This window comes from Aquimarina sp. AU474 (genome assembly GCF_900312815.1).
In the GTDB taxonomy this organism is placed as follows: Bacteria; Bacteroidota; Bacteroidia; order Flavobacteriales; family Flavobacteriaceae; genus Aquimarina.
In genome coordinates this window covers 57,672-115,342 of the sequence record NZ_OMPE01000003.1, presented here as the reverse complement: position 1 = coordinate 115,342, position 57,671 = coordinate 57,672, and the positions used below count along the sequence as shown (strand labels likewise).

Sequence of the window (57,671 nt, the reverse complement as noted above, 5' to 3'; positions counted from 1 at the left end):
GCGCCAAAAACGGCAGCTAAGAATACCATTACTGCTAAGTTATTGGTCCATTGTCTTGCTGCTGCTGCCGGTGCTAAAAGCATTGCGCTCATAAGGACGACACCAACAGTTTGTAAACCCAATACAATTGCAATAACAATAAATGTTGTGATCAAAATATCCAAAAACTTAATATTAAAGCCTAGTGTTTTGGTGTAATCAGCATCAAAAAGTAATAGTTTTAGTTCTTTCCAGAAAAGCAATAAAATAATTAAACTAATTGCAGTAACAATAACCATAAGCCATACATCAGATTCTAGTAATGTGGCGGCCTGCCCAAAAAGATAACTCTCAAGTCCAGCTTGATTGGCATTTGGTTTTTTTTGAATGTAAGTCAATAGGAGCATCCCGAAACCAAAAAAAAGTGATAAAATAAGCCCTAATGCGGTATCCGATTTAAGGTGAGTTTTACTGGTGATCCCTCGAATCCAAAAGGTTCCTATTAAACCACTGATTAAAGCACCAAGAAGAAATATAGAACTGTTTTTCGTACCAATGATAAGGAAGGCTATAGCTATACCCGGTAAAGCTGCATGAGATATCGCGTCTCCCAAAAGGCTTTGCTTACGCAATACAGCAAAACTGCCTAACATTCCGCATATTGCTCCCAAAACGGCAGTACCCAAGGTGATTGTTCTCAAGGTATAGTCAGTAAAGACGAGATCAATGTATTCTTTTAAATCCATTCGAATTATTGTTGTACACTAACTTTGTAATTAATACCATATGTTTTGGTAAGGTTATCATCGTTAAAAATATCTTTAACGGGCCCTGTCGCTATCTTTTTTACATTTAAGAAGGTAACCCAATCAAAATATTCTGGAACAGTTTGTAAATCATGATGTACTACTATTACTGTTTTTCCAGCTTTTCGAAGTTCTTTTAGGATGTTGATAATAGCTTTTTCTGTAGTCGCATCAACGCCTTGAAAAGGTTCATCCATAAAATATATAGATGCATTTTGAACCAAAGCTCTGGCCAAAAAGATACGTTGTTGTTGCCCTCCAGATAACTGGCTAATTTGCCTACTTTTAAAAGCGAGCATCCCAACTTTTTCAAGAGCTTCAAGGGCGGCTTTTTTTTGTTTTCGCCCTGGTCTTTTTATCCAGCCAAGACTACCATATGTACCCATCATAACAACATCTAGAGCAGTGGTAGGAAAGTCCCAATCAACACTTCCTTTTTGAGGTACGTAAGCTACTAGAGATCGCTGCTTTTTGTAGGGTTTTCCATAGATTTGAATACTACCTGCGATAGGTTTGATAATGTCTAAAATAGATTTGATCAATGTAGATTTCCCTGCTCCATTTGGACCTACAATAGCCATAAGAACCCCCTCAGGAATTGCCAAGTCAATATCCCATAGTACAGGTTTGTAGTTGTATGCTACAGTAAGGTCATCTATCTGAACGGCAATTTTTTCACTCATTATTTTAAAGCATTTACTATAGTATTCACATTATACTCAAACATACCAATATACGTACCTTCATTTGTTCCTGGATTCCCTAGGGCATCAGAAAATAACGTGCCTCCAATGGTAACCTCATGATCTTTTGATTTTACAGCAGCTTGTAATGCTTCAATTGTTCTTTTAGGAACAGACGTTTCTACAAAAATGGCTTTTACTTCTTTTTCGATTATAAAATTAGCTAATTTCTGTACGTCTTGCACCCCTGCTTCTGTTGCTGTTGATAATCCTTGTAAACCAACTACATCAAAACTATATGCTTTTCCAAAATAACTAAACGCATCATGAGCAGTTACCAAAATTCTTTTTTCTTTTGGTAAAGTAACTATGATATTTTCTAGTTTAGTATTTAGAGTATTAAGTTTGTTAAGATACTCTTTTCCGTTCGCTTCAAAAAGCTCTGCATTTTTTGGATCAATTTCTTTTAGAGTTTTGATTACAAATGAGGTAATGATTTTCCAATTATCAACGCTGAACCATATATGCGGATCATAATTAGATGCGAAATAGTCAGAACCGATCAAGGTATTTTTGTCTAAGCTTTCTCCTACGGCAATCGTTTTAATATCTTGGTGCTCCATTTTTTCGAATACCTCGACAAGTTTTCCCTCCAGATGTAAGCCATTGTAGAAAATAACATTTGCATTCACCAATTTATTAACATCTCCTTCACTGGCCTTATATAAGTGTGGGTCAACACCACTACCCATTAAACCATTAACTTCTATAGCATCTCCACCAATGTTTTTAACTAGATCTGTTATCATTGATGTAGTAGTTACTACATTCAGTTTTTGGTTTTCACTCTTTTTTTCTTCTTTACATGAAAATAGGAGGAGAGATACCGTGAATAGGATTAAGATTTTTTTCATTTACTATATATTTTTGATCGATTTTTATTCTTTTCAATATTAAAAAAACTAAATAACAAAATAAGGAACTAAAAATCATATTTTAGGTTAAATACAAAATCTCGACCCGGATTTGGAATTACAAATCCATCAATAAACGTTTTTAACAATGATAGGTGGTCGGTATATTCTGCATCGAATAAATTTTTAACGGTAAAATTAAATTGTAATGATTTATAAGAAGCTCCAAATCCAAAATCAATTAAAGAGTATGCATCGTTTGGTAATTCTTCTTGTGTAACTCTATTTTGTTCAAGATAATTTTGCATTTGAATATATGCTGTATTTAATTTAAAATCAGAGCCTAGGTCAAAATCATAAGAAATGCGACTATTAAAATTAACTGGAGGGATTAATGGTAAAGGGCTATTAGAACTGTCATCCCCAAAGGTTAGTGCTGCTCCGGTTTGCAAAGTCAACTTAGGCAATTGTACGGGGTGATAATTTAGACTAAACTCTCCTCCGTATAAAGTAGCGTCTTCCTGTAAATATGCGAAAATAGGAAGGTTATCTTCTCCTCTTTCTCCTGTTGGGGAAATAAAGATATAATCGTTAATACTGTTTAAAAAAGGATTGATTATGATTTTTAATTCACTAGTTTCATAATTGATGGCAAAATCAAATTGCGTTGCAGACTCACTATTCAGATTTTGATCTCCAACTTCTATTCTTCCAATTCCGCCATGCTCTCCATTTGAAAGCAATTCTGACACATTTGGAGCTCTATATCCCGAAGCGATATTAAACCTGAAAGAAAAATCACTAATATCGTATTTGGCGCCAAAAGAGTAATTTAGGGTGTTATAAGTTTCATTAAAATTTGCAAAATTAATCTCACCATCTATCTCGACACTTTCGGCTTTAACGGTTTTACTATCAAAACGAAGTCCCGATTGTAATCTTAAATTGTCTGAAATAGTATAGTTGAATAAACCAAAGACTCCATTTTCTGTACTACTACCATCAGGAATTAAAAAAACGGTGCCACGGTTTTCATTATTTTGAAACAGTCCTTGAGCACCAATGGTCATATCAAACTTAGATGACTGAATGAAATCAGAGGCCTTTATGTTATAGCTTAATACATCCAAATTTAGATGTAAATCGGGTTGGCTTTCTATTTCATTAAATTCTTGCCTATCATTTTCTGCGTATCCCAATATCAAATCTATTTTGGCTTTAGATAATCGAAAATTATTTTCTAATGAAACATTATGCTGGGTGACATCTTGAAATGGTAAAACGAAATCTCTAGAAAAATCATTCGTAAAAGGTGTGCCATTAGGATTATCTGGGATTCCGAAAAAATTGTTTAAATAACTATAAGAAAGTTTTAACTGATAATTTTCTTTGTCTAACCCAAGAACTATTTTAGCAGTTTTTTCGTCAAAACGTGTGTTAAAAACTCTATTCCCGGTACTTTGTGCATCTTCAGGAAGGGTGTAATCTCCTGCTGATGTATATCCTAAAAATACATTTGCTTTAAAATCGTTAATCCGAGATTTAATACCACCCCTGCTTTGACTTGTTTGAGTATTTGTAAAATATCCCGTTTCTATAGTACCTTCAATGCTTTTCTTGGTAAAATCTTCATCTAGAAAATAAAGAACGCCTCCAATCGCATCAGAACCGTATAAGAGTGAGGCTGGTCCTTTGATTACTTCAATACTTTTAACTCCTGTACTACTTACACCTAGGCCGTGTTCGCCTCCCCATTGCTGATTTTCAATTCTGGTTCCTTGTGCGTAGGTTACTACTCTGTTACTTGTTAAACCTCGAATTACGGGTTTTCCTATACTATTACCAGTACTATTTTGTGATATTCCAATAATATTAGTAATACTTTCAGCAAGACTATTGGATGTAGCATAGTTTATATCTGCTAGTTTTTGTTTAGATACATTAACCACTAAATCTTTTTGAAGCCTAGATCCAGGTACAGAAACAATTACTTCTTCTAAATTAACGTTAGATGTTAGATTGATATCTAAGGCAGTAGTTTCATTAGGTTTAATGATAACTTTTTTCTGTGTAGTATTTGCACCAACATAAGTAAAATAGATGATGTGTTCACCCACAGGAATACTGTTCAAATTGTATTTTCCATCTATATCGGTAGCTGTTCCAATGGTGGTATTAAATTTTAAATAAACATCAGCTCCTAGAATAAGATTGTTGTCTAGTGTTACAACACCTTTTATGTTTCCGGTTTCTTGACCCGTAATTACTTGTAGGGTTAATAATAGTATGAATAAAAATTTAATTTGCATTAATTATTGACTTTCGGGTCTAAAATCAAAAACAAACAATTAAAATAATGTCGAGATGTTATTTTAATTAATTTGATTTTTAAATTATTTCCAGTTTAGATTTTGATTTATTTAAATGAGAGTAATTGATGACTGCGTTACTTTGTATTTCTTTTTACATTAGGGTAATTAGTTTTTTGAAATTTAAACTGCAATTTAGCCAACGTAAAAAAGTAAATACGTTTATACTATATAATTTCATTAGGTTTAGTATTTTTGTTTATTAATGCTGCAAAACTAAAAAAGTTAGCTATGACTAACAAATTAAATTTGAATAATTTAACAAAAAGTGAAGAGGATTATCTAAAAGCGCTGTTTCAGCTGCTTGTAGAGGATAATGCTACCAAAGTAGGGAATAATCAATTGGCTGAATATTTAAAGGTTTCTCCTGCTTCTACTAATAATATGATTAAAAAGCTGAAAGCTAAAGAATATGTAATTAGTGAGAAGTATGGTAAATTGGATCTAACTGAGGAAGGTAGATCTATAGCTGTAAGATTAATTAGGAAACATAGATTATGGGAGACTTTTTTATGTAAATACCTCAATTTTACTTGGGATGAAGTACATGATGTGGCCGAGCAATTGGAACATATAAAATCTCGGAAATTGATAGATGAATTAGATCGATTTATGGATTATCCTAAAAATGATCCTCATGGAGAACTTATTCCTAATGCTAATGGGGAGTACTCTGTTTTGCCAAAAATAACGTTATCTTCTTTATTGGATGGTGATGTATGTGAATTGGTAGCTGTTAATGACGGGTCTGTTAGTTTTTTAAAATATGTTTCCGAAATTGGCCTGGCATTAAGTAGCGAAATAAGGGTCCTCGAAGTACGTGAATTTGATAAGTCGATTCGTATACAATTTAATGATGTTATTGAAACTGTAACCAGAAAATTTGCAGATAATGTATTCGTTAAGAAGGTCGTATAAGTTTTACAAATGTTAAAATAGAGTTTAGCTATAAGAATGTTAAAGAATAGCTGTTATCTTTGAGTATCACACAATCAATTTATGGAGCTTAATTTAAAAAAACCGATATGTTTTTTCGATCTTGAAACTACCGGGGTAAATATTTCTAAGGATCGTATCGTAGAAATTTCTATTCTCAAAATTTTCCCAAATGGTACACAGGAAAGTAAAACTTGGCTGGTAAATCCTGAAATGCCAATTCCTGCCGAAACTACTGCTGTGCATGGTATTGATGACGCAAAAATCGCAAATGAACCTACATTTAAGCAGATAGCTACCGCGGTTAGCGAAATGATAAAAGGTTGTGATTTGGGAGGATTTAACTCTAATAGATTTGATATTCCATTATTAGCAGAGGAATTACTTAGGACTGGTTTTGATTTTGATATGAAAAACACGGTAGCAGTTGATGTGCAAACTATTTATCATAAAATGGAAAAAAGAACCTTATCGGCTGCTTATACCTTCTATTGTGATAAAAGCTTGGAGAACGCGCATTCTGCCGAAGCCGACACTATTGCAACTTATGAAGTACTAAAATCTCAATTAGATAAATATCCCGAACTTGAAAATGATATTAAATTTTTGTCTGAGTTTAGTTCTAGAAAACAATTTGCAGATTTTGCAGGCTTTATAGCTTTTGATGATAATGGGAAAGAAGTTTTTTCTTTTGGGAAGCATAAAGGGAAATTGGTAGAAAAAGTAATGGATGAAGAACCGGGGTATTTTGGTTGGATTCAAAATGCAGACTTTCCTTTATATACAAAAAAAGTACTTACCGCTATTAGACTTCGTAGATTAAACAATAGCCTAAAATTATAATCACTTTCTCAGTATTTTCATTTATGAAACTTATTTGTATTGGACGAAATTATACCGATCATATTGAAGAATTAGAAAATGAGAAACCAACAGATCCTGTTGTGTTTTTAAAGCCAGATACTTCAATATTACTAAAAAAACAACCCTTTTTTATTCCAGATTTCTCGAATGATATCCATCATGAAGTTGAAGTTTTGGTAAAAATTAAAAAAGTTGGTAAATATATTGAACAAAAATTTGCGCATAAATATTACGACGAAATAAGTTTAGGTATAGATTTTACTGCTAGAGATTTACAGAGTAGTCTTAAGAAAAAAGGCTTACCCTGGGAAAAGGCCAAAGCCTTTGATGGAGCGGCTGTTATTGGTAAATGGATTCCGAAAGAAGAATTTTCTAATGTCGATAACATTGATTTTCATTTAGAAAAAAATGAAGAAATTGTTCAGCAAGGAAATACTAAATTAATGCTATGGAAGATCGATGAATTAATAGAATATGTATCAAAATATTTTACTTTAAAGATAGGAGATGTTATATTTACGGGTACGCCAGCTGGAGTTGGATCTGTGAAACCAGACGATATTTTAACAGGCTACATTAGCGACAAACAACTTTTTTCAATAAAAATAAAATAAATGAGCAAAGGATACAGTTTAAAGAATGTACACGAATTATCTGGGGGTGATGATGAGTTCATTGCTGTCCTGGTACAAACTTTTTTAGAAGAGATTCCACCAGACCTAGATAGTATGGTACAGGCAGTTGATTCAAATAATCCGGAAATGGCATATCAATATGCTCATAAAATGAAACCTAATCTTCAATTATTTGATATTGAGCTTCTTACGCAGATTAAACAAATAGAAGCTTGGTCCAAAACTAAGAAAGCTAAGGAGGAGATAAAACCAATTTTAGATCATATTGTAACTACTGTAAACGCCGCTATTGAAGAATTAAAGGCGGACTTCGCATAAATTATGCTTGCAGAAATAATTACAATAGGAGACGAAATTCTTATAGGGCAAATCGTAGATTCGAATTCTGCTTTTATGGGAAAAGAGCTTAATAAAATTGGAGTTGATGTGTATCAGATTAGCTCGATTAGTGATGATAAGCAGCATATTCTTAATGCAATTGATGAAGCCAAAAACAGGGCTGATATAATCTTAATAACTGGTGGTTTAGGCCCTACCAAGGATGATATAACAAAGCATACTATTTGTGAATATTTTAATGATACTTTAGTCGAAAATACAGAAGTATTACATCATATAGAGGTGCTGTTTGCAAAGTATATTTCTACACCAATATCTGATATTAACAGACAGCAAGCCTTAGTTCCTAGCACAGCAAAAGTATTAATGAATCAATACGGTACTGCGCCTGGAATGTGGCTCGAAAAAGAAGGTAAGGTATTTGTATCTATGCCCGGAGTTCCTTTTGAGATGAAAGGATTAATGAAAAATGAGGTGTTGCCAAGATTACAAAAAAGATTTGATCGACCATATATACTTCATAAAACAGTGCATACATATGGTATGGGAGAGAGTGCTGTTGCCAAAAAGATCGAAGATTGGGAAAATGATTTGCCGTCATTTATAAAATTGGCATATTTACCTAATTTGGGTAAGGTGCGATTACGCCTTTCTGCAAGAGGAGATAATAAAAAATTGCTTGAAGATACGATCGAGGACAGAATTCTTGCGCTTCATGAAATTATCGGAGATATTATTGTAGGTTATGAGGATGATGAAGCTATAGAAGCACGAATAGGATATCTGTTAAAAAAACGAAACGAAACTCTAGCTTTAGCCGAAAGTTGTACTGGAGGTAAAATTGCAGAATCATTTACTGCTATTGCAGGAGCTTCTCAATATTTTAATGGGGGGGTAGTTACGTATGCTACTCAATCTAAGGTCGATATTCTTGGGATTAATCCAGATAGTATAGAAGAGTTTTCTGTTACTAGTGCCGAAGTAGCCCAGGCAATGGCTGAAGCTGTTAAAAAGAAATTTAAATCAGATTATGCAATTGCGACAACAGGTAACGCTGGTCCAACAAAAGGAGATGGAGGAGTTGATGTGGGTACTGTTTTTATTGCTATATCAACACCACAAAACACTTTTGTTAAAAAGTATGAGTTTGGTAATCTTCGTGAACGAGTTATAGGTAAAACAGTGCATAAATCATTTGAACTGCTGTTGGAAGAATTAAAAAATAATTAAATAAATTTTAAGCACTTTTTTTAGTCCAGTTAATGGCATCTTCTAAATCGTTAAATTGGTGAAACGGTTTTTTGGCAAAGTGTTTTTCAACTTGTATAGACTTTTCACAAAGGTTGCTATAAGTCACAACACCATATCCATTAAAGTTTTCCATCCCATTAAGGGGACAACTTAAATAATCTACTGGTGAAATAGAATGTGAATTAACCCTGTTAGAGATATATGAAAAAGGTTTTCCGTCTCCATAATGTTTCAAAACCAATGGAATAAGGTCGTTGAGCTTTTCTAGAGTTATTACTTCTCCTTCTCTTATTTCTGCTATAAAATATCCTTCAAAAAAATAATACGTACCCAAAGTAAGATCGTATTTTTTGATTAGTTTGTCATTTTTAGGTTGCATGAAGTGTTGTTTTTTTATTAGTGAAGGATAAGTCGTTTAAAGAAGGTGTTCCTTTCATTTGAATACTGATTTACAGTGTTTTATGTTTTTTTTTTACCACTTGCGAGCCTTATAGTTGATAACTTTAAAAATATAATGGGTGTTATTATCTCTTGATTTTGCAATCAAGAGATAGGGAATTAATCTGGAATAATTAATTGCTCGGCCCAAATAATAGCTTCTTCTAAGCTATGAAAAATTGCTGATGGTTTCTTTAAAAATGATTGTTCTAGCTCTGCTACATTGCTGTTAATAGGGGAGTAGGTCACTACAGCAACACCTTTTAAATTAGGAAATAATTCGGATGATTTGAAATGAGATGTAGGTTCAAAAGAATACGAATGTATCCGGTTTGATATGTATACAAATGGAGTTTTTTTTCCGTAATATTCCTTGCCAAGCATAAACATTTGCGCGGCTTTTTCAAAATTAAGAATAACTCCTTCTTTTACTTCAACAATAATAAAATTTTCATAGAAATGTACCGTTCCAAAATCGAGAACATGCTTTCTAATAAGTCTTTTATTAATTTTCCAAGACATAATACACAAAAGTTGGTATATCTAAGATAGACTAATGATTTTTCTAAACCAACAAGTATTTTGGTTTTTCTGGATAGAATTAGAATGACATTTTTGATTTAATCATCACTCATCACCAAACTTTCAGCCCATTGTATAGCAGTGTTCAAGTTATCAAAAACTTGAGTGGGTATATTTAAAAAAGTTTGTTCTAATTTTGCAATCTGTTCATTTAAAGAGTTGTAAATCACGATACCATATCCCTTGGCGTTAGGAAACATTTTGGCAGTTTTAAAATGTACTGTTGGTTCTAATGAATATGAATGAACTCTATTGGCTATGTAGACAAAAGGAGTTAAATTGCCGTAATATTTTTTTGTGTATTTAGAAGATACCTGTAAAACTTCGTTTAATGTGATAACCGTTCCTTCGTCAATTTCTGATATTATAAAATTCTGGTAATAATAAAAAGTGCCAATGTTTTTGATGATATGTTTGGCTATTAATTTATCTTTAAAATTTTCATACATTTTGACGAATATTTGTTATCCTATGAGAATGAGTTTTAAGAGGGGTATGATGAAATATACAATATTCTATGAGGAATAAAAATGCTAAAATGAAACTTAAAGAAAAAGATAAAAAAATACAAAACAATAATTGGTGGTTCGGTAAATAATTCGTTAATTTGCACCCTGTTTTGAAATAATACCAAAATTAAGAAGAGATGTCAAGAGTTTGCGAGCTTACAGGAAAAAAAGCAATGGTTGGGAACAATGTTTCTCACGCGATGAATAAAACAAAACGTAAATTCAATGCGAATTTAATTAAAAAGCGTTTTTACATTCCAGAAGAAGATCGTTGGGTAACACTTAAAGTGTCTACTGCAGCATTAAAAAATATAAATAAGAACGGAATCTCTGCTGTTATTAAAGAAGCAAGAGAAAAAGGTTTCTTGAATAAATAATCTCCTTTTTTAAAAGATACTACAAATGGCGAAGAGAGGCAATAGAGTACAAGTTATCTTAGAATGTACAGAGCATAAAGCTACTGGTAAGCCAGGTACATCAAGATATATTACAACAAAGAACAAAAAGAACACTCCTGATAGAGTAGAATTAAAGAAATTTAATCCTATTCTTAAGAAAATGACTGTTCATAAAGAAATAAAATAATAAGACATGGCAAAGAAATCAGTAGCGTCATTACAGACAGGATCAAAGAGATTAACTAAAGCCATAAAGATGGTGAAGTCTCCAAAAAGTGGAGCTTATACTTTTGTAGAATCTATTATGGCTCCAGAAGCTGTAAATGACTTTTTAAAGAAAAAGTAATTCTCTTGTAAAAATATTTTAAAAAGAAGCCGTTTCAATTGTATTGAAATGGCTCTTTCTTTTTATATTTAACTACTCATATATGAGTAGTTAATTTTTTTTAGTTTTTATCATATTGAATAATATAAATGGCGCTTTTTAAAAATATATTTTCTTCAGACAAAAAAGAAACACTTAATAAAGGATTAGAAAAATCTAAAACGAGTTTTTTTTCCAAGTTAAGCAAGGCGGTTGCTGGTAAATCCAAGGTGGATGATGATGTTTTGGATGAGTTAGAAGAGATATTGGTAACAAGTGATGTTGGGGTTAAAACCACAATTAAAATTATAGAAAGAATTGAAAACCGTGTTGCTCAGGATAAATATTTAGGAACAGATGAGTTAAATCAAATCTTACGTGAAGAGATAGCTGGTTTATTGTCTGAAACAAATGTAGGAGAGGCAGCAGACTTTGAAATCCCTAAGGATAAAAAGCCATATGTTCTTATGGTTGTGGGGGTTAATGGTGTTGGTAAAACAACAACAATAGGTAAACTTGCTTTTCAGTTAAAAAACAAAGGGTTAAAGGTCGTGTTAGGAGCTGCGGATACATTTAGAGCAGCTGCAATAGATCAATTACAGGTTTGGGCTGATAGAGTAGATGTTCCTATTGTAAAACAAGATATGGGAAGTGACCCTGCATCGGTAGCTTTTGATACACTACAATCAGGCGTTAATCAAGATGCAGATGTAATTATTATCGATACTGCCGGAAGGTTACACAATAAAGTGAATTTGATGAACGAATTGACCAAAGTGAAACGAGTAATGCAAAAAGTGATAGGAAACGCTCCGCATGATGTATTGTTGGTTTTAGATGGTTCAACAGGTCAAAATGCGTTTGAGCAAGCTAAACAATTTACAGCTGCGACCGAGGTAACGTCTTTGGCAGTAACAAAGTTAGATGGTACCGCCAAAGGTGGTGTGGTTATCGGAATAAGCGATCAATTTCAGATTCCTGTAAAGTATATAGGTGTAGGAGAAGGAATCGAAGATCTTCAGGTATTTAATAAGTATGAATTTGTAGATTCTTTTTTTAAGTAAAAAAAGAATCGTTATAAAATAGTTAAAAAGACATTTTGATGATTTCAAAGTGTCTTTTTTTTTTGTAATTTCCTTATCGGGAAAACATTATTAACCATTAACGACAATTTTTTTTAATGATTATATTCAAGAAAAGTAATATTTTAAGTATCCTATTTTTGGTTATTTTATTACCATCATCAATTAATGCTCAAGATCAAATAGCTGATGATCAATTGCTTTGTCAGGTGTTGGATTCAAAATCAAAGTTTCCAGTTCTCTATGCAACCATTAGATTTACAGGAACTAATAAAGGTCTAATAACAGATGATAAGGGAGAATTTAGGCTTGTACATTCTATCCAATCCGAATCGTTAAATAAGATAAGTATATCTTCGATAGGATATAGAACCAAAGAATTGAATCTTAGTGAGCTTCAAAAGAATCAAATAAATATTATTTATCTACAACCAGATGTTGAAGAATTAGAAGAGGTCATATTAGTTTCTAAGACCCCACAAACTTCTAAAAAAAATAAAAAACCACAACTCAGTGCCGAGGCTATTGTTATAGAAGCATTAAAAAAGTTGTCTGTTAATCATCCAGCAAGACCTTCTTCTTATATTGCTTATTATAGAGATTATCAGCAACCGATAGATGATTCGTATGATAAGTTTTACGATCGTAAAAGGAATACAGAGTATATCAATCTTAATGAAAGTATTGTAGAGGTTTTTGATGCTGGTTTTAGTACGGATTATTTCTCTAATGAACAAAATCAAACTTTTGTGTACAGATATCATCAAAATTCAGCTTTTGTTCAGGACACAACATTGTCTGTTCCATACGATAATCGAAAGAAAAAATATCTTGAAAATGTTATTATTCCTCCATTTGGAGGAAATGAATTGAGTGTGCTCAATGTAACTAATGCGATTCGAAACCATAGTAAAGTATCCTTTTCTTACGTTAATGTTTTTAGAGCAAATTTTCTCAAAAATCATTTTTTCGAAATTAATGGTATTAGTTATCTTGATGGCATGCCTATTTATGAAATTATTTTTAAGGCTCATGAAAATATATCAAGCAAAAAATATGTGGCAAAAGGAACAATTTTTATAGCTAAGAAAAACTTTGCAATTCATAAACTTAACTATGAGGTTTATGAAAAAAGATTTAAGAAGATGTTGTATGGTGTAACTACGGAGTATGCTCCTATCGGAGAAAAAATGTATTTAAATTATATCACATTTAATAATAGATTCCAGGTCAAAAGCGATGATCATTTTAAAGTAAAACATAAGAGTTTGAATGTTAAGGATCTTTATTTAGCGAATAAGTTTTTTGATGTTGAAGATGTGTTTTTTGATGTTTATTTTAGTAGGGAGGTAGATAAAAATACGATAGGTCCTTTTAATAAAAAATTTAAAGTAACATACTCGTATAGAGATTTAAAGGTTGAAGTGAAAAATGTTTCAGTTTTTGGTGATCATGTAAGAGTGTATATTGATAAAAAACAATTGTTTTCATTACCGAATTTTAATAAAGAAACTTTCCCTAAAGAGATTAGATTAAATATTAAAAATATTAAAGATCTTGAGGGCAATGTAATTAATAAAACTCCTAAAATAACATTAAATCAATACAGAGAAATGTTTGTACAAGAGGTGTTTCCTGATAAAGAATTACCGCAGGATGTAACTGCTATGAATAAATATACACCCTTGTCGACATCTGAAATAAATGATTTCGAGAAAAAAAATGAATATTGGTTAAATACTCCTTTAAAAAGAAATAAAAATCAATAAGCTTGATTAAGGTATTTTTTGAATTTTAATATATCAATTCCCTATGAAAAATATAAGTGTAATCGTTTTGATAATTTTTCTTTCCTTTTCGTGTAAAAAGAAAGAAAAAGAAACTAAAGTCGTTGAAGAAAAACAAGCCAGAATTACTTGGCAGTCTTATGATGAGACACAAGATTTGGCGGCAACTCAAAAATTGGAGCAAACGAGAATGCATCTAAAGCTGGTGAACTCAAAAGTGCTAGATAAAAATGATATATGGAAAGAGTTAGAACCAGAGTTAGATTACTTCCCTGAAGAGAAGTATACCCTTTTAAGAGATCTTATTTTGGAAAAGGATATTCCGACGATACAACAAAGTATTATTGATGGAGAGCTTACCTATGAGGAGTTAACCCTTTTTTACATCTATAGAATTAGAAAATATGAAAGTGATAATACGTTGTCTTTAAATGGCGTTATATCCCTTAACCCTAAGGTAGTTGATCAAGCAAGAGCTTTGGATAAAATCGATAAAAATACTATTGATGTAAATTCGATATTCGGTATGCCAATATTGCTTAAAGATAATATCAATACCAAAGGGATGATTACCACTGGTGGTGCCATTGCACTTCAGAATAATAAAACTGGTAATGCATTTATTACACAAAAGCTTTTAAGTCAGAATGCATTGATTTTGGGTAAGGCAAATTTAAGCGAGTGGGCATATTTTATATGTTCTGGCTGCCCTGTTGGGTATAGTGCAATTGGTGGACAAACTATGAACCCTTATGGTAGAATGATTTTTGAATCTGGAGGATCAAGCTCAGGAAGCGGAGTAACAGTAGCTGCCAATTTTTGTGTTGCAGCAGTGGGAACCGAGACAAGTGGATCTATTTTATCACCTTCAAGTCAGAATTCTGTAGTAGGACTAAAGCCGACAATTGGAGTCTTAAGTAGAACAGGTATAGTGCCAATTTCAAGTACTTTGGATACACCCGGCCCTATGACCAAAAATGTTATTGATAATGCAATTCTTCTTAATGCGCTCATCGGAAAAGATATAAGTGATGATACTTCTATTGAAGTAAAAGTAAATTTTGTAGACTCAATCAAAGATGCGAGCCTCAATAAGATGCGTTTTGGGGTTATTAAAGAATTCTTAGAAGATTCTATTTATAACCTTGCTGTTGAAAATTTAAAGAAATCAGGAAGTGAGATTATAGAGATCGAACCAAAACAAATACCATTACCAGGTTTTTTGAGTATACTAAATATTGATATGAAAAATGATTTACCTAAATATTTAGAGAATCATGCTGGGGATCAAGTTTTGATTAAGAATATTGAAGATGCTGTTGCTTTTAATAACAAAGATACCATGTTAAGAATCCCATACGGACAGCAATTGTTTGAAGGGATAATAGCTGATAGTACTTCGACCGAAGAATTAAATACAATAAAAGAGAATTTAAAGAGGGATGCTCGTGATTATTTTGATACCTCAATAGATAAACATCAGTTAGATGCTATTTTGTCTATAAACAATTATCATGCAGGATATGCAGCTGTGGCAAAGTATCCAGCATTAACTGTTCCTATGGGATATAACGAAAAGGGAGAGCCAAAAGGCCTTACTTTTATTGCAAAACAATATAATGAGGCTAAACTTTTGCAGTTAGGTTATGCCTATGAACAAGCTACAAAAGAACGTAAAATACCTTCTAAATATGCTAATTAATTAAAAGATTAATTCTTTTCCAGAGTTCATTATCAAAACTAGAGGGGCCTAAAAGTGACTCTCCTGTATCATCTCCCATTCGTATTACTACTAGGTTTTGACTGGGTACAACATATAATTTTTGATCATTTTTGCCTAAACCAGCTATAAGGTCTTGGGGAGCTTCAGGTATAAGTTCTCCTGCAAATTCAATTTCGAAAGCAGGAGCTCTAAAGCTACTTTTTCCATTTAACCACCATAAATATCCATATGATGCATTCATATTTTGAGATGTTGTTGTCATTTGGTTAAAATACTCTTCGTCTTCAAGAATCTTAGTTGTACCCCAAGAACCTTTATTTAAATTTAATAACCCAAAACGCGCCATACTTCTGGCGTTACTATAATATACATTTGCATAACCTAAGCTTATCCAAGTGCCGTTCATGCCGATTGGATCCCTTAGTTTATGATTAAAATAATTAGTGTAAGTTTGATTAGAGGCATTGGTAATAATATCTGCAAGCAGTGTATAAGCTGCATTGTGATAATACCAAAATGTTCCCGGCGTATTTAAATATGTTAAGCAATCCATATCGGTACAGTTTTGATTACTTACATTGTAATCCAACCCTGTAGACATTGTTAAGTGATTACGTACCGTAATTGTAGCTTCTTGTGTGTTTGATATGGATGCCCATTCTGTTCCTAAATACGTTGAGGAACTTTGATTTATATCTAGTAACCCTTCTTGTTGAGCTATGCCTGTTGTAAATGCAGTTAACGTTTTTCCTGCCGAATACCAGGGATTGTTATCTGAAGCAGAGGCCCCATTAAAATATTTTTCGACAACAATCCTACCGCTTTTAAGGATTATGAATGCTTTTGTGTCGTTATCTTCTAAAAAATTATAAAGTTGTTGTTCTTGATCTTGGTTCCATTCCAAGTCTTGAATACTTAGTGTTTCCCAATCATTAGAATCTATAGGAGGGAAGTATAATTTGTTAAGATCTGGAGGAATATCGACAACCATTTCATCAATATCTGTAGATTCGTTCGAACAAGAAATTAATCCGAAAATAGATCCTAAAAACAAGATATTAATCATTTTCATAGTTTAATATTTATAGATTTGGACTATGTAATATACAAAAGGTTTAATTGAAGAGATATTTTAATACATAGAGTTATTCAATTTATGCAACAAACTTTGATTAATCATTGTATCTTTGCACACCTTTATTCAAGCATATGAGAACAAAGACATTAAAAAAGAATAAAATCAATGTAGTTACCCTCGGTTGTAGCAAAAATGTATACGACAGTGAGGTGCTAATGGGGCAATTAAAAGCAAACAACAAAGAAGTAGTTCATGAGGAAGAAGGCAATATTGTTGTAATTAATACCTGTGGTTTTATTGCCAACGCTAAAGAAGAATCGGTTAATACTATTCTTGAGTATGTGCAAAAAAAGGAAGAAGGATCGGTTGATAAAGTCTTTGTGACTGGGTGTTTGTCGGAGAGGTATAAGCCTGATTTAGAAGAAGAAATCCCTGATGTAGATCAGTATTTTGGAACTACAGAATTACCTGGCTTGCTTAAAGCATTAGGTGCAGATTATAAACATGAACTAATAGGTGAACGTTTAACAACTACACCAAAAAATTATGCTTATCTTAAAATAGCCGAAGGATGTGATCGACCATGTTCGTTTTGTGCTATTCCATTAATGCGAGGAAAACATAGCTCGACACCAATTGAAGAATTGGTTATAGAGGCAGAAAAATTAGCTGCAGATGGTGTGAAAGAATTGATTTTAATAGCTCAGGATCTTACTTATTATGGATTGGATCTGTATAAAGAAAGAAAATTAGCAGATCTTTTAAAAGCATTAGTTAAAGTAGATGGTATAGAGTGGATACGGTTACATTATGCGTTTCCCACGGGTTTTCCAATGGATGTGCTAGATGTCATGAAAAAAGAGCCAAAAGTATGTAACTATATTGATATTCCTCTCCAACATATATCAGATCAGGTATTGAAATCTATGCGAAGAGGGACAACCAAAGCGAAAACTACCAAGCTTTTAAAAGAGTTTAGGACTGCAGTTCCCGAGATGACTATAAGAACTACATTAATTGTTGGATATCCAGGAGAGACTCAGGAAGATTTTGAGACCTTACGAGATTGGGTGAAAGAAATGCGATTTGAACGCTTAGGTTGTTTTACCTATTCTCATGAAGAGAATACGCATGCTTTTAATCTTGAAGATGACGTTCCTGAGGAGGTTAAAATGGAAAGAGCGAATGAGATTATGGAAATCCAATCTCAAATTTCATGGGAATTGAATCAACAAAAAATAGGAAAAGAATTTAGAGTAGTTATAGATCGAAAAGAGGGGCAATACTTTGTGGGTAGAACGGAGTTTGATTCTCCAGATGTAGATAACGAAGTTTTAATTGATGCATCAAAATATTACTTGAAAGTTGGTGATTTTTCAACGGTTAAAGTATATGAAGCAGAGGATTTTGATCTTTATGCAGAAGTAATCTAATAAAATTCAATTTAGTTCTGTAACTTTTTATCTAGATAAGGATATGCTAATTCTTTTAAAAAACATATAGAAAAAAAATAGTAAAAGAGGGGATCTATATATAGATCCCCTCTTTTTATGAGTATATACCGCGATTATTTTTTTTGGCTAATTCAAATAGTACCGCAGTAGATATAATTTGTTAAAGAGTTGTAATAATAACAGATTCACTCCATTGGCTAAATGTACCTTCTGAACATTTAGTTCTAACAATTACTATGTAATTTGTTAAAGGTTTTAAGTTTCCAATAGTTACATTGTTTGTTTCGGCAGGAATAAGTGTAGAGTCATTAAGAATAGCAGTAGATGTATCATCTATAGATTCTGGTTGTTCTACATATCTTACCTCAAAGCTAGTTTGTTTAGTAGTTTCTGTGATCCAGGTAACATTAATCGCTTCGTTAGAAACTTCATTAGCGCTTAACCTTTGTGGTATGCCACATGAAGTTGAAACTGTATCAGGATCGATTTCGATATCTACATTTTCAAGATCTTCACCAGTTGTACCAATAGTAGTTGCATCATTTGCGATGTCAAATTCTTCAGCTTCGCATGAGATTAATACAGCAACAAGAGCAAGTAGAATAGGGTATTTTTTAATCATTTCAATTTTATTTTGGAATTAGTTTTTGTTTCAAATCGAGGGCAAAAGTATCTAAAAAAAGCATTCAAAATCTTAAAGTTTCTCTAAGGGATATCTTGTAGAATTGTTATTGATGTAATTTAACACAAGGGAATATTTAACATGGTCAAAGGGTATAGTTCTAAATTGATAATGATTCAAGAAAAACAGATGATATATCCTTAAAAAAAGTGATTTTTTTTATTAAAATGATAAAGTTAATTTTTTCAAAAAAAGCCATATTGTTAACAATTTGGTAATATTGGAGCTGTTATTTACATTAGTTTTATCATTTTCTTATAAAAAACATCTTTTATAGTGTAATTATGTAATTCTTTTTAGAGATTGTTTTGCACTCTTCAATAAATTAGAAACCTAAATGTGAGAAGTGAAATTTTAGAAGTTTGGAAACAAATAATTGAAGCGTGTTTTTAAATATTTCTTTCTGTTTTTTTAGATAGTTTTTCTCTTTTTATTTTAGTTGTAGAACTAATATTATATTAAAAAGAGATGGTTTTTGCCTTTCTATGTGTTGTAGAATTTTTTTGTTTTATAAATGTTGATTCTAAAATCAAAAAGATTGATTTATAATAATAAATTATTTGGTGATAAAATCAATAATATGGGGCATAAGATCTTCATGTAAGGGTAAGTTTGGATTGCTATAGGTTGCTAAATTTTTGTTGATATCAGCACTAACTCTTTTTAAAACATGATTCATCTCATCGATGAGTATTAATTTTGCCCTTCTGTTAGCTTCTCCCATTTTTTTGGCTTCTTCAGTGGTAATCTGAATATCCGTACTACCTTGAATAATTAAAATAGGGATATTTAGTTTTTTTATTTCTTCTTGGGGATTATAAGAAATAAATGATTTTAGATAACCTTGTATCTCTGGCCTAAAAAGAGCAGCCAAAAAAGGAGGAACACTATCAACTTTGTTTCCATTCTTAATATTGTCTAAAATAGGAAAGGCTGCATCCTTTGCAAACTTTGGTTGCGAAGATAACTGACGTTTGATAGTGTTATAACCAGAATCACTAATTCCGGCTAGGCATATAATTTTATCTACTTTGGTTGTTTGTGCTGCCAAGATCCCAACTAAGGCACCAAGACTGTGACCAGCTATTATTACATGATCAAATTCTTTTTGTAGATAAGTAATGCACGCTATGGCATCACTTACGTATTGATTAAAGTTAAGGTGTGCTTCATTAAAGGTATCATTAATGCTTTTTCCGACTCCCCTTTTGTCATACCTTAATGAGGCAATGCCGTTATCATTAAGAGTTTCGGCTATGATTTTCATACTATTGTTAGTATATCCTGCATTTAATACGTTGCCATCTCTATTTGTATTACCAGAACCAGATATAAGTAAAACTACTGTATTGGCTTTGTTAGTAGGACTTAAAATGGTTCCTGATAATGATAGACCATCCGATAAAATTTCAATTTCTTGTTGTGCAAATAAAAGATTTGCATGTACAATTAGTATGAGTAGTATAGTTAGATATTTTATTTTCATTAGGATTCTAATTTTCTGTATATTGAGTATGAATATATGATTGGGATCAGAATTAGCATTAAAATGATACACATGGTGCTATACCATGCCATGATCTGTAATATGGGTATCAGGTTCACTAGTATGATAATACATCCTCCAAAAAACCATAAACTACTTCCAAAACGATGTGTACGTCGCCAGACTATATCATTTTCTAAAGCCCAAGGAGTGCGGATACCTATAAAATAATTTGGTTTTAAACTTCTGAAATAATTGCCAAAAAGAATAAATAAGACACCTAAAAGAATACTTAAGTAATTTTTGAAGTTGGCAAGGCTATTAATATTTGCGTAGATCATGAGTATGAAAATCATGGCAATAAGCGAAGTCATGATAAATCTCAAATGATGAAATTTATTCCCCATTTCCGAAATTCTTTTTTTAGGATCTATATAAAGAGCAGATAATAATAGTAGATATGTTAATAGAGAGAGTACTATTGCCATTATCAAAAAGTTCAACTTACTATCCCATTTGTCTGGCTCACCAAATATATTGTAATGCACAGGAATATTCTCTGGAACATTTTTCCAGCTAAATATCAGATAAAGGATCGGAGATGCTATCAGTATCCAAAACGGAATTTCCCTTCTTATTTGAAACTTCATTTTTTTCTTCTTTTAAATTATAAATCCATTGAAACAATTCATCTAACACCGATGTGTTTATGGAGTATGTAACAAATTGTCCGTTTTTGACAGAAGTTATTAAATCTGCTCTTTTAAGAATGTCTAAATGATGAGAAATACTGGGTTTGCTAATGTTGAAAAAATCGGCAATCTCACCAGCATTTAGATCCTTTTCTTTTAGTAGTGTAAGGATTTCTCGCCTTGTTTTATCGTTTAAAGCTTTAAAAACGGAATTCATAGTATTTATATATTTAGACAAATATCTAAATACTATTTTAAAATACCAAATGCGATTGTTGAATTTTTGATAAATACACCATGCGTCCAGGTATAATTTGATACTAAAAAAGAGGGGTTATCCCCTCTTTTTTTTTAAAAGTATGTAAGTATTTAGTTCTTTATAGTTTCATTTTCCTGGTTTAATAATATAGGAGTACCAAAACCTAGCTGATCTAGCTTTTTTAATTGAGTCTTTGCATCTCCTACGACCAAATAGATCATTTTATTGGGGTCGAGGTATGTATCTGCTAATTTTTTAATTTCTTCGATGGTCATGTTTTTTACAATAGCTTCTCGTTGTGTAACGTAGTCTTTCGGAAATTTAAAAGTGCTTATGTTTCTCAACATATTTAATTTAGAGTTAGGGGTTTCGAATGCTCGCGCATTACTCTTAATCAAAGAACTTTTTGTAATTTCCAGATCTTTGTCATTATAATTTTTTCCATAATCCCCCAAAATTTCTTTGACTAAACTTGAGGATTCATAGGTAACATTAGATCGTACACCACTAAAAATCATAAATTGACCAGGAATAGTACTACCCGAAAACCTTGATCCAATACCATAAGTGTATCCCTTTCCTTCACGCAATTGTTGTGTGAATTGAGATGCAAATCCACCACCTCCTAAGCGGTAATTCATAATTTGTGCAGGGTAATAATTTGCGTCCGTAGCCGCTAATGCAGGATATCCAAATCGTATTTGAGATTGCTTTGCACCCGGCACATCATAAAAATAAACCTTTGATTGTTCTGGAGCAATACTACTTGGTAAAACTGGGAATTTCACCTCTTTCTGTTCCCAATTTTTGTCAAGCCCAGTTAAAGATGTTTTTACTTTATCGCTGGCAATATCACCGACAACATGAATTTTAGTTACGTTAGGGGCTATATTAGTGTTATAATAATTTTTTAAATCATCTATGCGTATAGAATTAACAGATGTTTCTGTACCTAAATTGTTATGAGAAAAAATATGATCTTTACCATAGGTGATTTTTGCAAATGCATTATTAGCAATGCTTCTAGGGTTGGCACTTTGTTGTTGGATACGACTTATAACGCTTTGTTTGATGAGATCAAATTCTTTTTCATCCCATCTAGGTTCTAATATCATTTCTTGTACCAAGGCTATTGTTTTATCATAATTCTTAGATAAAGTACTACCATTAATCATTATATTTTCATTCCCCGAATTTATGTTGATTAATGCGCCAAGGCTTTCAATAGCATTCTCTAGTTCTTCAGTTGTTTTTGTTTTTGTTCCTTTGGTCATTAATTGTGCTAATAAATTAGAGACTCCTACCAACTCGGGTTTTTCTAATAAAAGCCCACCTCTGATATCTATTCTGAACTGTACTAAAGGAACTTCATCATTTTCAATTCCATATATTTCTATTCCCGAAGAAAGTTTATCTTCCCATACCTCAGGAACTTTAACTACTGGTGTATCACCATATTCTGGTTCTACAGAGCGATCAAAACTAGATGGAGTATTTTCATAGTCGGCAATAATACCAGCATCAAAAGTTTCTTCGGCGCCTTCTATTATTTTTTCTTCAACAACTTCGGCGAGCTTAGAATTTTTTAAAACAAGATCGGTTTGCCCGATAGGAACAAAACTAGTAGCTACATAATGTTTACCTTTAATATATTGGTTATACACACGTTTTATATCTTCGGTCGTAACAGCTAGGATATTTTGAACATCTTTATTTATGAAACCTGGATCTCCTGCAAAAATTTCATACTGAGCTAATTGAAAACCTTTACCCAAAACACTAGACAATCGATTATAAAAAGCAGTTTCTTGACCTGCTTTAATACGATCAAGGTCTTGCTGAGAAATTCCTTCTGTTTCAAATTTAGAAAATGCTTCAGTAATGCCTTGGTCTATATCGTTAAGGTCTACTTTTCCGAAACCATTTATGATTAATTGAAAATCTCCTGCTAACTCTGTCCCAAAATTAAACATAGTAACTTCTGAAGTGAGTTTTTTGTCTTCTACCAATACTCTATTAAAAGGTGCTTTTTTACCTTCAGAAAGGTAATTGGCTAATACCTCTAATGCGTATGAATCCGGGTGATATTGATATACAGTGGGCCAGGTTATAGTTAACTGCGGGAGACGAGCAAAATTATCTTCATAATATAATTTTTTTGTTTCATTAAGAACAATAGTTTGTTTCTCGAGTTTTGGTATGTCTTCACCACGTTTGATTTCATCAAAGTATTTATGAACCCATGCCTTTGCCTGCTCTGTGTCAAAATCTCCGGCAATAGTCAAGGTAACATTATTAGGAACATACCAACGATTATAAAAATCCTTAACATCTTGAAGGGTAGCATTTTGTAAGTCTTCTAGAGACCCTATAACTTGCCAGTTATAAGGGTGCTCTTTTGGATATATGTTTTTATCAATAACATATGAAACGTGTCCATATGGCCTGTTGTCTATACTTTGTCGTTTTTCATTTTTAACTACTTGTTTCTCTTTTGCTAAAACAGGATCGGTAACCGTATTAATAAAATATCCTAGTTTATCTGCTTCTGCCCAAATCATTTTCTCTAAGGCATCTTTGGGTACTGTTTGATAATAATTTGTTCTATCTCTACTAGTAGAACCATTCGCTCCGGATCCACCTATCCTGGCACTCATTTTATCTAAGCCACCCTTTCCCAAGTTTTCGGATTCTAAAAAGAGTAAATGTTCAAACAAATGCGCAAAACCGGTTCTTCCTTCTTTTTCTCGGGCAGAACCTACATGAGCTGTTAACGCTACGGCTACAACCGGATCTGATTTGTCAACATGAAAAATAACTTGAAGACCATTGTCTAAGGTGAATTTTTCAAAATCGACCTTGAATTCTTTAACCTCAGAAGTATTTTCTTGAGAAACAGTTTCTTTTTTACAAGAAACAAGCGTTCCAAAAATTAGAAGTGTTACAGTTAAAAATTTGATTGTTCGCATGATTATGAATTTTTGATAATTGATATTTAATCATTTAAAATAATAAGTTTTTGCCATATTTTCCTACTTAACCCAGTGGTTAAAGTTTCGATTTCATTTACAGCTCGCACTACAGCTTCATCAGGTAAACTTTGAGAATATAGGGCAGCTACTTTTCCTATTAAGGCAGTGGCTTCAGAGCAATAGTCAAGATAACGCTGTAATTCAAATTTGGTTAAGGTACGACGGGGTGAATTAGTTGTTGCTGATTCTGGTGAGTCGTTTACATATGGATCCTTGGTGAGTTGGTGCATATCTATAACGTGAGCAATTACTCTAAGTTCATTTAATGATTTTAGGGCCCGTTTTGTTTTTAATCTAGATTCTAATGAAACTAAGAAGAAAATTGCAGCACCCAATAAAATAATGTCATTAAATATAGCTTCTGAAATGGTAACAACATTAGAAAGTGTTGTGTTTTCTATCTTTAAGTCAATAAAGGTGATACTGTATAGTAGTCCTGCTACTCCTATTAATATAATGAGATAAGAAAAAAGTCGGAGTGATACGTTGGGATTAGAAATCCATTGAATATTTTGCTTACTTTTTTGAGCAACAGTCAAGAATTGATGACAAACTTCTTTAAGGCTTGAATTTGGAAAACGATCCGAAATTCGCTTTTCTAGTTGGTCAATGGTTTTTATAATTTTTTCTGGTTCAAGACGTATAGCGTCATTCATATAAATATAAGCTTTATTTTAGGTAACCATTTGTTGTTTTATTACCTATTAAAATAGAAAAAGCCGAAACTTTAGTTTCGGCTTAATTTTATAATTTTTTATGATTTTGGTACAGGAAAACCTCGATCTCGCATTAATGCTTCGATGTTTGCCTCGCGACCTCTAAATTTCTTGTAGGCCTCAGCTGGATCCATTGCATTTCGTGGAGCGAATAGATATTTGACTAATTTGGAAGCTACATCTTTGTCATAAAATCCATCAGGGGCTTCAGCAAAAGCTTCAGATGCATCAGAGGTTAGTACATCTGCCCACATATATCCATAATACGCAGTGGCATAACCTTCTCCAGAAAATACATGTCCAAAATGAGGTGTACGATGACGCATCACTAATTCTTTGGGCATTTTTAAAGCTTCTAAGGTTTCTTTTTCAAAAGCATCTACATCAATATTTGAAGGGTCGGCTAAATGAAATTTCATATCCATTAGCGCAGAAGCTAAATATTCTGTAGTTGCAAACCCTTGATTAAATGTTGCCGCTTTTTTGATTTTTTCAACCAATGCTTTTGGGATAGGCTCACCTGTTTTATAATGTACTAGATATTGATCGATTACTTTATCAGTAGATAACCAACGTTCTAACAATTGCGATTGAAACTCTGTGTAATCTCTAACACCACCATTTAGTGTAGGGTAGCGTACCTCTGAGGAGAAGAAGTGTAAAGCATGACCGAATTCATGGAAAAATGTCTCGGCATCATCCCAAGATACTAGAACAGGCTCTCCTGGAGCAGGTTTTACAAAATTAGAATTGTTAGAACCTAATACTGTCTTTTTTCCATCAAAAGTAGTGTGGCTTCTGTAAGTAGTAGCCCACGCTCCAGAACGTTTCCCTGTTCTTGCGAAAGGATCTAAATACCATAAGCCAATATGCTCTCCAGATGTTTTATCATTTACCTCCCATACTTTAACGTCTGGATGAAATACGGCTACTTTTCCTTCCTCTACAGGAGTGAATTTAAAATTAAATAATTCTCCAGCCACAAAAAACATGGCTTCTCTTAGTTTATCCAACTGTAAATATTGCTTTACCTCATCAGAGTCCAGATCATATTTCTTTTTTCTAACTTTTTCGGCATAATAGCGATAATCCCAAGGTTCGATGGTGATATTATCTCCGTTTGCATCTGCTATAGCTTGCATATCTGCAACTTCTTCGGCTACTCGTCCTATTGCAGCTGGCCAAACCGCATTCATTAATTTCATCGCATTTTCAGGATTTTTAGCCATTCGATTTTGTAATCTCCAATCTGCATAATTATCGTATCCCAATAACCCAACACGTTCTTTACGTAGCTTCAGGATTTTGGCAATATTTTCATTATTATCGTGAGTATCTGCATTATCTCCTCTTGAGTAATAGGTTTTCCATACCTTTTCACGTAATGCTCTTTCATCAGAATAAGTTAAGAAAGGATCCATAGATGATCGAGTGTTGGTTACAGCGTATTTACCTTCTTGATCACGATCTGTAGCCGCTTTTGCATAAGCATTAATCAAAGGCTCAGATAAACCACTCAGTTGTTCCTTGGTAAGGTAGGTTACATAACCTTCTTCGTCTGCAAGAATATTATTCGAAAAATTAGTGTATAATGCCGAGAGCTCCTTATTAATTGCGGCATATCGTTTCTTTTTTTCAGTATCTAATTCTGCACCATTCATAGCAAATTGCTCATAGGTTAACTGCACAACTCGTTGTTGATCATCGTCCAAAGGTGTTTTTAAAGAGTTATCGTATACTGTTTTGATACGCTGAAATAATTTTTCATTTTGAGAAATTTTTGATCTAAATTCGGATAATTTAGGAGCCATTTCTTTCTGAATTTCTCTAAACTCTGGAGATGACATATTACTACTAAGGATACCGTAATATGAGAAAACCCTATCTAATTCTTTTCCTGATCTTTCCATTTGGGCAATGGTATTCTCAAAAGTTGGAGCCTCTGTATTATTTGCAATTTTATCAATCTCTTCTAAGTTGATTTTCATTCCTTCTTCAAGAGCTGGTTTTAAATCCGTTACATTCATTTTATCAAATGCAGGAGTTCCTCCGTAAGATCCTGTCCATTCTGCTAATAAAACATTCTGAGTTTCTTCTGTTTCTGTTTCCACAGTTTCTTTCTTTTTATTACAACTTGATAACAATACTACTGATAACAGGAATATTGAAGTAAGTGTTTTTGGGATGTATTGCGTATTCATTGAGTTAATTTTAATTGATAATATGTTTTATATTTTTATAGTCTGAATTTATTGTTGTTTGTATAAAAAATGGCATTAACAAAGAATAGTTTACCATTTTCCCAAAAAGATCGAAATAATGGATTATCCACCATATAAACAATACTTCCATCACCGATTCGAGCTTCAGCAAATACGATAGAGTTATTAAGGTTCTTTAATGCATCAGTTCCTGCAAATCCAGAAACAGGTTGTGTATCTTGGATGTGTGCCACATTATATCCATTTTTCAAAAGCTCATAAGATTTGCTTCCTAGTTTTAAACTAAAATAAGTAGTATCATACCCAAAAGCCATAGGGTGCGAAGAATCTACTTTTGTTTTAAAGATGCTTCCTGTGATAAAATCTTTTACGCTTTCTTTTTCTCTTTGATCATATGGTGTTAAATTACCTATAGAATCTTTCTTTTTTTTCTCAGGTGTATTGCTCTTTAAATCAAAACCTTCCTTACCTGCAAAAACACCAACTGCTCTTGCAAGAGCGATTACTTTCCCACCTTTTTTGATCCAATTTTTTAGTTTCTTTATAGTACTTGCGTTCACCTGCCCATCATAATATCCATTAGGCATAATTAGGACATCATATTTACTTAAATCGACTTGATCAAAATAATCAGTATCTATAGATGTAATCGGGAATTTAAGTTGTTGTTCAAAAAAATACCAGGTTTCGCCATAACTTAATGAAGAAATATAATCCCCTTTAAGCATAGCAATTCGTTGGTTGTTAATTAGTTTAACATCTGGAGAACCAAAATCGACCCCACTCGTAGCAAAACTAGTTGATGTGGTGTATAGTTTTCTGTTATGTTTATTAGCTATATCGATAACAGTTTTATCATAATTTGGAGTATGCTTATTATCACTTTTACTAATAATTAAACTACCTTTTTTAAATCGATTTCCGCTGTTAAAGAAATCTTTTTCGCTAAATCGTACCCGAATATTATGACGTAATAAATCAGTCATAAAACGAGCATCATCGATACTATTCCATTTTGCAATGTAACCGGCACCAGATGGATCAATAGTATTCGTGTGATATTCTTGTTTCTTCTCTTGATTTACAGGTATCAGAGATGTAGAAGCAATAGCTTCGAGTCCATAGGCGTGCGGAATACTCCAAGCCGTTATATCATATGTAAGAGGAGTGCTTAGTTTTGCATCAGGCTCAAAAAGAACTTTGATCATTTTACCTTTAGGTTGATTCGTGCTTACTACCAATGCTCCATTAGCATTCATACTAGCTTGCTTATTTTTTCTATAATCGAACCCAGAAACTTTGGCTGTATTTGTAAAACCGTATTTAATCTCATGCTTGTCCAAAAGTTTGGTTAGCAAGTTGATTTTGTCCACTTCTCCGTTAAGAACATAACTTTTGTATTTTAAAGAAGAAGTATTAAAGAATTTTTTGAATTCAGTATTTAGAATTGCAGCGTTTTTAGATGAGATTTCAATAGTAGATAGTCCTGTTGTGGTATGATGTAAGGCACGATCCTTAAGAGTTAAAACATATCCTTCATCGGTTTGAATACCTAATCCTGCTCTTCCGTGTCCTGCTTGTTCATATGTCATACCTATAGCCCCCAAAAAAGTAGGGTAAGTATCTCCATAACTTGGATATAGCAAATCAAAACGTTCTCTGGTAAAGAATAACCAACCTTCTTTGTCAAAATATGTGGCATGATTCTTACCTATCTGAGTTTGGAAATCCTTTTGCCATGGTGTAATAATTTCATGAAAAGGCTCTGCTGCCGGGGCAAAATAATAAGGTTCATTAATACCTTGTTCATGAAAATCTACATGAATATGCGGCATCCACTGGTTATAAATTTTCAATCGTTGAGTGGTTTCTACCTGTGTCGCCCATGCCCAATCACGATTAAGGTCAAATAAATAATGATTAGGTCTCCCACCTGGCCATGGTTCGTTATGCTCGGTAGCCATTTGATCGGTATTATATGGCGTAGCTTTTACCTGATTATACCAATTTACATATCGATCACGTCCATCTGGATTAATACAAGGATCCATAATAACTACTGTATTTTGTAGCCAATCGGCTTTTTTGGTAATCAATTCATAGATCGTTTGCATAGCAGCTTCTGTACTTGAAGCTTCATTCCCATGTACATTGTAACTTAACCAAACTATTGCTGTTTTAGGGGTTGAAACACCCTCGACAATTCCAGTGTTTTTTAAATTATCTAACCTTATGTTTTCAATGTTTTGAAGGTTTTCTTTGGATGAAATTATAGCATATGTAAGTGGTCTTCGTTCATTTGTTTTTCCGTAATTGTGATATGTGACCATCCCAGAATTTTGTGCAACATGGCTAAAATAATTCACAACATCTGCATGTCGAGTAAATTGTTCACCAATATTATATCCTAAAAATTCTGCAGGAGATTGTAATTTGTTTTGTGAGTAAGTAAGTGAAGCCGTTACGACAAAGAGAACGAAGATTAATTTTTTCATCAATAAATTAGATTTTGTAGTGGGTAAAATACCGAGTTAAATTTAGGATATAATCTGTATTAACTAAAATTTAGGATTTACAATGACAATCTAATGTATATTTAACCTCTCAAAAAAAAAGATTTTTATGCCTAGTGACTGTATTCCGTTTAGAGAAACGAATTACTTTTCATCTCTTATTTGTGATTACTTAGATCAAAAAGTTGATTTAAAACCGTTTTATAACCGGTATCCTAGTTTAGAAAATTTCAAAGATCAAATTAAAGAAAAACAAGGAGCTTTTTCTGATGAAAATAGAAAAGTACTTGTGGATGCTCTTCATCGACAATACAATGAAGTTGATAATTCTGATGAGACACTTAAGAATATAGAATTGCTATCGCAACCTTCTACTTTTACAATTACAACGGGACACCAGTTAAATCTTTTTACAGGCCCTTTGTATTTTTTGTATAAAATAATATCTACGATTAATCTTTCTAGTACTTTAAAGAAACAATATCCTGAATATGATTTTGTACCGATATATTGGATGGCTACAGAAGATCATGATTTTGACGAAATCAATTACTTTAATTTGTTTGGAAAAAAAATAAGATGGAATAGAGCAGATGGTGGACCTGTTGGAGTATTTGATACCGATGGATTAGATAAAGTTTTTGAGATTTTTTCTTCAGAAATAGGATCAGGAAATAATGCAGAACGATTAAAAAACTTATTTAAAGAAGCTTATTTAAAACATAAGACATTAACCGAAGCTACTAGGTATTTGGCTAATGAACTTTTTAAGGAATATGGTTTAGTTATTATTGATGGTGATGATCCTGGGTTAAAACGACTTTTTGTTCCTTATGTAAAAAAGGAATTATTAGAGCAAACCGCTTATAAAAAAGCACTACCCAAAGCGGATGGATTAGTGGCATCGGGATATAAGGCACAAGTAAACCCAAGAGAGATTAATTTGTTTTACTTGGGTGATGAATTACGCGAGCGAATAATTGAGAAAGACGAAGGTTATTTTGTAAACGAGACCGATATTACTTGGAGTAAGACTCAAATACTAAAAGAACTTTCGGATTTTCCAGAGAGATTTAGCCCTAATGTAATGATGAGGCCGTTATATCAAGAAATAATTTTGCCTAATCTCTGTTATATCGGAGGAGGAGGAGAGTTGGCATACTGGCTTGAGTTAAAAGATTATTTTGAAGAGGTAGAGATTCCGTTTCCAATGTTATTACTTCGTAACTCTGTCGTTATCAAAACGCAAAAACAATCAGAGAAGATTAAAAAACTTAATGTTTCGGATAAAGAACTATTTCTTAAACAACATGAGTTAATTAATCTTAAGGTTAGAAAAATTTCTAACATCGATATTAATTTTGATACGCAAAGAATTCATCTTCAAGAACAATTTAAAGATATGTTCGAATTGGCAGAACAAACTGATGTTACGTTTCTTAATGCTGTTAAAGCTCAAGAAATAAAACAACTTAAGGGACTAGATGTTTTGGAAAAAAGGTTATTGAAGGCGCAAAAAAGAAAATTGAGTGATCATGTAAAACGATTAACCAATATTCAAAACGAATTGTTTCCTAATCATAGTTTACAAGAACGTACTACAAATTTTTCTGAAATGTATTTAGAGTATGGTGAGGATTTAATACCGATGTTGGTAGAGTATTTAGATCCTTTGAATGGAGAGTTTTTGGTTTTGGAACGATAAACTTTTACAAAAAATTTAATGTAATAATTTCAAAAACACCTATAATGTATAGAGGTGTTTTTGAATTGATTTTTTATTTTGAAAAGGATTAGTTGTTACACGCTCCTTCTACATCTCTAGAAATAGTTTCTGTTTCGATTAATCTGTTGATAATATTAGTTCCCCTTACGGTTACTTCAATAAAATCTGCTTGAACATCAGTAATTACCCCAGTAAAACTATTGAATGCGAATTGAGTAGTAATCTCTTGCCCCGTTAAGGCCTTACCATCCTCTTGATAATTTCCTTTAATTCTAAAACGTTGAACATATGGAATTCTAACATTTTCGTAAGATTGGTATATGTCTGCAACTGTAATTGCAGTTTTCGGAGGTACTTCTTGAGTTCGTTCAGTAGAGATTTCGGTTGTCTTGGTCTCTTCAAATCCACCGGACCTTGTACTGGTCTGTGTCCTTGTTTTACTAAAACCATAGCTACCAGTTACCGAACTTTTAACTGATCCACCAGCACCAAAAAATTTAGTCGAAACTTCTGCCTCTATAGTTACAGATACCGAGTAATCTTGAGTAGTACTTACAGACATGGACTCTTCCCAACCGAGAATTTCTTTAGTTTCTAAGGATTCTGACCTTCCTACAGTTTGTTGTAAAGAGCCACTACTACAGTTTCTAAGAGTACTATTATAAGCTTCAGAAGTTGATGAAGGTGGTAGTATTGGTTTCAAAAACTTTGATTCTACTGGTTGTATATCCCAATCAATGTCAAATGATAAAATTCTAAAGTATACTGGATCGCTGGCACTGCCTGCGTTAAGTCGATCATTAATAAGTGATAAAGCGTTACCCGTAAATGTTGGTGTTATAGTGTAAAGTCCCGCTTCAATTTTTTCAATTTTGAACTTATAATTAGGAGGTGTTCCAGGGTTATTACCTCCATTTCGTATAAGATTCGCTTTGCTTTGTATCCTAAGCTCCGAATTTGCAGGAACTATGTATAAGTAATGTATGTCATCACCATTATGAACAGAAATTGTAAATACTCCTTCTTCTCCAGGAACTTCGACAAATCGATACGTAGTGAATTTTTCTGTATTTTCAGAATTATAATCAAGATCTGCTAGCTGATTTACGATTATCGGAGTGTTTAGAAGAATAGTATTTGGGTATAATGTAGAGTTAGGAGCACCATAGATTTCTTCATTGTTCTCTGTTACTATTTGTATATAATGTTTAACTTCTTCTCGAATACTAACTTTTGCATATAAATCCTCAAGATCGTCGGCAGATATTTCTTCCTCAGATGGACTTGAGGTAAAAGATAGTTTAGAGATGACTTTTGTAGCCAATGTATTATTATTTTCATCTAAAACAGCTATAGTAAGAGCAACTCCGTTTTTGAGTTCCGTTTGAGCTTCTTCGCTAAGATCTTCATTTTTAAAAGATAAGTTTGCAATATTATTAAATACATCAAAAGCAACTTGCTGGCTATAATCTCCTGTGGTAGCAGTTACTTTGATGTCTGCAATAGTAGGTTTGTAGCCTTTTCTAGCAATTTTTCTAGCATTTATACTTATTCCAATTTCTCCTTCGTCGATTTCGAATTCGTTTAAATCAATACCAGGCAATTCTTCAACTCCTATAGTAGGAGGAGGGGTATCTTCTCCGTCGTCTTTACTACATCCACATATCATTAATGATATAAGGACGAACATTTTTAAAATCCTTGTGTGAGTTTTCATATGATTTATTGTTAATTGATTATTTCAATTTGCGATGATGTTTTTTTAAATAAAATCAACGTTCCAAAATTGAGGGAGATACAGGTAAATTAAAAGACCATAAATACCGAAAATTGAAATACGTGGTAAATACGTGTTTTATAATGGTAATTACTGGTTAATACCTTCATTATTAGTGACAAAGGTTTTTTTTGACTAGTTTTAAAGAAGAAAACTATTAACTCTTTAAAAACAAAAAAATGGGAAGCACAATCACACAAAATAATGGAGCAGATACGACTGAAGATTTTGTAAATAGTCGAGAAAAATGGTGTAAAGAAAATATTCTTAAGCTAGCACATCATTTTCATGAATGGGATAAAAATTCAGAACAATTTCGAAGAGTAAATTTTTTTAGTTTAAATGACAAAGACGCAGAGCGATTTAGTAATATTAAGAAAATAAGAGAAATTAGAATTTGTTTGGCTCTAAGGGGAGATGATATTAATAAAATTACGTTTTACCCTTACCTTCAGGTTAATGGGAGTAAAGATTTAGTTTTTTACTTTATACCACAAGTCAAGAAATTAGATGCAGAAATAGTGCCGGAAACATTTAAGAAAATGATTGGTGATAATTGGAATGATATAGATATGCATTTAATAGACGACCTTTTTCATTGTAAAACTAATGAAGGAAAAGGACCTGTAGAAAGGGTGCTTTCTTACTACATTGGCAATAAAGACGAAACTGACAAAAGAATACTACAGTACATAAATGATGTGTTATTGGATAAAGTTACGGGTGTTAATCTTTATCCTGGTGTGGATATGAATAAATTTTCTAAAAAAGAGATGATTTCGTTTACACCAGTTTTGGGCTTTAATACTGCAGGGGTAACAATGAATAATGAATTAGGTTTAAGAGGGGTGGTAGAGTCAATATCAGGACCTGATGAAACATTAGTGGAATATCTTAGCCCATGCCCACCAACTTGTTAGTTTTTTTCTATCGCCCCATTTTTAATATATAAATATGAGTAAAGAACTTTTTGAAAATATTAGACTAATCTCACTTTTGATAGTTGGAGTTCCTTTTATAGTAGCGCTTTTTCGTTTTAAAACATTGAATAAAACACAAGCTATTTTAATGGTTTTACTCTCTATCATTATTATTGTAGAAATAGTTTCACTTTTGTTTTGGTATAAAAAAGTGAATAATTTACCTATTTATCATGTGTATACAGTGGTTGAGTTTGTTATTATTTCAAAAATATATGCGGTCGAATTGAAATCTATGTTTTCAAAATCATTTTTTATAATTTTGATTTTGTTGTTTGGTGGTTTTGCTGTTTGCAATACTGTTTTTTTTCAAGATATCTATACATTCAATTCTAATGCGATTACCATTTCTGGGATGATCATTATATTTTTCTGTTTAAGTTATTTTTATTCGCTTTTAAAGGAAGTGAAATATAATGCCTTAGAAATCAATCCTATGTTTTGGATTAATTCGGGGTTTTTAATTTATTTTTCAAGTAATTTAATTCTATTTTTCATTAATAATTATATGTTTAAAGATGGGGCTAGTGCATCGAGTTACCTTGTTTGGGGATTGCATGCTATCATGAATATCGTACTTAATATATTTTATACAATCGCTTTATGGGTGAATCCGAAGAAGCCATTACATTAAAAATCATAATTATAGGAATGGGAGTAATTTTTTTATTATCTCTTTCTGTAATCATTTTCTTTATTGTATATCAACGTAGATTGCTGGCTCAACAAAAAGAAAGACAGAAGTTAGAATTTGACTATCAAAAAGAATTATTAAAAACATCTATCCTAAGTCAAGAGGAAGAACGGAGCAGAATAGCAAAAGAATTACATGATGATGTGGGGGCTATGTTAACTACTTCTAAGCTATATTTTGGTCAAATCACGCCTGCTTTACCTCTTGATGAGTTTAATGAAATTACTCTAAAAATGAATGGTTTTTTGAATGAAATGATTCGTAGTGTTCGGCATATTTCTCAGGATTTGAGACCTGTAGTTTTAGAAAAATTGGGATTGATTGAAGCGTTGCAAAGTTTAGGTCAAACAATAAATGATTCAGGAAAAATAAAAGTGTTTTTTAAGAACAATACAACAAATTCAATACGTAAATCTCGAGAACTAAATATATACAGGATTATTCAAGAGTTAATTACCAATACGTTAAAACATGCAAATGCTTCGATTATAAAAATTGAATTAAAAAATGAAAATGATGCATTGGTTATTTTGTATCAAGATAATGGTAAAGGACTAGATAAACAGGAAGTTTTGCATAAAAAAGGGTTAGGTCTTAAAAACATAGAAAGCCGTCTTTCGGTATTATCGGGTAATATTAACTTTTTAACTACGGCCAAGGGATTTAAAGTAGAGATTGTATGTTAGTATGTAATAATAAAAAAGATATTTAAAATTATGGAAACTATAAAACTAGGTCTTGTAGATGATCATCATTTATTTCGCGAAGGAATAAAGTCAATACTGAAAAAAATCTCTGATTTTTCTTTGGTGTTAGAAGCTGTAAGTGGTAATGATTTATTAAAAAAACTTAATGTGATTACTCCTGATGTGATTCTTTTAGATCTCGAAATGGAAGATATGAATGGGGTAGACGCTACATTAAAACTCAAAGAGGAATATCCAGACATTAAAATTATTATTCTTACTATGCACAAAGAGGAACGAATGACTTCCTATTTGATGGAAATTGGTGCTAATGGATATCTGTTAAAAGATACAAATCAACAAGAGCTAGAAGAAGCGATACGATCTGTATGCGAAAAAGGTATTTATTTTAACCCTTTTGTATCCGAAGCCGTGCTGAAAGGACTAAAAAATAAGTCCCAGAAACCACCTTCGATAGGAAAAAATTATCAATTAACTTCGAGAGAATTAGAAGTGATGGAATTAATAGCTAAAGAGTTTACTACTGGAGAAATCGCAGAACAACTTTTTTTAAGTACAAGAACTGTTGAGGGGCACCGAAAAAACTTAATCAGCAAATTAGGAGTAAAAAACACAGCAGGTTTGATCATGAAAGCTGTTAAGGACAAAATTATTTCGGTTTAATTTAACAGATAACCAATTAATTACTCAAAAAAGTTGAGGCTTTTCTAAAATTAATGCCCTATTTGAAAATTATCTCTTTTAGGATTTCAGGGTTACTAATTTAATTTTATTTTTGCCTATGCAAAACAACAAGGTACTTATTCTAGACTTCGGGTCACAGGTAACACAACTTATTGGGCGTCGCGTTAGAGAGCTCAATATTTATTCAGAAATACATCCATATAACAATCCCCCAAAAGATATTAATAGCTATAGTGCTGTAATACTATCTGGTAGTCCATTATCAGTTCGAGGAGAGAATGTAGCTCATCCAGATCTTTCGGAAATACGTGGTAAAAAGCCATTGCTTGGTATTTGCTATGGAGCACAATATCTAGCACATTTTGGAGGAGGAAAAGTTGCCGAATCTAATACTCGTGAGTATGGTCGTGCAAATTTATCGTTTGTAAATAATAATGAATTGTTTCAGAATATTTCTGAAGGTTCACAAGTTTGGATGAGTCACAGTGATACTATAAAAGAACTACCAACAAATGGAGAGCTTTTGGCAAGTACCCATGATGTGGAGAATGCTGCATTTAAGATTAACGGAGAAGCAACATATGCGATTCAATTTCATCCAGAAGTATATCATTCAAAAGACGGTACACAACTTTTAGAAAACTTTTTAGTACATATAGCAGGTGTTGTTCAGGATTGGACTCCAGATTCATTTGTTGATGAAACTGTAAATAATTTAAAAGAACAGATAGGTAATGATAAGGTTGTATTAGGGCTTTCTGGGGGGGTAGATTCTTCAGTTGCAGCTATGTTATTACATAAGGCTATTGGTGAAAATTTGTATTGCATTTTTGTAAATAACGGATTACTTCGTAAAAATGAATTTGCAGATGTATTGGCCCAATATAAAGGTATGGGGCTCAATGTTAAGGGTGTAGATGCTTCGGCACGTTTTTTGGATGCCCTAGCAGGAGAAAGTGATCCAGAAAAGAAACGTAAAGCTATTGGACGAGTATTTATTGAAGTTTTTGATGATGAAGCACATGCTATCGAAGATGTAACTTGGTTAGCCCAAGGTACAATATATCCAGATGTGATAGAAAGTGTTTCTGTAACAGGTGGCCCAAGTGCTACGATCAAAAGTCATCATAATGTGGGAGGATTGCCAGATTATATGAAACTTAAAATAGTTGAACCATTGAAGATGTTATTTAAAGATGAGGTAAGAAGAGTGGGAGCATCTATGGGGATGGATAAAGAATTACTAGGTAGGCACCCTTTTCCTGGTCCAGGATTAGCTATTCGAATTTTAGGTGACATTACCAATGATAAAGTTCGTATTTTGCAAGAAGTAGACGCTATTTTTATAAATGGTTTGAAAGAGAACGGTTTGTATGATAAAGTTTGGCAGGCAGGAGCCATATTATTGCCTGTTCAAAGCGTAGGAGTAATGGGAGACGAACGTACTTACGAAAACTGTGTGGCATTAAGAGCTGTAGAAAGTACCGATGGTATGACTGCAGATTGGGTAAATCTTCCTTATGAATTTTTACAAAATACCTCTAATGCAATAATAAACAGGGTAAAAGGCGTTAATAGAGTAGTATATGATATTAGTTCAAAGCCTCCTGCAACAATAGAATGGGAATAGTACTAGAATAAGGAATTCTGATTTTTTGAAATATGGGAAACAAAAATAAGTGTAAATGAAAAAGTTTTTATTGATTTTTTTGCTGTTAATAATAGGCGTTTCTGCCAATGCGCAACAATATAAGAGTCATACTGTAGAAAAAGGAGAAAATGTATATAGAATAGCAAAACGCTATAATACTACTCCTGAAGCTATATATAAGATTAATCCAACTGCAAAGGATGGGATCAAAGAGGGAGAAATTCTTGCAATTCCTATTGTTGATGGTCAAGAGTATAAAACTCATGTTGTAGATAAAGGAGATACGGTTTATAGTCTTTCGAAACAATACAATATTACCACAGAAACTATTTATTTACTTAACCCAGAGGCTGTAAACGGAATTAATATTGGCCAAATTCTAAATGTAGGTAAAATAGAAAAGAATGAAGTTACAGCAATTGACAGCAACGAACCGGATAAAGGAACTGTTCTTGATAGTTTGAAAGTCATACCTGATGATCGTAAAATAATACGGTTTATTACTCATAAGGTGAAAAGAAAAGAAACTTTATATGGTATTGCCAAAAAATATAATATTACTGTAGAGGATATAAAAAAGAATAACAAGAGATTATATTCTGAACAGATTAGAAAAAAAGATAGAATAAGAATACCTGTATACGAAGTTAAAGAATCAACAAATGAGGTTGTAAAAGATAGTATAGAGTCGAGATTATCTGTAACCACAAAGTATAAAGTTAAGCCAAAGGATACCAAGTATGGTATTGCAAGGAGGCATGGTATTACTATTAGTGAGTTAGAACAACTCAACCCTAATATGAATCCAGATTTTCCTATTGGGATGGAGTTAACTGTACCTACAACTGTTTTTATATCCTTAAAAGATTCTATACAACCAGGGTTTAGGTTGTACGAAATTCAGCCCAAAGAAACTATGTTTGGTTTGGTAAGAAGGTTAGATATTTCTTCAGATTCGTTGTTAAAAATGAATCCTTACATTAAAGACGGTCTTAAAGCTGGGATGGTAATTACGATACCGGAAGAAAAAGAAGTAGATACTTTGGCTATAGATTTAGGTAAAGAAAAATATCTTGATTTGAGTAGTAAACTCTATAATTTTAAACCTAAAAAGGTAGCTATAATGCTCCCTTTTAGTGTAGATACTATGGATTTTAATGCTAGGCAGAAAATAGAAGAACATTTAAAAAGTAAACAAAGTTTAAGGATTTCTTTGGATCTATATAGCGGAGTGTTAGTCGCTATAGATTCTGCAAAGACAAAAGGAATCACAACAGAACTTAATGTTTTTGATACTCAAAAAAGTAATAATCAAAATCATATAAAACAATTAATAACACAAAATGATTTTGAGACAACAGATGTTGTAATAGGGCCGTTATATCAATCCAATCTTGAAATAGTTGCATCAGAACTTAAAAAATACGACACACCCGTATTTTCTCCTGCTTCTAGAAAAGAATCTGAGTTATATGATAATTTTTTTCAAACAAGGCCTACTAATAAGATGCTTCAGGAAAAAATAATATCTTTTGTAGAAAAGGACTCTACAGATAAGAATATTGTTATTATTGTTCAACAAGGAAAAAGACATGAGGCAATAAAAGAAAAATTAGTCACCAAATTTCCAAATGCTAAAGTAGCTAAAATTGAAGAAGGTAATTATCTTTACGAAGTTCATCTTGCAAAAGTTTTAGATAAGAATAAACCAAATTGGGTATTTTTGGAGTCTAGTGATGTTGCTATGATTAGTAATGTGATTCCATTGCTGAATGCAAAAGCAGAGAGCCATAAAGTAACATTGTTTACTACCGATAAAAACAGTGCTTTCGATGATGATAATATCAAAAATGAACATTTGTCAAAATTGCATTTACATTATCCATCTGTAGATAAAGAGTTTGATGATGAAGAAGATAAAGAAGGTAAAAAAGAAATATCTCCTTTCGCAAAAAAGTATAAAGAAAGATTTGGAGTATTCCCGAATAATTGGGCAGTTCGAGGATTTGATATAGCATACGATGTTTTAATGCGATTAGGTACTGCAGATGACTTGTATCACGCGGTTTCTTTTGAAGGAACAACAGAATATGTTGAAAATAAGTTTGACTATGCTAAAAAACCTTTGGGAGGATATTATAATAAGGCTACTTATCTTATAAAATTTGATGATGACTTGAAATTAACAGTAGTTGAATGATTTTAAAGTGAAATTACTTTATAAAGAAAAGTCTACTAGTATTAATTAGGGAAATTTGTTTGTTGTTGAATAAAAAAGCGTATCGAATAGAAAAAAAAGAGTTTTTTTCTATATATTTGATATTCTAAAGGTTATCATTTTTCTTTAAATTTATTTATAGAATTGGATATCCTTTGGCACTATAATTGATTGTTATAGAATTGTAAGGAAAACATTGGAAAAATAATCCAGATAAGATTCTGGAAATTATGTATTTTTTAAAAATACGTGTATATTTAGAATCAAAAAATAAAGCTATTTTAAATTTCGCTAACAATATATTGCCCCATATTGTACGCTAAGCATTTTAAAATAGGGAAAAATATAACTTTTGGTTGGGCATAATTGTTGCAATTATGGGTAAGTACTTTACTATTATTTTATTTTTATTTTTTGCCAATAATAATGGTTATGTCGGAAAGTTCTCATATACTGAAAGAAGTGAATTGGAATGGTCAGATTTTAGAGGAAGACCAGAAATGAGAAGTAGTTTTGATGCAAGTGTTAATACAGGGATAACCTATCAGTGGTCCTATGGTAAAGATAAAGGTGATATTGAATTAAATTACCAGGTAGATAGTTTTTGCTACCCTTCTCTTTCATGGGTAAAACGTGGCCAAATGTCTGCCGCATTACTTTCTCACGAACAATTACATTTTGATATTTCAGAACTTCACGCAAGGATAATGCGCAAAAGGTTGAAAGAATATAAGGCAGGAAATAATATAAGAAGAGACCTTAATAAAATGTATAAGCTGGTAGAGAGAATGAGGGTGAATATGCAAGAACGATACGATGAAGAAACAGATCACTCTAGAAATGATGTCAATCAAAAAAAGTGGGAGAAAAAAATACAAACCTTAATGTGGTATTACAGAGATTATAATGAATAATCTCTTTTTTTAATGACCATGGATACCCAAGTTCAAAAAGATTTCTTAGTAAAATTAGCGCATACCAAAATGCCATATGGAAAATATAAGGATAGATACCTTATAGATCTTCCCGAGTATTATATCGTTTGGTATCATAATAAAGGTTTTCCTAAAGGAACTCTAGGTCAACAAATGCAAACAGTATACGAACTCAAAGTCAATGGTCTAGAGCATTTGATAAGAAACATCAGAAAATTTTAATCACATGTTTACAAACTGATATCCGGAAAGTTCGTTATCACGTAAATCAATTTCAGTTTCATTTAGTAATATGCCATGCTCTACAAAAGCTTTTAGATTAGCTAACCAAAATGTCCATCCATTACTACAGCCAAAATGAACTTTAAGTTTACTTTCTTCATCAGTGGGTATATCAAATTGAGTTAAAATTACAATTGTAACATTGTTCTTTTTTTCGAGTAGTATCGAGACTTTAGAAGACTCAAATGATATTTCTATATAATCTTTACCATTAGCTTCAAGCACAATACCTTCTTCTTTTCCGTCCCAGTTATGCCATTGCCATGTATAAGTATCGCCTTTTTGAATACGTTCTGAGGGTTTACGAATGTTTCCATTATTTTTATATGAAGCATGTTTTAAAAACCATGATGTTATTCCTTCTGTTGTGGCCCATAAATCATATAGTTTTTCTGTAGATTCAAGGATATATATTTTCTTAGTAAACGAATTCCATTGTAATTTTTCCATGATAAAAAATGATTTTGTTTGATGATGAATAAAAATACAAAAAATGTATTTCAAAATTAATTAAATATCATTAAGTCAGAGTGTTAAATAAATGTTGTCGAGATTTGGTTGCAGCAGGATTTCGTTAAATAATTCATAGTACATGGTCAGTTTTATAAGGATTTCTGTAAGTTTAGTCTTTGTATTACCTAATAAATCGTTAATTCTTTATTATGAAAGAAAAAAAATGCCTTTTGTGGTGTATTGTATTTTTTATAAATATGTCACTATTTGCTCAAGATTTTAGTGAAGGACCTTTCTCCCAACTTATTATTAGAGGAGCAATGTTAATTAATGGTAATGGAGCTCCCCCAAGAGGTCCTGTAGATATAGTTGTAGAAAAAAATATAATCAAGGATGTTGTAGTTGTTGGGTATCCAGGTGTTCTAATAGATGAGTCCAAACGCCCGAGATTAAAACCAGGTGGTAAGGAATTGCATGCCGGTGGGATGTATGTGCTTCCGGGGTTTGTGGATATGCATGGGCATATTGGAGGAGTTGCGCAAGGGGCAGATTCGGATTATGTATTTAAGTTATGGATGGCACATGGAGTTACAACCGTTAGAGAACCTAGTGGGCGAGGTGTTGATTGGGCTATGAAATTGAAACGATCTAGTGAAAAAAATGAGATTATTGCGCCTCGTATTTTTGTTTATACTGGTTTCGGGCAGGGAAGTAATACACCAATAAGTACTCCAGAAATGGCTCGAAATTGGGTAAGAGAAAATGCGAAGAAAGGAGCAGATGGAGTGAAATTCTTTGGAGCCACACCTGAAATTATGACTGCTGCTTTGGATGAAAACAAAAAATTAGGTTTACGTTCTGCCTGTCATCATGCCCAAACTGATGTGGCTCGTTGGAATGTTTTGCATTCTGCCAGGGCAGGGCTTACTTCGATGGAGCATTGGTACGGTTTGCCTGAAGCTTTGTTTGATAATAAAACAGTGCAGGATTATCCTCTAGATTATAATTATCAAAATGAACAACATAGATTTGAAGAGGCAGGGAGATTATGGAAACAAGCGGCAAAACCTTATTCTGATCATTGGAATAATGTGATGAATGAATTGTTAGAACTTGATTTCACTTTAGATCCAACATTTAATATTTATGAGGCTAGTAGAGATTTACATCGGGCTAGAAGAGCAGAGTGGCATGAAACCTATACTTTACCTTCTTTATGGCGGTTTTATCAACCAAGTAAGATTTCTCATGGTTCGTATTGGCATAACTGGGGAACTGAACAAGAAGTAGCTTGGAAAGAAAACTATAGATTATGGATGATTTTTATAAATGAATATAAAAATAGAAGAGGTAGAGTGACTGTAGGTTCGGATTCAGGATTTATTTTTCAACTATATGGTTTTGCTTATATCCGAGAATTAGAGTTGTTAAGAGAGGCTGGATTTCATCCTTTGGAGGTGATTAGATCAGCGACTTTAAATGGAGCTGAAGCCCTAGGGTACGCTGATAAAATCGGATCTGTTGAAGTTGGGAAGTTAGCTGATTTTGTGATTGTTGATGAAAACCCATTACAGAACTTAAAAGTGTTATACGGTACGGGTGCGGTAAGGTTGACTGAAGATAATGAAGTAGTGCGAGCGGGAGGGGTAAAGTATACAATCAAAGATGGAATCATATATGATGCTAAAAAGCTTCTGGCAGATGTTAAACGTATAGTAGAGGAAGCTAAAGAGAAAGAAGGCTTTTCTATTAAACAACCAGGAATAAAAGAATAAAAAAACACCCAAGATGGGTGTTTTTTTAATAAATAGAAATTATTTTATACTGTTTCAGTGGTTTTGGCAAATATGTCTATATCCACTTGGTTTTTTGTGAGGTCTTCAAAGGTTTCTCTTTTACGAATCAGGTGTGCTTCACCGTTGTGCCATAATACTTCTGCAGGACGAAATCTAGAGTTGTAATTGCTTGCCATAGAAAAACAATATGCTCCTGCATTTTTAAATGCAATGATATCCCCCTCATTAATTTCTGATATTCTTCTATTAGTAGCAAAAGTATCTGTTTCGCAAATATAACCTACTATAGAATAGAAACGTTCTTTTCCTTTAGGGTTAGAAATATTAATGATCTCATGATGAGAGTTATAAAACATAGGTCGTATCAAGTGATTAAACCCACTATCAATTCCTGCAAAAACTGTTGATGTAGTTTGTTTTACAACATTAACTTTTGCCAAAAAATAACCAGATTCGCTGACCAAGAATTTACCAGGTTCAAAACCAAGTGTAAGCTCTTTACCGTATTCTTTGCAGAAAGAGTTAAAACGTTTGGTTAATTTTTCGCCAAACTCTTCAATATCCGTTTCGATATCGCCTGGTTTATAAGGGACTTTAAAACCGCTCCCAAAATCAATAAAGTCAAGATTTTTAAAGTTCTTGGCTGTTTCGAATAAAATTTCACTTGCATATAGAAATACTTCTACATCAAGAATATCACTTCCTGTATGCATATGTATTCCATTAATAGTCATCCCTGTGTTTTCTACAATTCTAAGAATATGCGGGATTTGATGAATAGATATACCAAATTTACTATCGATATGACCAACGGATATCTTGCTGTTTCCACCAGCCAAAACATGAGGATTAATTCTAATACATACCGGTGTATTAGGATGTTTTGCTCCAAACTGTTCTAGGATAGAAAGGTTATCAATGTTGATTTGCACTCCTAATTTAGATACCTCTTCAATTTCTTCAAGAGAAACACCATTAGGTGTGAAAATAATGTCTTCTGGTTTAACACCTGCTAATAATCCTAATTGTACTTCTTGAATAGATACAGTATCTAATCCAGCACCTAATGAATTTATTAGTTTTAAAATAGCAATATTAGAAAGTGCTTTAACAGCATAATTTAGCTTTACCTGTTTGACTTTTTTAAAAGCACCAGAAAGGCGATTATATTGTGAAATAATTTTTGAAGAGTCATATACATAAATAGGACTCTCAAACTCTCTTGCTACTGCTAATAAATTTTCATTTTCCATCGTGTCACAAATTTAAGCCTACGAAATTATCAATAAAATTAGAGATATCGATGGCTTACACAGAAAAAATCTACCAGTCTAGTAGAATTTAAGATTTTTAACGTCTGTTTAAGGTAGATAAAGAATGGTAATTAGTATTTTTAATAAAAAATTATGTTGCCTCTTTTCCCTTTACAATTGGTGGTATATCCCGGAGAACAACTGCCTTTGCATATCTTTGAAAAAAGATATCAACAACTCATTGCGGATTGCGAAAAAGACAGTATATCTTTTGGGGTGCCGACGTATATCGATAAGAAACTTGAATACGGAACAGAGGTAATGCTAAAAAAAATAGCTAAACGCTATCCAGATGGTGAGAGCGATGTTGTTTGTGTTGGTAAACGTATTTTTAAGATAACGAATTTTTATAAACAACTTCCAGAAAAACTTTATGCAGGTGGTGATGTTGAGTTTTTGGTAGATAATGAAAGTAGTGCTGAAGACCTTCAGGAAGAACTGCTTAAAAATATAGCCATACTCTATGTAGAACTCACTATAGATAATCCGCCAGTATTTGATCTTCCCTTTGTAAGTTATCAAGTTGCTCATAAAGTAGGTTTGGCTTTACATCAAGAATATCATTTGCTTACATTGCGCAGTGAACTAGAAAGACTTAACTATCTTATTGGGCATTTAAAAATTACAATTCCCGTAGTACGAGAGATGAATAGAGCTAAAGAAGTGATTAAAATGAATGGGCATTTTAAGAATTTTGATCCTTTAGATTTTGATGATTTTAAACTCTAAAAGTAGGATGGTTTTTTTTACCACAAAAGATTGGCACAGTAACTTCACTTTTCCTATTTTTGAAACTCCTTAAAAAAGGCAAATTTTACAGACCTTTAGTTACTAGATTTGGTCTGCTAATAAAATGTAATAAAAAAGAACAAATGAATTTACACGAGTATCAGGGTAAAGAAATATTAAGCAGCTTTGGCGTGCGTATTCAACGTGGTATTGTTGCTCAAAATGCAAATGAAGCAGTTGCTGCAGCAAAACAATTAACTGCTGAAACCGGAACAGGATGGCATGTGATTAAAGCACAAGTTCATGCTGGAGGACGTGGAAAAGGTGGTGGAGTTAAACTTGCCAAAAACCTAAAAGAAGTAGAAGAGATAGCTGAACAAATCATTGGGATGAATTTAATTACTCCGCAAACTTCTGCCGAAGGTAAAAAAGTACACCAGGTACTAGTTGCTGAAGATGTGTATTACCCAGGTGATAATGAGCCAGATGAGTTTTATATGTCCGTTTTATTAAATCGTACTTCAGGACGTAATATGATTATGTATTCTACCGAAGGAGGTATGGATATTGAAACTGTAGCTGAAGAAACTCCTCATTTAATTTTTGCTGAAGAAGTAGATCCTTCTGTTGGATTATTACCTTTTCAAGCAAGACGTGTAGCATTTAACTTAGGATTAAGTGGTGGTGCTTTTAAAGAGATGACCAAGTTTGTAATGGCATTATATACGGCTTATGTTAAATCTGATGCTTCTTTGTTTGAGATTAATCCTGTATTAAAAACTAGTGATGATAAAATCATGGCGGTAGATGCAAAGGTTACTTTAGATGATAATGCATTATATCGACATAAAAATTATGTGGATATGAGGGATATTCGTGAGGAAAATCCAATCGAAGTTGAAGCAAAAGAAGTAGGTCTTAATTATGTTGATCTTGATGGGAATGTTGGTTGTATGGTTAATGGAGCAGGTCTAGCAATGGCTACGATGGATTTAATTAAACAAGCAGGAGGAGAACCGGCTAACTTCCTTGATGTTGGTGGTACAGCAGATGCAAAGCGTGTAGAAACTGCTTTTAGAATTATTCTTAAAGACACTAATGTTAAAGCAATTTTGATTAATATTTTTGGAGGTATTGTACGATGTGACCGAGTGGCTCAAGGAGTTGTAGATGCGTATAAGAATATGGGAGATGCTATTAATGTTCCTATTATTGTACGTTTGCAAGGTACAAATGCAGATATTGCTAAGGAGCTTATAGATAACAGTGGGTTGGATGTGCAAAGTGCAGTTCAATTCCAGGAAGCTGCAGATAAAGTACAGGCAGTTTTAGGATAAGAATTTTAAATATCCAAAATATATAAAGCGGCCTTTTAGGTCGCTTTTTTTTGTAAAAATTTATTAATTATGTCAGAGCAGATAATCAGTATTGTAAATGATCTTAAACTGGAGCCACATCCAGAAGGAGGTTTTTATAAAGAAGTGTATCGTAGTAAAGGATTGGTGTCTAAAGAATCGTTAGGAGCTGATTTTTCTGGGGACCGTAATTATTGTACAAGTATTTATTTCTTGTTAACTTCTGATAATTTCTCTGCTTTTCATAGAATCAAACAAGATGAAATCTGGCATCATTATGATGGTGCGTCATTATATGTGCATGTTATTGATGTAGAAGGGGGGTATCAAAAATATACCGTAGGTAAGCATTTTGATAAGGGGGAATCACCTCAATTAGTGGTCCCTGCGGGTTCTTGGTTTGCTTCTAGTGTGAAAGGTGAATCAAATTACTCCTTGGTAGGGTGCACGGTTGCTCCAGGTTTTGATTTTGACGATTTTGAATTGGCAAATAAACAGGATCTAACGAGTCAGTTTCCCGATCATGGAGACGTTATAGAACGTTATACTCGAGTTTGACTAATTTTTGATAACAGGAAGTTTATTTCCCAATGATATAGTTAATACTCACAGTGGCGAGATCGGAGTTCGGAAACTTAGAGAAATATCGTTCATCACTTTTAAGTTCTACTTCTTCAATGATCTTTAAAAAACACTCGATTTCGAGGATGTATTGATCAGAAAATCCATGAGTAGCATCATATGCTGTAGCTGCCGTTTTACCTAAGTTGTTTGCGGTTAAAGTAGGCGAAATGGTATGAAGTTCGATGACAATTAACCCGAACTTTTCTATATGTGGCCCCCATTTTTTAAAATGATCTTTTAAGTTTCGTTCTACATCATTGTTGTAAAGTCGTTTTCCTCGATAAGCAAACGCACCTGTAGATTGACTTGGGGTGTTTAATTGAGATGTAGGTTCGGCCCAAATACGATTATGATCTAAAAAAGTTCTTACAGATAATAGATCTTTTAATTCGATATTATAATTTTCTTTTAGATCTTTTTGTAATAAATTAGGATCACTAATATCTCCCCATATAACTTTTGCCCAGATATCTGACTGAATTAGGTTTGCTCGAGTAACTTGTAAAGCAGCTTTATTATAATCTGCTCCTACCAAAAATAATGGATAGTCATCTAGATGTTTTCCTCGAAGTGTTTTGGATTCGATAACTTCGAACAGGTGAATTAAAAATGCACCATTACCACACCCCATATCCAAAATCCCTTTGGGTTGATCTTCTAGAGGTTTATTAAATAGACTAATAATAATCTCGTCAATTTTTTTGAAATATGTAGAATGAGCGCCGCCACTTCCCCAAACATTCATTTCTCTATCTACGTGAATTTCATTTTCATTTTTGGTGTTCCATAAAACATCTGGAGCTCCAAAAAGTAAATTATCTATTTGCCTAAACATTGGGATATAAGAAACTGTGACACCGTAGGCAGATGCTCTTTTTGCAAAAAATAACCCTTTCTTGGTAAATGTATAATTGTTATTTGATTTGCTAAACCAGCCTAGATGAGATAAAAAAGTAAGAATAGTATCAAAACTTTCTGGAAAATGATGGTATTCTTCGGCGCTAAATGAGGCTTCCATAAAATATTTATGAAACATCCCACCCATACCAAGGTGAACAGTTGTAGGGCCTACAAGAATTCCTTCTATATGCTTAAGAATTTGATTTTGAATCGTATTAACGACTTGGTCTGTGTCTTTTTGTAACCCAAAGTTATTTTTATAGTTTTCGAATAATTTTTCTAATTTGTGAAAAGGCTCTAATTCAAACTTACGCGGGTGAAACTGTCCAGAATATTTTAATAAATCTACTGTATCCTTATAAATAACAAAATGTTTAAAGGCAATTTCTGATAGTGAATTAATACTTACAATAACATCATTCTCGGCTACTTTATAGTCTAACCAGCCTTGCGCACTTATTATCCGCAAAGCAACATTTAAATACCCTTCGTTGGCTTTGTTCGAAGAAGCAATTTTCGAGATGGAAACTCTCTGATTTTCTAGGAGGTAATCAGTAATCCCATTATTAAACAATGAATATGCTATAGGTGCGACAGCAATACCATCAAGATGACGAAATAATTCTTCTCGAAATTGTTGTTTTTCAATTGTTGTAAGCATGGGTGTCTAAGTGTGTGGTTGATTTTCTTTTGCCAAATTAAGCATTTATTTTGAAGTATAATACGATGTTATAAGTTCTTCTTTTCTTTTGAATTATCTTTTTTTTCTGGCATTGGCCCTCTTAGATGAATAATAAGACCATTCAAGAAATTACGAAGAATCTGATCACCACATTCCATGTATTTTGGATGGTTTTCATTTCTAAAAAAGGCTCCTAATTCACTCTTAGTGACCTTAAAATCTACTAATGCACATATCTTTACGATATCGTCATCTCGAAGCTTGTGTGCGACACGAAGCTTTTTAAAAATATCATTGTTTGTTAATCCCATAATGCAAAGGTATGTTTTGTACAGAGAATGTGGTCATATATATATCGAAATTTACTATTTTCGGCGTAAAAGTAATTTGTTGTAATGTATAATAAAGAGGAGAAATTAAGTTTGCTTTCTGAAATGATTCAGTTTGCAAAAACCGATAAACAATTTAAAGAACAAGAGTATAATTTTATTCTGGCGATCGGATCTCAATTGGGAGTTCCCAAAGACGAGATAGATACGCTGATAGAAAACGGAGCAGAAAAAGTAAATCTTCAGCCAGAGTCGCAACGAATACTTCAGTTTCATAGATTAGTATTATTGATGAATATTGATCAAGAAGCCTCCCCTGCAGAGGTTCATGGTATCAAGGACATTGGGTTAAAGATGGGATTACGATCAGAAGCTATCGATACGGTCTTAGAAAAAATGAATGATTACCCGAATAAAGTAATCCCGCCAAAAGAATTAATTGCAATTTTTACAAGGTTTTATAATTAGAATAGAGCAATAGATAACAGTTTAATTCTTTTTACATAAGAAGTACAACACCTTTTGATTTTTTAAAAGGTGTTTTTTTCTGCCAATACTTCAGTGAAAACGACATTATGTCACTATTATATATGTAAAACAAGACAAAAAGACATGTTTTTTGAATTGGAACTCAATTTGTTATATACAAAGGGAATTTGAAATTAAAATTAACCTTAAAAAATAATACAATGAGTTTAATAAAAAGAACAGACAGATTACCATTCCTTTTAGATGATTTTTTTAATACAGATTGGTTAGGGGGAACAAATGTGAGTAAAATAGGGTTTAACACTCCAGCTGTTAATGTAAAAGAAACGGATAATGATTACACAATAGAATTAGCGGCCCCAGGCCTTACCAAAGACAGTTTTAATATAGAGCTGGATAATGAAATACTTCATATTTCTTCTGAAACAAAATCAGAAAAAGAGACTAATAATGAGGGTAAGTATACAAGAGAAGAATTTGGTTATAGTACGTTTAAACGATCTTTTAATTTACCCGATACGGTAAATGCAGTAAAAATTGAAGCTTCTTATGAGAATGGAATTTTAATCGTTGCATTACCTAAAAGGGAAGAGGCAAAAGTACAGCCTAAGAGGTTGATAGAGATTTCATAATTTGATTTGGGATTTTAATTAGTTAATTGATGTGATGAGAAAACGCCTTGTGTAATACAAGGCGTTTTTTTATTAAGCGATATTTTAGTTTTTTATAGGATATCCAGATTAACGATACTTTGAGCACAGGCAACAATAGCTTCGTTATTAGAAATGGGCTGCCAGTTAAGTAATTGTTTAGCCTTAGAGTTGTCGATTTTTCTTTCCATTCCCAGATCTATCAAAATTGGTTTTAGAGTTTTGTCAATATTAGAAAATAAGCGAACAGCAAAATTTGGTAAAATAGTTTTGGGTATTTTCTTATTAGGAAATTTTTCACGTAAAATGGCAGCTAATTCTTTGAAGGATAAAAACCCAGCGACTGCCGCAAATCGTTCTCCAGAGGCTTTTGGAGATTCCATTGCTTTGATGTGTAAATCTGCAGCCGAGCGAACATCAACAATTTCAAATCCAAGTTTAGGGAGTGCAGGCGATTTTCCGTCTATCATTTTGATAACAATATTAGCTGAAGTCCCAAAATCCTTTTCAAGTACCGGGCCTAAGATGGCACCAGGGCAGATCGTAGTTAATTCTAATTTCGTATTATTAGTCTTAATAAAGTCCCATGCTGCTTGCTCTGCAATAGTTTTGCTTCTAAAGTATGGTGTAGTATCTTTTTTGTTCGTCACATCTGTCCAGTCATTTTCTGTATAAACACCAGATCTATTTGATTTTTCCTTTCCGTAGACTATGGATCCAGTAGAGGAGGTAAGTATTACTCTTTTGATATTATTTTTTGCAGAGGCTTTTAAAATATTTAGAGTTCCCTCTTTTGCAGGGATAATTAAATCATCTTCATGTTTAGGTAGTTCCCTTGGGAACGGTGAAGCAATGTGCATTACATAATCTACTTCTTTGGTTAAATCATTCCAGATTTCTTGATCCATTAAATCGGCTTCAGCAAAACTTAAAGAATTAATATTGGGAGTGTTCTTAGCTATAATTTGTTTTATGGCATCTGAGCGATTCATATTTCTTAGTGTGCCAATCACTTCATACCCTTTATTAAGTAACTGTATAGTCGTATGAGACCCTAAAAACCCAGTTACTCCTGTTAACAAAACTTTTTCTTTTTTCATAAAATGAGTTTTTAGTTTTTTTAGAGATCTAACCACTTTTTAAAATTTGAAGTTCGTTCTCTGGAAACAATAATTTGCTCTTCGTTACTAGGTTTTAATTTTAAGAGTAGTCTACTATTAAAATAGCTATGAATTTCGACCACTGCTTTTACCGAAATCATAAATTTTCTGTTGATTCTAAAAAAATGTACAGGGTCTAATATGTTTTCTAATTGATCGATAGAGTATTCAATAGGGTATTGTTGACCGCTATGAGAATATAAGAATATGATTCCTTCGTGAGATTTGAAATAGGCAATATCCTCAACACTAAACGTGTTAAAATGATTACCTACTTTTATCATAAAACGTTTTTTGTATTCTTTATTAAATAAACTTTGTATGCGTTCTAATTGATCTTGATCTATTGGTGGATTCGTGTCGGTATGATTTCTTTGATACTTGTCTAAAGCATTTTTTAGATCTTTTTTGTCAATGGGTTTTAACAGATAGTCCAATCCATTGTATTTAAAACCTCGAATAGCATATTCATTATATGCGGTAGTGAATATAACTGGAGGGTGATCCTTCAAAAAATCGAGAATATCAAACCCATAACCGTCATTAAGTTGGATGTCTAAAAATATCAAATCTGGGAGCGGGTTACTGTTAAACCAAAGACGCCCACTTTCTACAGAAGTAATTTGACCAGCAATTTCTATTTGCGGAGCAAGTTCTCCTATCAAATTGGCTAAACGCCTAGAGGCAATATTTTCATCTTCAATTATTACTGCTGTCATCTTTTACGAAACTTTTATAATAGTTACTTCTTTTATGTTTTTAGGTAATAGAGGGAGGGTAACTTTAAAATATTTATTTTCAGTTTCTATTTTTATGGCTTGATTGGTATAAAAGGAATATCGTTTTTTGATGTTTTTGAGACCGAGTTTGGTGGATTCTTCTTTTTGTTCTCTTATATGCAGATTGTTTTGTATCAATACACTGTCGTTTTGTACTGAGATAATACTAATCTCAAGGGGTTTCTCTTTAGAAAAATAGTTGTGTTTTAATGCATTTTCGACTAGCATTTGTAGAGATAATGTAGGGATTAAATGTTCTTTTGGATCAATAGTAATATGAGTAGTGATGCTGAGAGCTCCTTCATGTCGTACATTCATCATAAATATGAAAGAATCCAGAAAATTTAATTCTTTCTCTAAACTAACTAAATCTTCTTCTCGGTTATCCAAGATATATCGATAGCATGACGCCAATCGAGTAACAAAATCTGAAGCTAAGTCCCGATCTTCGTACATTAATGAAGTTAATGTGTTTAAGCTGTTAAATAAGAAGTGGGGGCTAATCTGGTTTTTTAAAGATTTGTATTTAGAAGTCATCACTTCTTTCTTTAACTGATTCATCTTGTTTTCTAATTCTTTTTTCTGTTTTAATGAGTGATAAAAAAGATTAAATAAGATGACTCCAAACCCAAGTAACCCTGCTCTAAAAAAATCTATTCTAAATCGTAACCAAGGATCATCAGCATCTATTTGACAGATATGATTTAATTTGAAAATTGCAACATAGTACAACAATGCAGTCACAGGTAAAATAATGAGCATATTAATTCCTAAAACCTTTAAACCATTTGATAAATCTAAACTATCATTAGCGTTGGATTTTACTTCACGACGTATTAACCAATCATTAGTTTCCCATGTTAACATAAAAAGAAAGAATGCGCTGAAATAATAAAAAATACCTGTACGGTCAAAGAAAAGCTCTTCTTGGTCACCGTGATCTATAGTAAGCTTTACCATAAAATACACCAAGTTTATGATTAAGAAGCGAAACGCGAATTTTTTTATGTATGCCTTAGACGTCATTTATTGGTAACTATTAATATGCATAAAGATACATAACTGGTACTCATTAATTATCTCGTAAAACCTTCAATTGTTAAATTATAGGTTGAACTGTATGAAATCTAATTTGATTTGAAAAATATGATAATAAACGCGGTTTTACCGAGTTTAAATTAATTTTTGACACTTCAGGATTAAAATCTTCAATTCAATTAATTTGGATTTTGTTCGATGTGATAATCGTGCAACTTTGGGTAAAACCAAAGAAATTATGAAAAAAATTGTTCTCGTTGTTTTTGTTTTAATCGCAAGTATTTCTAATGCACAAACTGGAATAATTAAGGGACTTGTCATTGATAAGCAATCAGAAATACCATTGGTAGGAGCTACCGTAGAATTAATAAATGAAAAGCAAACAAATGGAGTAATTACTGATATAGATGGCTATTTTAAACTTGAAAATGTATCTCTAGGCCGACAAGTAATACGTATAAGCTATATTGGTTTTGAATCTATAACTTTACCTAACATAGAGGTTACCTCGGGTAAAGATGTAGTGGTTACGGTGGCATTAATAGAATCTTTTGATCAATTGGATGAGATTATCATTACTTCAGAAACCAATAAGGTAAAGGCTATTAATAAACTGGCTTCTGTTTCTGCAAGACAGTTTGGATTAGATGAAGTAACACGTTTTTCTGGAGGCAGGAGTGATGTAGGTCGTTTGGCAGCAAATTTTGCAGGAGTCTCATCTCCTGATGATAGTAGAAATGATATTGTAATAAGAGGTAACTCACCTGTAGGTTTATTATGGCGGTTAGAAGGTGTGCCTATACCAAGTCCTAATCATTATTCGACTTTAGGAACAACAGGAGGACCGGTATCTGCATTGAATCCTAATTTGTTAAAGAACTCTGATTTTATTACTTCTGCTTTTCCATCAGAGTATGGGAACGCAATAGGAGGAGTATTTGACCTAGGTTTTAGAAAAGGAAATATAGATGAATATGAGTATACAGGTCAGGTTGGAATTTTTACAGGAATAGAAGCAATGGCTGAAGGACCTTTAGGGAATAATAAAGGATCTTTCTTAATTGCAGGAAGATATTCTCTTGTTGGTTTATTAGGAATAGGTGCAGGAGGTACTTCGGCCACTCCCAACTATTATGACGTTTCATTCAATATAGATTCTGGAAAAGGAAAATTAGGAAGTTTATCTCTATTTGGGATTATCGGAAATTCTGATATCGAATTTTTAGGAAATGATATTGATGAAGATGATTTGTTCGCTGCTGAAGATGAGAATACCTTTGTTGATTCTGGTTTTGCGGTTATAGGATTAAAACATCAAATCAATACAGGTAAAAAATCTTTTTTAAGAACAATAGTTTCAGGTTCATCTTCTGCCAATACTTTTATTGCAGATCGTTTTATTGATAAAGACACTCCGCAGGAACGAATTATAAGATATACAGATGCTGATAACACCGAAACTCGATATACATTTTCTACTCTTTTTAATTCTAAGTTAAGTAATAAGGCGACTATAAGAACAGGGATTTTATGGGAGAATTTTAAAATAGAATCTCTACAACGCGATCGCCTGGAGCAACCTGACGCTGATGGGGATGGAGATCCGGATTTGTTCACATTTACAGATATTGATGAAAATTTGAGTATTGTTCAACCTTATATTCAGGGGCAATTTAGATTTACAGAAAAACTTACATTTAACTTGGGTGTCCATGGACAGTATAGTACATTAAATGAACAATTTGTAATAGAACCCAGAGTTGGCCTCTCCTATAAATTAGCACGAAATCACAGTATTAGTTTTGGATATGGTTTACATCATCAACCCATATCATTACCCTTATTGTTTTTGAATGAAGATATTAATGGAGAATTAGTACAAACCAATTTGGATCTTGATTTTGTGCGAAGCAGTCATTATGTATTGGGGTATGATGTGAGAATGGGTAAAAATTGGAGAGGTAAAATTGAAATGTATTATCAAGATATCGATAATGCAGCTGTTGAGTCATTTGCATCAAGTTATTCTTCATTGACCGAAGGAGCAGATTTTGGATTTCAGAACGATCGTGTTTCATTAGTTAACGAAGGTACTGGCTTTAACCAGGGAATTGAACTTACTATAGAAAAATTTTTTAGTGAAGGGTATTACGGGTTATTGACAACCTCTTTATTCGAAAGTAAATACGAGGGTAGTGATGGTGTAGAACGAAATACTCCCTTTAATAATGGATATGTATTTAATCTATTGGCAGGAAAAGAGTTTAAGGTAGGAAAGGCTAAAAAAAACGTATTGTTTTTTGATACAAAATTCACCTTTTCTGGCGGTAGGTATTTTACACCTGTTGATCTGGAATCTTCACAACAAGCGGGGTTTGAAATTCTAAGAGAAGATTTGGCGTATAGCGAACAAAATGATGATTATTTCAGGTTAGATGTAAAGTTAGGGTATAAGATTAATAGCAAATCTAAAAAACGATCTCATCAGTTTTATTTGGATATTCAAAATGTAACCAATAATGAAAATATTTTTGTACGCCGTTACAATAGGCTAACCAACCAGGTAGATCAAGTGGATCAGATAGGGTTCTTTCCTGATTTTGGATATAGATTTCAATTTTAAAAATACTTTGATTGTTGATGATGTTATTTTGAGTGATTCCTTCTCTCCGCAAAGTTATAAAGTTATGATCACCCTATAGGAGAGGGGGAATTCTTTAAATTATTAAAATAATGAAGAAGATAGTAATTGTTGTTTTGGTTTTATTTCTTTTGTTGATAGTACTATTTAAAAGAATGCGGATAAAATATGGAAAACTAACTATATGAATTTTTATAGGATAGTATGTTCTATAAAATTCAAAATAAGATAATATGTATGTCGAACTTTAGTTTTTTTGAAAATAAGCTTCGACTTGTGCAATTCTCTTTTCTTTATCTTGATCTGATAGCCAACTTGCTTTAAAACTGTTGATCACTAGTTGAGTGATTTGTTGTTTTGAAAGATGAAGCGCTTTAGAGATTTCTAAATAATTCTCATTCATATATCCTCCAAAATAAGCAGGATCATCTGAGTTGACAGTAACGAGTATGTTTTTTTCCATCATTTCGGGTATAGGATGGTCTTTAAGATCGGTAACCACTTTTAATTCTAAGTTGGATAAAGGACATACGGTTAAAGGCATTTGTAGATTTACTAATTTTTCTACTAGTTTAGTATCATCCAGACAGCGGTTTCCATGATCTATTCGGGTTACCTTTAGTAAATCTAAAGCTTCCCAAATGTATTCTGAAGGACCTTCTTCTCCCGCATGGGCAACGGTAAGAAAACCTTCTTCTCTGGCTTTGGCAAAAACACGCTCAAATTTTGATGGAGGATTTCCTAATTCTGAAGAATCTAATCCCACAGCAGAAATCCAATCTTTATATGGTAAGGCCTGTTGCAATGTGTTAAAAGCGGAAGTTTCATCCAAATGCCTTAAGAAAGACATGATTAATTTAAAACTGATACCAAGTTGTTTTTTACCATCCTCTAATGCACGGTGAATTCCTTTAATCACCGTATCAAAGCTGATGTCTCTATCGGTATGTGTTTGAGGATCAAAAAAGATCTCGACATGTACAACATTTTGTTCATGTACTTTGTTTAAATATGCCCAAGTGAGATCATAAAAATCTTGCTCTTGGATTAGCACATTAGCACCGGCATAATAGATGTCTAAAAATTCTTGAAGATTATTAAAACTATATGCTTTTTTTAATTCATCGACAGAAGTGTATGCTATTTTTTTATTATTTCTTTTTGCAATTTCGAACATTAATTCAGGCTCAAACGTTCCCTCAATATGTAAATGAAGTTCTACCTTAGGGATTCCTTGAATAAATTGTTCTATCGAAATAGTATTCATAATGCCTTAATTATTTTTT

52 protein-coding genes and 1 pseudogene (1 of these 53 only partly in view) are annotated in these 57,671 nt (G+C 32.7%); 28 read left to right on the top strand and 25 right to left on the bottom strand.

Translation table 11 applies throughout. The annotated features are described in order from the left end of the window. From DK508_RS00835 to DK508_RS00820, 4 genes are all read right to left on the bottom strand, one after another. A protein-coding gene (locus DK508_RS00835) for a metal ABC transporter permease (RefSeq protein ID WP_109298840.1) crosses the window boundary here: on the bottom strand, positions 1 to 725 show its 5' portion. The gene continues 406 nt to the left of window position 1, outside the view; only the first 725 of its 1,131 coding nucleotides appear in the window; it begins with the start codon at positions 723 to 725; its stop codon lies off the left edge, out of view. 5 nt (positions 726 to 730) lie between these two features. Continuing rightward, entirely contained in the window at positions 731 to 1,468 is a 738-nt protein-coding gene (locus tag DK508_RS00830) for a metal ABC transporter ATP-binding protein (protein WP_109298839.1), read from the bottom strand. Continuing rightward, positions 1,468 to 2,382 carry a metal ABC transporter solute-binding protein, Zn/Mn family gene (locus tag DK508_RS00825; RefSeq protein ID WP_109298838.1) on the bottom strand — a complete coding sequence of 305 codons (915 nt, stop codon included), beginning with the start codon at positions 2,380 to 2,382 and terminating at the stop codon, positions 1,468 to 1,470. Before DK508_RS00825 ends, DK508_RS00830 begins: the two co-directional genes overlap by 1 nt. A gap of 68 nt (positions 2,383 to 2,450) precedes the next feature. Further along, entirely contained in the window at positions 2,451 to 4,691 is a 2,241-nt protein-coding gene (locus tag DK508_RS00820) for a TonB-dependent receptor (RefSeq protein ID WP_109298837.1), read from the bottom strand. A gap of 291 nt (positions 4,692 to 4,982) precedes the next feature. On the opposite strand from DK508_RS00820, the gene DK508_RS00815 reads away from it, so the two are divergent. The 5 genes from DK508_RS00815 (at position 4,983) to DK508_RS00795 (ending at position 8,755) form a co-directional block, all read left to right on the top strand. Continuing rightward, positions 4,983 to 5,669 carry a metal-dependent transcriptional regulator gene (locus tag DK508_RS00815; RefSeq protein ID WP_109298836.1) on the top strand — a complete coding sequence of 229 codons (687 nt, stop codon included), beginning with the start codon at positions 4,983 to 4,985 and terminating at the stop codon, positions 5,667 to 5,669. A gap of 81 nt (positions 5,670 to 5,750) precedes the next feature. Next, positions 5,751 to 6,530, top strand: coding sequence for a 3'-5' exonuclease (locus DK508_RS00810; protein WP_109298835.1), 780 nt, complete (start codon positions 5,751 to 5,753; stop codon positions 6,528 to 6,530). A gap of 23 nt (positions 6,531 to 6,553) precedes the next feature. Further along, entirely contained in the window at positions 6,554 to 7,165 is a 612-nt protein-coding gene (locus DK508_RS00805; protein ID WP_109298834.1) for a fumarylacetoacetate hydrolase family protein, read from the top strand. Next, positions 7,166 to 7,504 (top strand): Hpt domain-containing protein, encoded by a 339-nt coding sequence (locus tag DK508_RS00800; protein WP_109298833.1) that lies wholly within the window; start codon positions 7,166 to 7,168, stop codon positions 7,502 to 7,504. Positions 7,505 to 7,507: 3 nt separating this feature from the next. After that, positions 7,508 to 8,755 carry a competence/damage-inducible protein A gene (locus DK508_RS00795; protein ID WP_109298832.1) on the top strand — a complete coding sequence of 416 codons (1,248 nt, stop codon included), beginning with the start codon at positions 7,508 to 7,510 and terminating at the stop codon, positions 8,753 to 8,755. A gap of 7 nt (positions 8,756 to 8,762) precedes the next feature. Here DK508_RS00795 and DK508_RS00790 read toward each other — a convergent pair whose 3' ends face one another. The 3 genes from DK508_RS00790 to DK508_RS00780 form a co-directional block, all read right to left on the bottom strand. Then, positions 8,763 to 9,155 carry a hypothetical protein gene (locus DK508_RS00790; protein ID WP_109298831.1) on the bottom strand — a complete coding sequence of 131 codons (393 nt, stop codon included), beginning with the start codon at positions 9,153 to 9,155 and terminating at the stop codon, positions 8,763 to 8,765. A gap of 179 nt (positions 9,156 to 9,334) precedes the next feature. Next, on the bottom strand, positions 9,335 to 9,736 hold the full coding sequence (locus DK508_RS00785; RefSeq protein ID WP_109298830.1) for a hypothetical protein: 402 nt from the start codon (positions 9,734 to 9,736) through the stop codon (positions 9,335 to 9,337). Between the two features lie 98 nt (positions 9,737 to 9,834). Continuing rightward, positions 9,835 to 10,245: a hypothetical protein gene (locus DK508_RS00780; protein WP_109298829.1), complete on the bottom strand. Its 411-nt coding sequence runs from the start codon at positions 10,243 to 10,245 to the stop codon at positions 9,835 to 9,837. Between the two features lie 197 nt (positions 10,246 to 10,442). Here DK508_RS00780 and rpmB point away from each other — a divergent pair, with 197 nt between their 5' ends. From rpmB to DK508_RS00750, 6 genes are all read left to right on the top strand, one after another. After that, on the top strand, positions 10,443 to 10,682 hold the full coding sequence (gene rpmB, locus DK508_RS00775; RefSeq protein WP_109298828.1) for a 50S ribosomal protein L28: 240 nt from the start codon (positions 10,443 to 10,445) through the stop codon (positions 10,680 to 10,682). A 25-nt stretch (positions 10,683 to 10,707) separates the two neighbouring features. After that, complete coding sequence (rpmG, locus tag DK508_RS00770; protein ID WP_109298827.1) at positions 10,708 to 10,890, top strand: 50S ribosomal protein L33; 183 nt, start codon at positions 10,708 to 10,710, stop codon at positions 10,888 to 10,890. 6 nt (positions 10,891 to 10,896) lie between these two features. Next, positions 10,897 to 11,049 carry a DUF4295 domain-containing protein gene (locus tag DK508_RS00765; protein WP_082422566.1) on the top strand — a complete coding sequence of 51 codons (153 nt, stop codon included), beginning with the start codon at positions 10,897 to 10,899 and terminating at the stop codon, positions 11,047 to 11,049. Between the two features lie 128 nt (positions 11,050 to 11,177). Further along, a complete protein-coding gene (gene ftsY / locus DK508_RS00760) occupies positions 11,178 to 12,131 on the top strand; it encodes a signal recognition particle-docking protein FtsY (RefSeq protein ID WP_109298826.1) in 954 nt (317 codons plus the stop codon). Between the two features lie 116 nt (positions 12,132 to 12,247). Beyond that, positions 12,248 to 13,918 carry a carboxypeptidase-like regulatory domain-containing protein gene (locus DK508_RS00755; RefSeq protein ID WP_109298825.1) on the top strand — a complete coding sequence of 557 codons (1,671 nt, stop codon included), beginning with the start codon at positions 12,248 to 12,250 and terminating at the stop codon, positions 13,916 to 13,918. A gap of 43 nt (positions 13,919 to 13,961) precedes the next feature. Continuing rightward, on the top strand, positions 13,962 to 15,638 hold the full coding sequence (locus DK508_RS00750) for an amidase family protein (protein WP_109298824.1): 1,677 nt from the start codon (positions 13,962 to 13,964) through the stop codon (positions 15,636 to 15,638). Here DK508_RS00750 and DK508_RS00745 read toward each other — a convergent pair. Then, positions 15,631 to 16,731, bottom strand: a complete 1,101-nt coding sequence (locus DK508_RS00745) for a serine hydrolase (RefSeq protein WP_109298823.1) — start codon at positions 16,729 to 16,731, stop codon at positions 15,631 to 15,633. The genes DK508_RS00750 and DK508_RS00745 overlap by 8 nt on opposite strands. Before the next feature lie 137 nt (positions 16,732 to 16,868). On the opposite strand from DK508_RS00745, the gene rimO reads away from it, so the two are divergent. Further along, the gene (gene rimO, locus DK508_RS00740) at positions 16,869 to 18,170 is read left to right on the top strand and encodes a 30S ribosomal protein S12 methylthiotransferase RimO (protein WP_109298822.1); all 1,302 of its coding nucleotides are present in this window, start codon (positions 16,869 to 16,871) and stop codon (positions 18,168 to 18,170) included. Positions 18,171 to 18,351: 181 nt separating this feature from the next. On the opposite strand, the gene DK508_RS00735 is transcribed toward rimO, so the two are convergent. From DK508_RS00735 to DK508_RS00700, 8 genes and pseudogenes are all read right to left on the bottom strand, one after another. Beyond that, the gene (locus DK508_RS00735; protein ID WP_109298821.1) at positions 18,352 to 18,813 is read right to left on the bottom strand and encodes a fibronectin type III domain-containing protein; all 462 of its coding nucleotides are present in this window, start codon (positions 18,811 to 18,813) and stop codon (positions 18,352 to 18,354) included. Positions 18,814 to 19,429: 616 nt separating this feature from the next. Further along, positions 19,430 to 20,359, bottom strand: a complete 930-nt coding sequence (locus DK508_RS00730; RefSeq protein WP_109298820.1) for an alpha/beta hydrolase — start codon at positions 20,357 to 20,359, stop codon at positions 19,430 to 19,432. Further along, entirely contained in the window at positions 20,359 to 21,009 is a 651-nt protein-coding gene (locus tag DK508_RS00725; RefSeq protein ID WP_109298819.1) for an SdpI family protein, read from the bottom strand. The genes DK508_RS00730 and DK508_RS00725 overlap by 1 nt, the downstream gene beginning before the upstream one ends. A 7-nt stretch (positions 21,010 to 21,016) precedes the next feature. Further along, positions 21,017 to 21,268: pseudogene (locus DK508_RS00720) on the bottom strand (autorepressor SdpR family transcription factor); the annotation flags it as partial. 152 nt (positions 21,269 to 21,420) lie between these two features. After that, on the bottom strand, positions 21,421 to 24,279 hold the full coding sequence (locus tag DK508_RS00715) for a pitrilysin family protein (RefSeq protein WP_109298817.1): 2,859 nt from the start codon (positions 24,277 to 24,279) through the stop codon (positions 21,421 to 21,423). Between the two features lie 26 nt (positions 24,280 to 24,305). Then, positions 24,306 to 24,998 carry a hypothetical protein gene (locus DK508_RS00710; RefSeq protein ID WP_109298816.1) on the bottom strand — a complete coding sequence of 231 codons (693 nt, stop codon included), beginning with the start codon at positions 24,996 to 24,998 and terminating at the stop codon, positions 24,306 to 24,308. A 98-nt stretch (positions 24,999 to 25,096) separates the two neighbouring features. Then, the gene (locus DK508_RS00705; RefSeq protein WP_109298815.1) at positions 25,097 to 27,259 is read right to left on the bottom strand and encodes a M3 family metallopeptidase; all 2,163 of its coding nucleotides are present in this window, start codon (positions 27,257 to 27,259) and stop codon (positions 25,097 to 25,099) included. 35 nt (positions 27,260 to 27,294) lie between these two features. Next, on the bottom strand, positions 27,295 to 29,775 hold the full coding sequence (locus DK508_RS00700) for a M14 family metallopeptidase (RefSeq protein ID WP_109298814.1): 2,481 nt from the start codon (positions 29,773 to 29,775) through the stop codon (positions 27,295 to 27,297). A 127-nt stretch (positions 29,776 to 29,902) separates the two neighbouring features. Between DK508_RS00700 and bshC the strand changes: the two genes are divergently transcribed. Further along, a complete protein-coding gene (gene bshC, locus DK508_RS00695) occupies positions 29,903 to 31,498 on the top strand; it encodes a bacillithiol biosynthesis cysteine-adding enzyme BshC (RefSeq protein ID WP_109298813.1) in 1,596 nt (531 codons plus the stop codon). Between the two features lie 88 nt (positions 31,499 to 31,586). Here bshC and DK508_RS00690 read toward each other — a convergent pair whose 3' ends face one another. Continuing rightward, entirely contained in the window at positions 31,587 to 33,236 is a 1,650-nt protein-coding gene (locus DK508_RS00690) for a hypothetical protein (RefSeq protein WP_160114505.1), read from the bottom strand. A gap of 239 nt (positions 33,237 to 33,475) precedes the next feature. Here DK508_RS00690 and DK508_RS00685 point away from each other — a divergent pair, with 239 nt between their 5' ends. The 8 genes from DK508_RS00685 to DK508_RS00650 all read left to right on the top strand — a co-directional run bounded on the left by DK508_RS00685 (position 33,476) and on the right by DK508_RS00650 (position 41,387). Beyond that, positions 33,476 to 34,216, top strand: coding sequence for a hypothetical protein (locus DK508_RS00685; protein WP_109298811.1), 741 nt, complete (start codon positions 33,476 to 33,478; stop codon positions 34,214 to 34,216). 34 nt (positions 34,217 to 34,250) lie between these two features. Beyond that, the gene (locus tag DK508_RS00680) at positions 34,251 to 34,910 is read left to right on the top strand and encodes a hypothetical protein (protein ID WP_109298810.1); all 660 of its coding nucleotides are present in this window, start codon (positions 34,251 to 34,253) and stop codon (positions 34,908 to 34,910) included. Further along, positions 34,880 to 35,656: a sensor histidine kinase gene (locus tag DK508_RS00675; RefSeq protein ID WP_109298809.1), complete on the top strand. Its 777-nt coding sequence runs from the start codon at positions 34,880 to 34,882 to the stop codon at positions 35,654 to 35,656. The genes DK508_RS00680 and DK508_RS00675 overlap by 31 nt, the downstream gene beginning before the upstream one ends. 30 nt (positions 35,657 to 35,686) lie before the next feature. Next, positions 35,687 to 36,340 carry a response regulator transcription factor gene (locus DK508_RS00670; protein WP_109298808.1) on the top strand — a complete coding sequence of 218 codons (654 nt, stop codon included), beginning with the start codon at positions 35,687 to 35,689 and terminating at the stop codon, positions 36,338 to 36,340. A gap of 118 nt (positions 36,341 to 36,458) precedes the next feature. Continuing rightward, a complete protein-coding gene (gene guaA, locus DK508_RS00665; RefSeq protein WP_109298807.1) occupies positions 36,459 to 37,991 on the top strand; it encodes a glutamine-hydrolyzing GMP synthase in 1,533 nt (510 codons plus the stop codon). 55 nt (positions 37,992 to 38,046) lie between these two features. Then, on the top strand, positions 38,047 to 40,212 hold the full coding sequence (locus tag DK508_RS00660; protein ID WP_109298806.1) for a LysM peptidoglycan-binding domain-containing protein: 2,166 nt from the start codon (positions 38,047 to 38,049) through the stop codon (positions 40,210 to 40,212). Positions 40,213 to 40,607: 395 nt separating this feature from the next. Next, positions 40,608 to 41,144 (top strand): DUF922 domain-containing protein, encoded by a 537-nt coding sequence (locus tag DK508_RS00655; protein ID WP_109298805.1) that lies wholly within the window; start codon positions 40,608 to 40,610, stop codon positions 41,142 to 41,144. A 12-nt stretch (positions 41,145 to 41,156) separates the two neighbouring features. Beyond that, the gene (locus tag DK508_RS00650) at positions 41,157 to 41,387 is read left to right on the top strand and encodes a DUF3820 family protein (protein WP_370443799.1); all 231 of its coding nucleotides are present in this window, start codon (positions 41,157 to 41,159) and stop codon (positions 41,385 to 41,387) included. Here DK508_RS00650 and DK508_RS00645 read toward each other — a convergent pair whose 3' ends face one another. After that, a complete protein-coding gene (locus DK508_RS00645; RefSeq protein ID WP_109298803.1) occupies positions 41,388 to 41,897 on the bottom strand; it encodes an SRPBCC domain-containing protein in 510 nt (169 codons plus the stop codon). Between the two features lie 260 nt (positions 41,898 to 42,157). Here DK508_RS00645 and DK508_RS00640 point away from each other — a divergent pair, with 260 nt between their 5' ends. Further along, entirely contained in the window at positions 42,158 to 43,675 is a 1,518-nt protein-coding gene (locus tag DK508_RS00640; RefSeq protein WP_109298930.1) for an amidohydrolase family protein, read from the top strand. Positions 43,676 to 43,719: 44 nt separating this feature from the next. Here the strand turns inward: DK508_RS00640 and lysA are convergent, their stop codons facing one another. Next, entirely contained in the window at positions 43,720 to 44,949 is a 1,230-nt protein-coding gene (gene lysA, locus DK508_RS00635; protein ID WP_109298802.1) for a diaminopimelate decarboxylase, read from the bottom strand. Positions 44,950 to 45,102: 153 nt separating this feature from the next. Between lysA and DK508_RS00630 the strand changes: the two genes are divergently transcribed. The 3 genes from DK508_RS00630 to DK508_RS00620 all read left to right on the top strand — a co-directional run bounded on the left by DK508_RS00630 (position 45,103) and on the right by DK508_RS00620 (position 47,651). Beyond that, positions 45,103 to 45,738 carry an LON peptidase substrate-binding domain-containing protein gene (locus DK508_RS00630; RefSeq protein ID WP_109298801.1) on the top strand — a complete coding sequence of 212 codons (636 nt, stop codon included), beginning with the start codon at positions 45,103 to 45,105 and terminating at the stop codon, positions 45,736 to 45,738. 143 nt (positions 45,739 to 45,881) lie between these two features. Continuing rightward, positions 45,882 to 47,075, top strand: coding sequence for an ADP-forming succinate--CoA ligase subunit beta (gene sucC, locus DK508_RS00625; protein WP_109298800.1), 1,194 nt, complete (start codon positions 45,882 to 45,884; stop codon positions 47,073 to 47,075). 69 nt (positions 47,076 to 47,144) lie between these two features. After that, complete coding sequence (locus DK508_RS00620) at positions 47,145 to 47,651, top strand: cupin domain-containing protein (RefSeq protein ID WP_109298799.1); 507 nt, start codon at positions 47,145 to 47,147, stop codon at positions 47,649 to 47,651. 22 nt (positions 47,652 to 47,673) lie between these two features. Here the strand turns inward: DK508_RS00620 and DK508_RS00615 are convergent, their stop codons facing one another. Both DK508_RS00615 and DK508_RS00610 read right to left on the bottom strand, forming a co-directional pair. Beyond that, positions 47,674 to 49,278, bottom strand: a complete 1,605-nt coding sequence (locus DK508_RS00615) for a class I SAM-dependent methyltransferase (protein ID WP_109298798.1) — start codon at positions 49,276 to 49,278, stop codon at positions 47,674 to 47,676. Between the two features lie 68 nt (positions 49,279 to 49,346). Next, complete coding sequence (locus DK508_RS00610) at positions 49,347 to 49,610, bottom strand: DUF1456 family protein (RefSeq protein WP_109298797.1); 264 nt, start codon at positions 49,608 to 49,610, stop codon at positions 49,347 to 49,349. An 84-nt stretch (positions 49,611 to 49,694) separates the two neighbouring features. On the opposite strand from DK508_RS00610, the gene DK508_RS00605 reads away from it, so the two are divergent. Both DK508_RS00605 and DK508_RS00600 read left to right on the top strand, forming a co-directional pair. Continuing rightward, a complete protein-coding gene (locus tag DK508_RS00605; protein WP_109298796.1) occupies positions 49,695 to 50,096 on the top strand; it encodes a hypothetical protein in 402 nt (133 codons plus the stop codon). A gap of 221 nt (positions 50,097 to 50,317) precedes the next feature. After that, entirely contained in the window at positions 50,318 to 50,749 is a 432-nt protein-coding gene (locus tag DK508_RS00600) for an Hsp20/alpha crystallin family protein (protein ID WP_109298795.1), read from the top strand. Between the two features lie 92 nt (positions 50,750 to 50,841). On the opposite strand, the gene DK508_RS00595 is transcribed toward DK508_RS00600, so the two are convergent. From DK508_RS00595 to DK508_RS00585, 3 genes are read right to left on the bottom strand one after another with little or no spacing between them, the layout of a single operon-like run. Then, positions 50,842 to 51,867: an aldehyde reductase gene (locus DK508_RS00595; protein ID WP_109298929.1), complete on the bottom strand. Its 1,026-nt coding sequence runs from the start codon at positions 51,865 to 51,867 to the stop codon at positions 50,842 to 50,844. A gap of 20 nt (positions 51,868 to 51,887) precedes the next feature. Continuing rightward, positions 51,888 to 52,646 carry a LytTR family DNA-binding domain-containing protein gene (locus tag DK508_RS00590; RefSeq protein ID WP_109298794.1) on the bottom strand — a complete coding sequence of 253 codons (759 nt, stop codon included), beginning with the start codon at positions 52,644 to 52,646 and terminating at the stop codon, positions 51,888 to 51,890. A gap of 3 nt (positions 52,647 to 52,649) precedes the next feature. Next, on the bottom strand, positions 52,650 to 53,666 hold the full coding sequence (locus tag DK508_RS00585; protein WP_160114504.1) for a sensor histidine kinase: 1,017 nt from the start codon (positions 53,664 to 53,666) through the stop codon (positions 52,650 to 52,652). Between the two features lie 316 nt (positions 53,667 to 53,982). Here DK508_RS00585 and DK508_RS00580 point away from each other — a divergent pair, with 316 nt between their 5' ends. Continuing rightward, a complete protein-coding gene (locus DK508_RS00580; protein WP_109298928.1) occupies positions 53,983 to 56,367 on the top strand; it encodes a TonB-dependent receptor in 2,385 nt (794 codons plus the stop codon). A gap of 265 nt (positions 56,368 to 56,632) precedes the next feature. Here DK508_RS00580 and DK508_RS00575 read toward each other — a convergent pair whose 3' ends face one another. Continuing rightward, positions 56,633 to 57,652 (bottom strand): adenosine deaminase, encoded by a 1,020-nt coding sequence (locus tag DK508_RS00575; RefSeq protein ID WP_109298792.1) that lies wholly within the window; start codon positions 57,650 to 57,652, stop codon positions 56,633 to 56,635. Positions 57,653 to 57,671: the final 19 nt, after the last annotated feature.

Bases quoted from the DNA above. Each gene is read 5' to 3' on its own strand.
- DK508_RS00735 (WP_109298821.1), bottom strand. From the start codon at position 18,813: ATGATTAAAAAATACCCTATTCTACTTGCTCTTGTTGCTGTATTAATC.
- DK508_RS00590 (WP_109298794.1), bottom strand. From the start codon at position 52,646: ATGACAGCAGTAATAATTGAAGATGAAAATATTGCCTCTAGGCGTTTA.
- DK508_RS00725 (WP_109298819.1), bottom strand. From the start codon at position 21,009: ATGAAGTTTCAAATAAGAAGGGAAATTCCGTTTTGGATACTGATAGCA.
- rpmG (WP_109298827.1), top strand. From the start codon at position 10,708: ATGGCGAAGAGAGGCAATAGAGTACAAGTTATCTTAGAATGTACAGAG.
- DK508_RS00600 (WP_109298795.1), top strand. From the start codon at position 50,318: ATGAGTTTAATAAAAAGAACAGACAGATTACCATTCCTTTTAGATGAT.
- DK508_RS00820 (WP_109298837.1), bottom strand. From the start codon at position 4,691: ATGCAAATTAAATTTTTATTCATACTATTATTAACCCTACAAGTAATT.
- lysA (WP_109298802.1), bottom strand. From the start codon at position 44,949: ATGGAAAATGAAAATTTATTAGCAGTAGCAAGAGAGTTTGAGAGTCCT.
- bshC (WP_109298813.1), top strand. From the start codon at position 29,903: ATGCCTAGTGACTGTATTCCGTTTAGAGAAACGAATTACTTTTCATCT.
- DK508_RS00780 (WP_109298829.1), bottom strand. From the start codon at position 10,245: ATGTATGAAAATTTTAAAGATAAATTAATAGCCAAACATATCATCAAA.
- DK508_RS00580 (WP_109298928.1), top strand. From the start codon at position 53,983: ATGAAAAAAATTGTTCTCGTTGTTTTTGTTTTAATCGCAAGTATTTCT.
- DK508_RS00705 (WP_109298815.1), bottom strand. From the start codon at position 27,259: ATGAATACGCAATACATCCCAAAAACACTTACTTCAATATTCCTGTTA.
- DK508_RS00605 (WP_109298796.1), top strand. From the start codon at position 49,695: ATGTATAATAAAGAGGAGAAATTAAGTTTGCTTTCTGAAATGATTCAG.
- DK508_RS00650 (WP_370443799.1), top strand. From the start codon at position 41,157: ATGACCATGGATACCCAAGTTCAAAAAGATTTCTTAGTAAAATTAGCG.
- DK508_RS00800 (WP_109298833.1), top strand. From the start codon at position 7,166: ATGAGCAAAGGATACAGTTTAAAGAATGTACACGAATTATCTGGGGGT.
- rpmB (WP_109298828.1), top strand. From the start codon at position 10,443: ATGTCAAGAGTTTGCGAGCTTACAGGAAAAAAAGCAATGGTTGGGAAC.
- DK508_RS00805 (WP_109298834.1), top strand. From the start codon at position 6,554: ATGAAACTTATTTGTATTGGACGAAATTATACCGATCATATTGAAGAA.
- DK508_RS00680 (WP_109298810.1), top strand. From the start codon at position 34,251: ATGAGTAAAGAACTTTTTGAAAATATTAGACTAATCTCACTTTTGATA.
- DK508_RS00630 (WP_109298801.1), top strand. From the start codon at position 45,103: ATGTTGCCTCTTTTCCCTTTACAATTGGTGGTATATCCCGGAGAACAA.
- DK508_RS00755 (WP_109298825.1), top strand. From the start codon at position 12,248: ATGATTATATTCAAGAAAAGTAATATTTTAAGTATCCTATTTTTGGTT.
- guaA (WP_109298807.1), top strand. From the start codon at position 36,459: ATGCAAAACAACAAGGTACTTATTCTAGACTTCGGGTCACAGGTAACA.
- DK508_RS00745 (WP_109298823.1), bottom strand. From the start codon at position 16,731: ATGAAAATGATTAATATCTTGTTTTTAGGATCTATTTTCGGATTAATT.
- DK508_RS00670 (WP_109298808.1), top strand. From the start codon at position 35,687: ATGGAAACTATAAAACTAGGTCTTGTAGATGATCATCATTTATTTCGC.
- DK508_RS00575 (WP_109298792.1), bottom strand. From the start codon at position 57,652: ATGAATACTATTTCGATAGAACAATTTATTCAAGGAATCCCTAAGGTA.
- DK508_RS00790 (WP_109298831.1), bottom strand. From the start codon at position 9,155: ATGCAACCTAAAAATGACAAACTAATCAAAAAATACGATCTTACTTTG.
- DK508_RS00825 (WP_109298838.1), bottom strand. From the start codon at position 2,382: ATGAAAAAAATCTTAATCCTATTCACGGTATCTCTCCTCCTATTTTCA.
- rimO (WP_109298822.1), top strand. From the start codon at position 16,869: ATGAGAACAAAGACATTAAAAAAGAATAAAATCAATGTAGTTACCCTC.
- DK508_RS00585 (WP_160114504.1), bottom strand. From the start codon at position 53,666: ATGGTAAAGCTTACTATAGATCACGGTGACCAAGAAGAGCTTTTCTTT.
- DK508_RS00685 (WP_109298811.1), top strand. From the start codon at position 33,476: ATGGGAAGCACAATCACACAAAATAATGGAGCAGATACGACTGAAGAT.
- DK508_RS00640 (WP_109298930.1), top strand. From the start codon at position 42,158: ATGTCACTATTTGCTCAAGATTTTAGTGAAGGACCTTTCTCCCAACTT.
- DK508_RS00765 (WP_082422566.1), top strand. From the start codon at position 10,897: ATGGCAAAGAAATCAGTAGCGTCATTACAGACAGGATCAAAGAGATTA.
- DK508_RS00710 (WP_109298816.1), bottom strand. From the start codon at position 24,998: ATGAATGACGCTATACGTCTTGAACCAGAAAAAATTATAAAAACCATT.
- DK508_RS00750 (WP_109298824.1), top strand. From the start codon at position 13,962: ATGAAAAATATAAGTGTAATCGTTTTGATAATTTTTCTTTCCTTTTCG.
- DK508_RS00655 (WP_109298805.1), top strand. From the start codon at position 40,608: ATGGGTAAGTACTTTACTATTATTTTATTTTTATTTTTTGCCAATAAT.
- DK508_RS00795 (WP_109298832.1), top strand. From the start codon at position 7,508: ATGCTTGCAGAAATAATTACAATAGGAGACGAAATTCTTATAGGGCAA.
- DK508_RS00610 (WP_109298797.1), bottom strand. From the start codon at position 49,610: ATGGGATTAACAAACAATGATATTTTTAAAAAGCTTCGTGTCGCACAC.
- DK508_RS00810 (WP_109298835.1), top strand. From the start codon at position 5,751: ATGGAGCTTAATTTAAAAAAACCGATATGTTTTTTCGATCTTGAAACT.
- DK508_RS00700 (WP_109298814.1), bottom strand. From the start codon at position 29,775: ATGAAAAAATTAATCTTCGTTCTCTTTGTCGTAACGGCTTCACTTACT.
- DK508_RS00715 (WP_109298817.1), bottom strand. From the start codon at position 24,279: ATGCGAACAATCAAATTTTTAACTGTAACACTTCTAATTTTTGGAACG.
- DK508_RS00595 (WP_109298929.1), bottom strand. From the start codon at position 51,867: ATGAAAAAAGAAAAAGTTTTGTTAACAGGAGTAACTGGGTTTTTAGGG.
- sucC (WP_109298800.1), top strand. From the start codon at position 45,882: ATGAATTTACACGAGTATCAGGGTAAAGAAATATTAAGCAGCTTTGGC.
- DK508_RS00615 (WP_109298798.1), bottom strand. From the start codon at position 49,278: ATGCTTACAACAATTGAAAAACAACAATTTCGAGAAGAATTATTTCGT.
- DK508_RS00785 (WP_109298830.1), bottom strand. From the start codon at position 9,736: ATGTCTTGGAAAATTAATAAAAGACTTATTAGAAAGCATGTTCTCGAT.
- DK508_RS00830 (WP_109298839.1), bottom strand. From the start codon at position 1,468: ATGAGTGAAAAAATTGCCGTTCAGATAGATGACCTTACTGTAGCATAC.
- ftsY (WP_109298826.1), top strand. From the start codon at position 11,178: ATGGCGCTTTTTAAAAATATATTTTCTTCAGACAAAAAAGAAACACTT.
- DK508_RS00645 (WP_109298803.1), bottom strand. From the start codon at position 41,897: ATGGAAAAATTACAATGGAATTCGTTTACTAAGAAAATATATATCCTT.
- DK508_RS00660 (WP_109298806.1), top strand. From the start codon at position 38,047: ATGAAAAAGTTTTTATTGATTTTTTTGCTGTTAATAATAGGCGTTTCT.
- DK508_RS00675 (WP_109298809.1), top strand. From the start codon at position 34,880: ATGGGTGAATCCGAAGAAGCCATTACATTAAAAATCATAATTATAGGA.
- DK508_RS00730 (WP_109298820.1), bottom strand. From the start codon at position 20,359: ATGAAAATAAAATATCTAACTATACTACTCATACTAATTGTACATGCA.
- DK508_RS00620 (WP_109298799.1), top strand. From the start codon at position 47,145: ATGTCAGAGCAGATAATCAGTATTGTAAATGATCTTAAACTGGAGCCA.
- DK508_RS00690 (WP_160114505.1), bottom strand. From the start codon at position 33,236: ATGAAAACTCACACAAGGATTTTAAAAATGTTCGTCCTTATATCATTA.
- DK508_RS00815 (WP_109298836.1), top strand. From the start codon at position 4,983: ATGACTAACAAATTAAATTTGAATAATTTAACAAAAAGTGAAGAGGAT.